Origin of the sequence: Streptomyces sp. NPDC004542, from assembly GCF_040610035.1 — a bacterium.
In the GTDB taxonomy this organism is placed as follows: Bacteria; Actinomycetota; Actinomycetes; order Streptomycetales; family Streptomycetaceae; genus Streptomyces.
In genome coordinates, this window is the sequence record NZ_JBEXLP010000045.1 from 1 (window position 1) to 56,110 (window position 56,110).

The following is a 56,110-nucleotide window of genomic DNA, read 5'->3' on the forward strand; positions in this document are numbered from 1 at the left end:
GCCTCGCCGGTGCGGATGATCTCCTCGGCGAAGGCGCTGTCGACGAGCACGGAGTCGCGCGGGGAGGGAGCCGGGGGAGGGGTGGTGGGTCAGGCCGACACCGTCTCCGGGTGCGAGGCCTCCTGCCCCGCCCGCTCGCCCAGCGCCGGCGTCGGAACCCGGTGGGTCTCCCGGGCCGAGAGGGCGGCGATCACCGGCGGAACGCACAGCGCTGCGGTGAACAGGGCGACCGCCGACCAGTCGTCGCCGCCGGGGCCCGCGACCTGTGCGGCGAAGGTGACCGCGAAGCCGGCGATCGCGAAGCCGATCTGCGTGCCGATCGCCATGCCGGACAGCCGGACCCGGGTGGAGAACATCTCCCCGTAGAAGGCGGGCCACACGCCGTTGGCGGCGCTGTAGACCACGCCGAAGGCGAGGATGCCGGTCACCAGGGTCAGCGGGTAGGAGCCGGCCGAGATCGCCCACAGGTACAGGAACATCGTCACCGCGCTGCCGGCCGCGCCGGCCAGGAACACGGGGCGGCGGCCGATCCGGTCGGAGAGGGTCGCCCACAGCGGGATCGCGGCCAGGGCGACCAGGTTGGCGAGAGCCCCCACCCACAGCATCGAGGACCGGGACATGCCGACCGAGTCGCTGGTGGCGTAGGCCAGCGACCACACCGTGAAGATCGTGCTCACCGAGGCGATGAGGGCGCCGGCGATCACCCGCAGCACGTCCCGCCAGTGTTCGCGCATCAGCACCAGCAGCGGCAGCCGTACGACGCCCGCGGTCGCCGCCTCCCGGGTGAAGGCCGGGGTCTCCTCGAGCCGGCGCCGGATCAGGTAGCCGGCGACGGCGACGGCGGCGCTCAGCCAGAACGGCACCCGCCAGCCCCAGGACAGCAACTGGTCGTCGGGCAGTTGGGCGACGAGGAGGAATACGAGGGTGGCGATCAGCTGACCGCCCTGGGTGCCGCTGAGGGTGAAGCTGGTGAAGAAGCCGCGCCGGCGTTCCGGCGCGTGTTCCAGGCTCATGGAGCTCGCGCTGGCCTGCTCTCCCGCCGCCGAGATGCCCTGCAGGACCCGGCACAGCACCAGCAGCACCGGAGCGAGGGAGCCGACCTGGTCGCGGGTGGGCAGACAGCCGATGAGGAACGTCGACAGACCCATCAGGATCAGCGTGAACACCATGATCGTCCTGCGGCCCAGCCGGTCGCCGACGTGCCCGAGGAAGAGCGCGCCGACGGGGCGGGCGGCGTAGGCGACGCCGAAGGTGGCCAGCGACAGCAGGGTCGCGGTGGCGGGGTCGGAGGCGTCGAAGAACACCTTCGGGAAGATCAGCGCGGCCGCGCTGCCGTAGAGGAAGAAGTCGTAGTACTCCAGGGCGCTGCCGATCCAGGCGGCAGCGGCCGCCTTCTTCGGTTGCCCGGCGGCTTCGGCGGGGACGGACACGGCGTGCTCCTTCGGGGGGACTCCACCGTAGGCGGAGTGAGCGGGGAAGAGAACCGGTGGGGACGGTGGGGACGGTGGGGACGTGAAGGTGCCGGATCGCGGCTAATTAACCCACTGGGTAGTTAGTCTCGGTGGGTAGGGATGTTGCGTCGCCGTTTCCCGGGTGTCAAGGGGTGCGGCAGTGCGGGCTCAGCCGGCCGCGCGCTCCGCCGTCAGGTAGGCGATCACCATGTCGCCGAGCATGGCGCGGTAGTGCTCACGCTGCGCGGGGTCCACCAGGTCCCGCCCGAACAGGGCGCCGAAGGTGTGCCGGTTGGCCACCCGGAAGAAGCAGAACGAGCTGATCATCGCGTGCAGGTCGATCGCGTCGACGTCGGCCGTGAACAGGCCGGACTCCTGGCCGGAGGCGAGGATGCGGCGGATCACGTCGAGGGCGGGCGAACCGATCTTCCCGAGCTTCTCGGAGGCGGCGATGTGCTCGGCGCCGTGGATGTTCTCGATGCTGACCAGGCGGATGAAGTCGGGATGCCGCTCGTGGTGGTCGAAGGTGAGTTCGGCCAGGCGCCGGATGGCCGCGACCGGGTCCAGGTGTTCGACGTCGAGTTCCTGCTCGGCGTCGCGGATCACGCCGTATGCCCGCTCCAGGACGGCCGTGAAGAGCTGTTCCTTGCCGCCGAAGTAGTAGTAGATCATCCGCTTGGTGGTGCGGGTGCGGGCGGCGATCTCGTCGACGCGGGCGCCGTCGTAGCCGGCCCGGGCGAACTCCTGGGTGGCCACGTCGAGGATCTCGGCCCTGGTGCGGGCGGCGTCGCGGATGCGCCCGTGGTCGCGTGCCGGTTCGTCGACGGTGGTCATCGGATTCCTTCGGACGGTAGGGCCAGTGCCCGTGATTGTAGAAGCAGCCGCCCGGATCGCCCGCGGGATGTTCCGCACCGGCTCTTTCGGCACCGGGGTGCGCTCCGCCGGGCCTTCCCGGGGGCCTGTCGACCTGATATAGCTAACGTACTGGTTCGTACATTGGACAGCTCAGGAGGTCTGCGTGGCCAGGGACTCGTATCTCGTCGGGCTCGTCGGTGCGGGCATCGGCCCCTCGCTCAGCCCGGCCCTGCACGAGCGGGAGGCCGACCGGCAGGGGCTGCGCTACGTCTACCGGCTCATCGACATCGACACGCTCGGCGTCGGCCCCGAGGCGGTGGGCGACCTCGTCCGGGCCGCCCGCGACCTGGGCTTCGACGGACTGAACATCACCCACCCGTGCAAGCAGCTCGTCCTGGAGCACCTCGACGCGCTCAGCCCGCAGGCCGAGGCGCTCGGCGCGGTGAACACCGTCGTGTTCGGGGCGGACGGCAGGGCCACGGGCCACAACACGGACGTCACCGGTTTCGCGGCGTCCTTCGCACGCGGTCTGCCGGACGCGCCGCTGGAGCGGGTGGTGCAGCTCGGCGCGGGCGGCGCGGGCGCGGCCGTCGCGCACGCCACGCTCACCCTGGGGGCGGGACTGGTCACCGTCGTCGACGCGCTGCCGGAACGGGCCACCGCGCTCGCCGCCGCCCTGAACGGGCACTTCGGCGCGGGCCGGGCGACCGCCGCGGCCCCCGGGGAACTGCCCGGCCTGCTGGCGCGGGCCGACGGCATCGTCCACGCCACCCCCACCGGCATGGCCGCCCACCCCGGCCTGCCCTTCCCGGCGGAGCTGCTGCACCCCGGCCTGTGGGTCGCCGAGGTCGTCTACCGCCCGCTGCGCACCGAACTGCTGCACACGGCCCGGGCGGCGGGCTGCGCCGTCCTCGACGGCGGCGGCATGGCGGTCTTCCAGGCGGCGGACGCGTTCCGGCTGTTCACGGGGCGGGAACCCGACAGCGCCCGGATGCTCGACGACTTCGCCGAACTGGCGGGCGCCGTCGCCAGCCCCCGGTAGACACCGGCAGAGACCGGCAGAGACCGGCAAAGACCGGCAAAGACCGGCAGAGACCGGTAGAGAGAGGTACCGACGTGCGTACGTCCATCGCCACCGTCTCCCTCAGCGGATCCCTCACCGAGAAACTCACCGCCGCCTCGCGAGCGGGCTTCGACGGGGTGGAGATCTTCGAGAACGACCTGCTCGCCAGCCCCCTCACCCCCGAGGAGATCCGCGCCCGCTGCGCCGACCTCGGCCTGAGCATCGACCTGTACCAGCCGATGCGCGACATCGAGGCCGTGCCCGCCGACGAGTTCGCCCGCAACCTGCGCCGTGCCCGGCACAAGTTCGAGCTGATGCGCAGGCTGGGCGCGGACACCGTCCTGGTGTGCTCCAGCGTCTCCCCGGCCGCCGGTGACGACGACGCGCTGGCTGCCGCACAGCTGAGCGAACTCGCCCACCTGGCGCAGGACTTCGGCATCCGCGTCGCCTACGAGGCGCTCGCCTGGGGCCGGCACGTGAACACCTACGACCACGCCTGGCGGATCGTCGAGGCGGCCGGTCACCCGTCCCTGGGCACCTGCCTGGACAGCTTCCACATCCTCTCCCGGGGCAGCGATCCCAAGGGCATCGAGGACATCCCCGGCGAGAAGATCTTCTTCCTGCAGCTCGCGGACGCCCCCCGGCTCGCCATGGACGTGCTCCAGTGGAGCCGCCACCACCGCTGCTTCCCCGGGCAGGGCGGCTTCGACGTCGCCGGGCTGCTCGGGCACGTGCTGCGCACCGGCTACGACGGTCCGCTGTCGCTGGAGGTGTTCAACGACGTCTTCCGGCAGGCCGAGGCGGGCCCGACGGCCGTGGACGCCCAGCGTTCGCTGCGGATGCTGCAGGAGGCGGCCGGGGTGGCGCGGCCGCCCGCGCCGGTGGTGCCGACGGGCGTCGCCTTCACCGAACTGCTCACCCCGGACGCCGAACCGGTCGAGGCGGTCCTGGACGCGCTGGGCTTCGCCCGTACGGCCCGGCACCGCGGCAAGCCGGTGGACCTGTGGGAACAGGGGCGGGCCCGGATCCTGGTGAACACCGGCGCGGCCGGCCGGCGGGACGGCACTGCCCTCGCCGCGGTCGGCCTGGAGTCACCCGATCCGGCGGGCGCCGCCCGGCGCGCCGAGGCTCTCCTGGCCCCGGTGCTGCCCCGCCGCCGCGCTCCCGGGGACGCCCCGCTCGAGGCGGTGGCGGCCCCCGACGGCACGGAACTGTTCTTCTGCGCCACGAACCGTCCCCCACTGCCCGACTGGCGGGCCGACTTCGCGGACGTGCCGCACACCGCGCCGGCCGGCCGGGCCACCGGCGTCACCCGCATCGACCACCTGGCCCTCACCCAGCCCTGGCACCACTTCGACGAGGCCGCTCTCTTCCACCGCGGCGTGCTCGGCCTGGACGCCCGGGAGAGCGTCGACGTCGCCGATCCCTACGGCCTGCTGCGCAGCCGCGCCGTCACCAACGCCGACGGCAGTGTCCGTATCGCCCTCACCGTGGGCGCGGCCCCCACCGAGGACGGCGCGCACGCCCAGCACATCGCCCTGGCCACCGACGACGTGGTGACGGCCGCCCGCCGCTTCCGCGCGGCCGGCGGCCGTCTGCTGACCATCCCCGCCAACTACTACGACGACCTGGCCGCCCGGTACGGCCTCGACGAAGCGGAGCTGCGGACGTACCGCGAGCTCGGCATCCTCTACGACCGGGACGCGGGCGGCGCCTTCCGGCACTGCTACACCGCCACCGTCGGCCGGGTCTTCTTCGAACTGGTCCAGCGCGACCCCGGCTACCACGGCTACGGCGCCCCGAACGCGCCGGTACGCCTCGCGGCGCAGCACGCCCGGCGCTAGGGTCTGGTGTTCCACTCCGCGATCACCGGCCGGCCGTGTTCCGTCGACAGGCGGCTGAGGGTGCCGGTGGCCAGCTGGAAGAGGCGGCCGTCGGCGGGCGGCAGACCCAGCCGGCGGGCGGTCAGGACGCGCAGGAAGTGGCCGTGGGCGACGAGGACCACGTCGCCCCCGTCGCCGGACAGGGCCGCCGCCAGGCGGGACAGCACCCGGTCGGCGCGCCGGCCGGCCTCGGTGGGTGACTCGCCGGGGTGCCCCTCGGGGCCGGGCGGCACGCCGTCCGTCCACAGGTCCCAGTGGGGGCGGGTGCGGTGGATGTCGGCGGTGGTGATGCCCTCGTAGCCACCGTAGTCCCATTCGCGCAGGTCCGGGTCCGGAACGGCCCCGTGGAGGCCCGCGAGTTCCGCGGTGCGGACCGCGCGGCCGAGCGGGCTGGTGAGCGTCAGTGCGCAGGTCCGGCCGGTGAGGAGTGGAGCGAGCGACTTGGCCTGCTCCTCGCCGTGCTGGGTGAGGGGCAGGTCGGTCCAGCTGGTGTGCTGTCCCGACCGGCTCCACTCCGTCTCACCGTGGCGGACCAGCAGGAGGTCCCCCACGGCCGGTCAGTCCTTCGCCGACTCGACGGCGTGCCCGCCGAACTGGTTGCGCAGCGCGGCGACCATCTTCATCTGCGGGGAGTCCTCCTGGCGGGAGGCGAACCGCGCGAAGAGGGAGGCGGTGATCGCGGGCAGCGGCACCGCGTTGTCGATGGCGGCCTCGACGGTCCAGCGGCCCTCGCCGGAGTCCTCCGCGTAGCCGCGCAGCTTCTCGAGGTGCTCGTCGTCGTCGAGGGCGTTGACCGCGAGATCGAGCAGCCAGGAGCGGATGACGGTGCCCTCCTGCCAGGAGCGGAACACCTCGCGGACGTTGTCCACCGACTTGACCTTCTCCAGGAGTTCCCAGCCCTCGGCGTAGGCCTGCATCATGGCGTACTCGATGCCGTTGTGGACCATCTTGGAGAAGTGCCCGGCGCCGACCCTGCCCGCGTGGACGTAGCCGTACGGGCCCTCCGGCTTGAGCGCCTCGAAGACCGGCTCCAGGCGCCGGACGTGCTCCTTGTCGCCGCCGACCATCAGGGCGTAGCCGTTCTCCAGGCCCCACACGCCGCCGGAGACGCCGGCGTCGACGAAGCCGATGCCCTTGACGCCGAGTTGCGCGGCGTGCTTCTCGTCGTCGGTCCAGCGGGAGTTGCCGCCGTCGACGACCGTGTCGCCCTCGGACAGCAGCTCCGCCAGCTCGTCGATGACGGACTGGGTGGCGCGGCCGGCCGGGACCATCACCCAGACGGTCCGGGGGGCGTCGAGCTTCTCGACCAGCTCGGCGAGGTCCTTGACGTCGGAGAGCTCGGGGTTGCGGTCGTAGCCTATGACGGTGTGGCCCGCGCGGCGGATCCGCTCGCGCATGTTGCCGCCCATCTTGCCGAGGCCGATGAGACCCAACTGCATGGCTGTCATGTCAGCTTCACTTCTTTCTAGGCGTTCTTGAGCGAGCGGTACGCGGCCACCAGGGCGCGGGTGGACGGGTCCAGGCCGGGCACGTCCGCGCCCTCGGTGAGGGCGGGTTCGACGCGCTTGGCGAGGACCTTGCCCAGTTCCACGCCCCACTGGTCGAAGGAGTCGATGTTCCACACCGCGCCCTGCACGAACACCTTGTGCTCGTAGAGCGCGACGAGCTGGCCGAGGACCGAAGGGGTCAGCTCGGTGGCGAGGATCGTCGTGGTGGGGTGGTTGCCCCGGAAGGTGCGGTGCGGCACCTGCTCCTCGGGCACGCCCTCGGCGCGGACCTCCTCGGCGGTCTTGCCGAAGGCGAGGGCCTGGGTCTGGGCGAAGAAGTTGGCCATCAGCAGGTCGTGCTGGGCGGCCAGTTCCCCGCTCAGCTCGGCCACCGGCCGGGCGAAGCCGACGAAGTCGGCCGGCACCAGCTTCGTACCCTGGTGGATGAGCTGGTAGTAGGCGTGCTGCCCGTTGGTGCCCGGCGTCCCCCACACCACGGGACCGGTCTGCCACTCGACCGGGCGGCCCTGGCGGTCCACCGACTTGCCGTTGGACTCCATGTCCAGCTGCTGCAGATAGGCGGTGAACTTCGACAGGTACTGGCTGTAGGGCAGCACCGCGTGCGACTGGGCGTCGAAGAAGTTGTTGTACCAGATGCCCAGCAGGCCCAGGATGAGCGGCGCGTTGGCCTCGGCGGGCGCGGTGCGGAAGTGCTCGTCGACGATCCGGAAACCGTCCAGCATCTGACGGAAGCGGTCCGGGCCGATGGCGATCATCAGGGACAGACCGATGGCCGAGTCGTACGAGTAGCGGCCGCCTACCCAGTCCCAGAACGCGAACATGTTGTCCGGGTCGATGCCGAACTCGCCGACCTTCTCGGCGTTCGTCGACAGGGCGACGAAGTGCCGGGCGACCGCCTTCTCGTCCCCGCCGAAGGCCTTCAGCAGCCAGGATCGGGCCGAGGTGGCGTTCGTGATCGTCTCGATCGTGGTGAAGGTCTTCGACGCCACGATGAACAGCGTCTCGGCCGGATCCAGGTCACGGGTCGCCTCGTGCAGGTCCGCGCCGTCCACGTTCGACACGAACCGGAACGTCAACTCCCTCGCCGCGTACGGCCGCAGAGCCTCGTACGCCATCGCCGGGCCCAGGTCGGAGCCGCCGATGCCGATGTTGACGACGGTGCGGATCCGCCGGCCCGTGTGGCCGGTCCATTCACCGGAGCGGACCCGCTCGGCGAACGCGGCCATCTTGTCCAGCACGGCGTGCACCTCGGGGACGACGTTCTCCCCGCCGGCCTCGACCGCCGCGCCGCGCGGGGCGCGCAGCGCGGTGTGCAGCACGGCCCGGTTCTCGGTGACGTTGATCCGCTCGCCGCGGAACATCGCGTCCCGCAGGCCGGACACGTCGGTGGCGGTGGCCAGTTCCTGCAGCAGCGCGAGGGTCTCGTCGGTGACCAGGTGCTTGGAGTAGTCGATGCGCAGGTCGCCGACGGTGACGACGTACCGCTCGGCGCGCGCGGGGTCCGCGGCGAACAGCTCCCTCAGGCTCGGGTGCGGCCACGCGTCGGCGCGGTGGTCCTGCAGGGCCGCCCACTCGGGCCGCCGGGTGAGGTTCGGGACGTCAGACATGGGCGGGGATCTCCTTGGCGCCGTCGCCGCGCAGGGCGATGGCGTACATCTCGTCGGCGTCGAGGCGGCGCAGTTCCTCGGCGATGAGCTCGGACATGGACCGCACCTTCAGCGCGAGGGTGCGCGGCGGCTGGCCCGGGAGGGTCAGCGTGGCCAGCGGGCCCTCGGGACGGTCGATGACGATCTCGCCGTTGCGGGTGCCCAGCCGGACGGCCGTGACCACCGGCCCGGCGGTGACGACCCGGTCGACGCTCACCTTCAGCCGCGCCTCGAGCCAGCGGGCGAGCAGTTCGGCGGCCGGGTTGTCGGCCTCGGCCTCCACGGCCGCGGAGGTCACCTCGGTGCGGGCCTGGTCCAGGGCGGCGGCCAGCATCGACCGCCAGGGGGTGAGCCGGGTCCAGGCGAGGTCGGTGTCGCCGGGCGCGTAGGAGCGCATGCGGTCCTGGAGGACCTTCAGGGGGTTCTCCACGGCGTACAGGTCGGTGATCCTGCGCTGCGCGAGCGCGCCCAGCGGGTCCTTCGCGGGGTTCTCCGGCGCCTCCACCGGCCACCACACGACCACCGGCGCGTCCGGCAGCAGCAGCGGCAGGACGACCGAGTCGGCGTGCTGGGACACCTCGCCGTAGGTGCGCAGCACGACCGTCTCGCCGGTGCCGGCCTCGGACCCGACCCGGACCTCGGCGTCCAGCCGGGAGCGCGTGCGCTCGCGCGGGGTGCGGGCGTGCCGCTTGATGACGACCAGGGTGCGCGAGGGGTGCTCGTGCGAGGCCTCCTCGGCGGCCTTGATCGCGTCGTAGGCGTTCTCCTCGTCCGTGACGATCACCATCGTCAGGACCATGCCCACAGCAGGGGTTCCGATGGCGCGGCGGCCCTGCACCAACGCCTTGTTGATCTTGCTTGCCGTGGTGTCGGTCAGGTCGATCTTCATGGCCTGCGCCAGCTCCGTCCGTCTCGTGCGAGCATCTCGTCTGCTTCCTCCGGGCCCCAGGTGCCCGCCGGGTACTGGGCCGGCCTGCCGTGCGCCGCCCAGTACTCCTCGACGGGGTCGAGGATCTTCCAGGACTCTTCCACTTCCTGGTGACGGGGGAACAGGTTGGCGTCGCCCAGCAGCACGTCCAGGATGAGCCGCTCGTACGCCTCCGGACTGGACTCGGTGAACGACTCGCCGTACGCGAAGTCCATCGACACGTCCCGGATCTCCATCGAGGTGCCGGGCACCTTGGAGCCGAACCGGACGGTCATGCCCTCGTCCGGCTGGACGCGGATGACGACGGCGTTCTGCCCGAGCTCCTCGGTGGCCGTGGAGTCGAACGGGGAGTGCGGGGCCCGCTTGAACACCACCGCGATCTCGGTGACCCGGCGGCCCAGCCGCTTGCCGGTGCGCAGGTAGAAGGGGACGCCCGCCCAGCGGCGGTTGTCGACCTCCAGCTTGACCGCCGCGTAGGTGTCGGTCTTGGACCGCGGGTCGATGCCCTCCTCCTGGAGGTATCCGGGCACCTTCGCGCCGCCCTGCCAGCCCTGCGCGTACTGCCCGCGGACGGTGCTCGCGCCCAGGTCCTTCGGCAGCCGCACCGACTTGAGCACCTTCAGCTTCTCGGTCAGCAGCGCCTCGGCGTCGAAGGCGATGGGCTCCTCCATCGCGGTCAGCGCCATCAGCTGCAGCAGGTGGTTCTGGATGACGTCACGGGCCGCGCCGATGCCGTCGTAGTAGCCCGCCCGGCCGCCGATGCCTATGTCCTCGGCCATGGTGATCTGCACGTGGTCCACGTACGACCGGTTCCAGATCGGCTCGTACATCTGGTTGGCGAAGCGCAGCGCCAGGATGTTCTGGACGGTCTCCTTGCCGAGGTAGTGGTCGATCCGGAACACCTGGTCCGGATCGAACACGTCGTGCACGAGCGCGTTCAGCTCACGGGCGCTCGTCAGATCGCGCCCGAACGGCTTTTCGATGACCGCGCGCCGCCAGGCGCCCTGCGGGGGGCTGGCCAGGCCGTGCTTCTTCAGCTGCCGCACGACCTTGGGGAAGAACTTCGGCGGCACGGAGAGGTAGAAGGCGAAGTTGCCGCCGGTGCCCCGGGAGGCGTCCAGCTCCTCGACGGCTTGCCGCAGCTGTTTGAACGCGGTGTCGTCGTCGAAGTCGCCCGGGATGAACCGCATGCCCTCGGAGAGCTGCTGCCAGACCTCCTCGCGGAAGGGGGTGCGGGCGTGCTCACGGACGGCGTCGTGCACCACCTGCGCGAAGTCCTGGTCCTCCCAGTCGCGGCGGGCGAAACCCACCAGGGAGAAGCCCGGCGGCAGCAGACCCCGGTTGGCCAGGTCGTAGACGGCCGGCATCAGCTTCTTGCGGGACAGGTCACCGGTCACGCCGAAGATGACCAGGCCCGACGGGCCGGCGATGCGGGGCAGGCGGCGGTCGCGCGCGTCACGCAGGGGATTGGCCCAGTCGGCCGCCGGGACGACGGGCACCCGCACCGGCTCCGGTGCCGTGCCCTGGTCTTCATTCGTTGTCATCACGCGTCAACTCCCTTGCTGTCCAAGGACTTCGTGACCGCGTCCAGCAGGTCCTGCCAGGCCGCCCCGAACTTGGCGACGCCCTCGTCCTCGAGCTGCCCGACGACCTCCTGGTAGGAGATCCCGAGCCGCTCGACGGCCGCGAGGTCGGCGCGTGCCTGCGGGTACCCGCCGGTGACCGTGTCGCCGGTGACGGCTCCATGGTCGGCGACCGCGTTCAAGGTGGCCTCCGGCATGGTGTTGACCGTGCCGGGCGCTACCAGATCGTCCACATACAGCGTCTCCTTGTATGCGGGATCCTTCACACCGGTGGACGCCCACAGCGGACGCTGCTTGTTCGCCCCTTCCCCGGCCAGGGCGAGCCAGCGCTCGCCGGCGAAGACCTCCTGGTAGGCCTCGTAGGCCAGCCGCGCGTTGGCCAGCGCGGCCCGGCCCTTGAGCGCGAGGGCCTCGTCGGTGCCGAGGACCGTCAGCCGCTTGTCGACCTCGGTGTCGACGCGGGAGACGAAGAACGACGCCACCGAGTGGACGGCGGACAGGTCCAGGCCCTTCGCGCGGGCCTTCTCCAGACCGGCCAGGTAGGCGTCCATCACCTCGCGGTAGCGCTCCAGGGAGAAGATCAGCGTGACGTTGACGCTGATGCCCTGGCCGACCACCTCGGTGATGGCGGGCAGACCCGCCCGGGTCGCCGGGATCTTGATCATGACGTTCGGGCGGTCGACGAGCCAGGCCAGCTGGCGGGCCTCGGCGACGGTGGCCGCCGTGTCGTGGGCCAGTCGCGGGTCGACCTCGATGGAGACGCGGCCGTCGCGGCCGTCCGTCCTCTCGTATACAGGATGCAGGATGTCGGCGGCGGCCCGCACGTCGGCGGTCGTCAGCATGCGCACCGCCTCGTCGACCGTGACGCCCCGCACGGCCAGGTCCGCGAGCTGCTCCTCGTAGCCCGCGCCGGTGCCGATGGCGGCCTGGAAGATCGACGGGTTGGTGGTGACGCCGACGACGGTCCCGGCCTCGACGAGCCGGGCGAGGCTGCCGGACGCGATCCGCTGCCGGGACAGGTCGTCCAGCCAGATCGAGACGCCCTCGTCGGCGAGGCGTTCAAGTGCTCCCGCGGTCGCGGTCGCTTCGGTCACTGTGATCATCTTCCTTCGTGCGTTGGGATCAACCGCGGGCGGCCGCGAGAGATTCCCGGGCCTTGGCGGCGACGTTCTCGGCGGTGAAGCCGAACTCGGCGAACAGGGTCCCGGCGTCGGCGGAGGCGCCGAAGTGTTCGAGGGAGACGATGCGTCCGGCGTCCCCCACGAAGCGGTACCACGTCAGGCCGATGCCCGCCTCCACGGCGACGCGTGCCCGCACCTGGGGCGGCAGCACCCGGTCCCGGTACTCGCGCGGCTGCTCCTCGAACCACTCCACGGACGGCATCGACACCACCCGGGTACCGGTCCCCTCGGCTTCCAGCAGCTCACGGGCGGCCACCGCGAGCTGCACCTCGGAGCCGGTGGCGATCAGGACGACGTCCGGCGTCCCGGTGGAGGACTCCTCGAGGACGTAGCCGCCCCGCGCCGCGTCCGGGTTCGGCGCGTACGCCGGCACGCCCTGCCGGGTCAGCGCCAGGCCGTGCGGGGCCGGGTGGGTGGAGTGCCGGCGCAGGATCTCCGTCCAGGCGACGGCGGTCTCGTTGGCGTCGGCCGGACGTACGACGTTCAGTCCGGGGATGGCGCGCAGCGAGGCCAGGTGCTCGACCGGCTGGTGCGTGGGGCCGTCCTCGCCGAGGCCGATGGAGTCGTGCGTCCACACGTACGTCACTGGCAGTTGCATCAGCGCGGACATCCGGACGGCGTTGCGCATGTAGTCGGAGAACACCAGGAAGGTGCCGCCGTAGACGCGGGTGTTGCCGTGCAGGGCGATGCCGTTCATCTCCGCGGCCATCGAGAACTCGCGGATGCCGAAGTGGACCGTGCGGCCGTACGGGCTGGCCTCCGGCAGCGGGTTGCCCTCGGGCAGGAAGGAGCTCGCCTTGTCGATGGTGGTGTTGTTCGACCCGGCGAGGTCGGCGGAGCCGCCCCACAGCTCGGGGAGCACCGGTCCGAGGGCCTGCAGGACCTTGCCCGAGGCGGCGCGGGTCGCGACGGACCTGCCGGGTTCGAACACCGGCACGGCGTCCTCCCAGCCCTCCGGCAGCCGGCCCGCGACGACCCGGTCGAACAGCTCGGCGCGCTCCGGCCGGGCCTCGCGCCACTCGGCGATCCGCTTGTCCCAGGCGGCGTGCTCCTGTGCGCCCCGGTCGAGGGCCCGGCGGGTGTGGGCCAGGACGTCGTCCGCGACCGCGAAGGTCTTCTCCGGGTCGAAGCCGAGGACCCGCTTGGTCGCGGCCACCTCGTCGGCGCCGAGCGCCGAGCCGTGTGCGGCCTCGGTGTTCTGCGCGTTCGGGGCCGGCCAGGCGATGATCGTGCGCATCGCGATGATGGAGGGGCGCCCGGTCTCCGCCTGCGCGGCCCTGAGCGCCGCGTACAGCTCCGGCACGTCGATGTCGCCGTTGCGGGCCGGCTCGATCCGCTGGGTGTGCCAGCCGTACGCCTCGTACCGCTTCAGCACGTCCTCGGAGAACGCCGTGGCGGTGTCGCCCTCGATGGAGATGTGGTTGTCGTCGTAGAGGAGGACGAGGTTGCCGAGCTTTTGGTGTCCGGCCAGCGAGGAGGCCTCCGCCGAGACGCCCTCCTGCAGGTCGCCGTCGGAGACGATCGCCCAGACGGTGTGGTCGAAGGGGGAGGTGCTCTCGGGGGCGTCCGGGTCGAACAGGCCGCGCTCGTAACGGGCGGCCATCGCCATGCCGACGGCGTTGGCGACCCCCTGGCCGAGCGGGCCCGTGGTGGTCTCCACGCCGGCGGTGTGCCCGTACTCGGGGTGACCTGGCGTCTTCGAGCCGTGGGTGCGGAACGCCTTGAGATCGTCCATCTCCAGCTCGTACCCGGCGAGATGGAGCTGGGTGTAGAGGGTCAGCGAGGTGTGACCGGGGGACAGCACGAAGCGGTCGCGGCCCGCCCACTCCGGATCGGCCGGGTCATGACGCATCACCTTCTGAAACAGGGTGTACGCCGCCGGGGCCAGGCTCATCGCGGTGCCGGGGTGGCCGTTGCCCACCTTCTGCACGGCATCCGCCGCCAGCAGACGGGCGGTGTCGACGGCACGCCGGTCGAGTTCGGTCCATTCGAAGCTGTCCGGTGTCTGCGTGCTCATCTTCAAGAAATCCTCGATCCGAGCGGTCGGTTGGTCTGACGCGTTCAAACTTAAAAGTATGACTTTTCCGGGGGAAGGTCGGCGTGTGTCAGCCTGTGGTGAAACTGGGACACCCCCCCGGGGAGCGGGCACATCCCCGGGGCGATGGCGGCGACGCCGGGATCGCGCGGCACGGCGCGGCACCGCGCGCGACGAGGGCGGCACGAGAAGGACATGGCGGACACAACCAACCAAGGGCAGAAAGGCGGCGCCGACGGTGCCGGCGGCGTGGACGGGATCAGAACCTTCCCCTTCCCGGTCGAACTCAGCGTCTACGGCGTCGGCATGCAGATCGGCCCCATGGGCGACGGCCGCCCCTGGCACGCCGAGGCACCCCTGGGGCGGGTGCACCGCATCGACTTCCACGTCGTGATGCTCTTCACCGGCGGCCCCGTGCGCCACATGATCGACTTCACCGAGTACGAGGCCGGCGCCGGCGACCTGCTGTGGATCCGCCCGGGGCAGGTCCACCGCTTCTCCCGCACCAGCGAGTACCGCGGAACCGTCCTGACCATGCAGCCCGGCTTCCTGCCCCGCGCCACGGTGGAGGCCACCGGCCTGTACCGCTACGACCTGCCGCCCCTGCTCCACCCGGACGAACCCCGGCTGGCAGCCCTCGAGGCCTCCCTCGCCCAGCTGCGCCGCGAGTACGAGGACACCACGACGCTCCCGCCCGGCCCGCACGCCTCGGTACTGCGCCACTCCCTCACGGCGTTCCTGCTGCGCCTGTCCCATCTCGCGGCCGGCTCGGACCCGACGGCCCGGCAGCGGGCCGAGACGACGTTCACCCTCTTCCGCGACGCCGTGGAGAAGGACTTCGCCACCAACCACAGCGTCAGCGCCTACGCCGACGCCCTCGGCTACTCCCGCCGCACGCTGGTCCGCGCGGTCCGCGCCGCCACCGGCGAGACACCCAAGGGGTTCATCGACAAACGCGTCGTCCTGGAGGCCAAGCGTCTCCTCGCCCACACGGACCTGCCCATAGGCCGCGTCGGGGCGGCCGTGGGCTTCCCCGACGCGGCGAACTTCTCCAAGTTCTTCCACCTGCACACCGGGCAGACGCCTTTGGCGTTCCGGGCCGAGCTGGAGTGAGCGGTTCCGGGGCGGCCGAGAGGCTCTGCTGCACGCGGCCCGACCCGGAGCCGGGCCCACATGCCGGGAGGCCCTCTTGTCATGTCCCGACGCTGTGTATAGTCCCGCTTCATGGATTCCGGTGTCGAGCTCGTGAAGCGCGCGCACGTCGACCTGCTCAGGGTCGCCACCGCGCTGTGTAGCTGACCGCGCGCCCCTCCGCGGCGCGCCCGCCCCTGCTTCACCCTTCCTCTCTTCTTCCCCCCGCCTTCCGCACGCCCGCGGCCGTGCCCGCCATGCCGGACGCGTGTGTCCCGGCGTGGTGTCCATGCCGCATCCCCTGCCCCGGAGCCCCCCATGCCCGTGCGCTTGCACTGGTTCCTGCCCACCACCGGTGACGACCGCGACGTGGTCGGCGTGACCGCCCGCGACTCCCTGCAGTCCCGAACCACCGCCCGCCCGCCCACCCTCGACTACCTCGCCCAGGTCGCCCGCGCCGCTGAGTCGGCCGGATTCGAGGCCGTCCTGACCCCGACCGGCAGCGACTGCGAGGACTCCTGGCTCACCACGGCCGCCCTCATCCCGCAGACCAGCCGGCTGAAGTTCCTGGTCGCGTTCCGTCCCGGCGTGATCGCACCACCGCTCGCCGCCCAGATGACCGCCACCTACCAGCGGCTGTCCGGGGGGCGTCTGCTGCTCAACGTCGTCACCGGCTCCGACGCCGACGAGCAGCGCGCCTACGGCGACTTCCTCACCCACGACGAACGGTACGTCCGCACCGAGGAGTTCCTCGCCGTGCTCCACCGGGCGTGGTCGGGGCAGCCGTACGACTTCGAGGGCACCCACTACCGGGTGGCCGGCGGGCGTCTGCGCAAGCCGCCGGAGCACCGCCCGCCCGTCTTCTTCGGCGGCTCCTCCGACGCCGCGCTGCCGGTCGCCGCCCGTCACGCCGACACCTACCTCACCTGGGGCGAACCACCGGCCGCCGTCGCCCGGAAGATCGGGCGGGTGCGGGAACTGGCCGCCGCCGAGGGCCGCGAACTGTCCTACGGCATCCGGCTGCACGTCATCAGCCGGGACACCGCGGCCGAGGCGTGGGCGGAGGCCGACCGGATCCGCGACACGCTGGATCCCGCCGCGATCCGGGCCGCGCACGAGCGGTTCGGCCGTTCGGAGTCGTCGGGTCAGCGCGCCATGGCCGCGCTGACCGGCGGACGCACGGACCGCCTGGAGATCCACCCCAATCTGTGGGCCGGCTTCGGTCTGGTGCGGCCGGGCGCCGGCACCGCCCTCGTCGGCAGCCACGAGCAGGTCGCGGAGCGCATCGAGGAGTACGCCGCCCTCGGCATCGAGCACTTCATCCTCTCCGGCCAGCCGCACCTGGAGGAGGCCATCCGGTTCGGCGAGTGCGTCCGTCCGCTGCTGACCGGACGGCTCGCCGCCGCCTGAAGCGGCCGGCCCCGCCCCTGCGACCCGCCGTACCACCCCGTCGTACCGACTCGCCGTCGACCACGGGCCCGCACCGCCCGTGCGGCCACCCGCCCTCACGCGTGCCCTCGCACCTGAACCTCACCTCACAGAAGAGAGACACCTCCATGTCCCCTGCGCTCGACAGAAGAAGTGCCCTCCGCCTCCTCACCGCCTCCGGCCTCGGTCTGGGCCTCGCCGCCTGCGCCGGGCCCGGTGGCGGCACGTCGGCGGGTGCGAGGAGCTCCGCCCCCGCCACCTCGGGCGCGGTCGAGGGCACCGTGTCCTTCGCCCACTGGCGGGCCGAGGACAAGGCCGTACTCGCCGGCCTGATCAAGGCGTTCGTCGAGAAGCACCCGGACGCGGGGGTCGAGCAGGACATCTCCCCGTCCGCCGACTACCAGTCCACCGCCCTGCGCCGCATCCAGGGCTCCAAGACCGGTGACGTGTTCACCGCCTTCCGGGGCGCGCAGTTCGAGCAGATCGTGAAGGCGGGCGTGTACAGCCCGCTCACCGGCACCGACCTGCCCGGCCGGTACCAGTCGGACCTCATCACGCCGGGCGCCGCCGGAAAGACCCAGTACGGGCTGCCGTACCAACTGGTCTTCAACATGCCGCTCGCCAACACCGACGCCCTCGACAAGGCCGGCCACACCGGTGCGCCGAAGGACTGGGACGGCTTCCTCCAGCTCCTCGACGACCTCAAGTCCAAGGGCTACACCCCGATCGCCTGGCCGGGCGGCGACACCGCCAACGCGGGCCAGCTGCTCAACACGATGGTCATGAACAACGCGCCCGACGACGACATGTTCACGAAGATCGAGTCGGGGGAGTACAAGGTCACCGACGACTGGTTCCTGACGACCCTGCAGCAGTACGCCGAGCTGACCCCCTACTTCCAGGCCCGCGCCACCGGTTCCACCACCGACGCCGTCACCCAGCTCTTCGCCCGGGGCAGGGCCGGTCTGCTGGCCACCGGCTCCTTCCAGATGGCCGGCGTGCGCGCGCTCGGCGCGAAGTTCCCCTTCGACCTGGTCGCCCCGGTCACCACCACCGCCGCCGAGGCCCGGTACGAGGGCGTCTTCAACACCACGTTCATCCTCGGTGTGAACAGCGCCTCGAAGGTGCAGCCGGCGGCGTACGCCTTCCTGGAGTTCCTCAGCGACCCGGTCAACGCGGGCACCTACGCCAACGGCACGGGCCAGCACGTCACCGTGGAGGGGGTCGAGTACACCAACGCCGATCTCAAGGCCGTCGCTCCCTGGCTGAAGCGCAAGACGCTGCTCGCCCCCCGTTTCCAGTTCCTGAACCTCGACATCCGCACCGCCGTCGAGAACGCGGCCGTGGCGGTCGTGGGCGGCAAGAAGCCGGCTCAGGCGGCCGAGGAGGCCCAGCGTGTCATCGACCAGAAGCGGTCGTAGCGGCAGGCGGCGCACCGCGCGGGCACTGTGGCTCTTCCCAGTGCCCGCGCTCGCCCTCCACCTGTTCCTCTTCGTCTACCCGACACTCCAGGCGTTCCAGTACGCGCTGACCGACTGGGACGGCTACAGCGCGGACTACCGCTCCATCGGCCTGCGCAACCTGACGGAACTGGCCACCGCCGACGACACGTTCCGGCGCGCGGCGGAGAACAACCTGAAGCTCACCCTGACGGTGGTCCTCGCCCAGACCGCCCTGGCGCTGCTGCTGGCCCTGTATCTGGTCCGCACGACCCGGGCGTCCACCGCGCTGCGGGCCGTGTTCTTCCTGCCGACGGTCCTGTCGTCGGTGTCGGTCGCCTTCGTCTGGCGCTTCGTGTACGACCCCGACGGCGGCCTGCTCAACTCGGTCCTGCGCGCCGTGGGACTCGGCGACTGGCAGGCGGTCTACCTCGGTGACCCGGACGCGGCCGTGTTCTGGCTGGCGGTGACGCAGGTGTGGTTCCACGCCGGCCAGATGATGGTCGTCTACATCGCCGGACTCCAGGCGATACCCCGGGAGCTGTACGAGGCGGCGGAACTGGACGGGGCCGGCCGGCTGGCCCGGTTCCGCCACATCACCTGGCCGTTGGTCGCTCCCGCCACCGGGATCGTCGTCGCGTACACCACCGTCCAGTCGTTCAAGGCGTTCGACCTCGTCCTGGGCCTGGGCGGCAACCCGCCGTCCCCCGCCCTCGACATCCTCTCCACCCGTGTCTACACGACCTTCTCCAACAACCAGTTCGGCTACGCGGCCGCCCAGTCCGTGGTCTTCATGGCGCTGATCGCGCTGCTCACCTGGGTACAGCGGCGCACGATACGGAGGGCGACCCGATGACGAAGACCCTGCGGCCGGCCGTGCTCGCGCTGGGTGCCGTGACGGTGCTCCTCCCGCTGCTGGTGGTGGTGTTCGGTACGTTCAAGACCCTCCCGCAGCTGTTCGACTCCCCGCTGTCCCCACCGCCCAGCCCGACCTTCGACAACTACCGGCGGGCGGTGGACGAGGGCGGACTCGGCGCCGCCTTCGTCAACAGCCTGCTCGTCACGGCCGGCGCGGTGACGCTCACCCTGGTGGCCGCAGGGCCGGCCGCGTTCTTCTGCGCCCGGGTGCCGGGCCGGGTGGGCTGGACGGTGTTCGGCGTCCTCGTCGCGGGGCTCGCGGTCCCCGCGCAGGCGGCGATCGTCCCGCAGTACGTCCTGTTCGACCGGCTCGGACTCACCGACAGCCTGGCGGGCCTGGTCCTTGCCGACACCACCCTGACCCTGCCGACGGCTGTGTTCATCCTGGGCGGCTTCCTGCGCTCGGTCCCGGAGGAGCTGTACGAGGCGGCGGAACTGGACGGAGCCGGCCCGCTGCGCGCCTTCCGCTCCATCGCCCTGCCGCTGGCCCGCCCCGCGCTGGCGACGACGGGCATCTTCCTCTTCGTGATGGACTGGAACGACCTGCTGTACCCGCTGCTGTTCGTCCGGTCCGAGGAACACCGCACGCTCCCGCTGGCCCTGCTGAACTTCCAGGGCGAGTTCCAGACCCAGTACCCGCTGCTCTTCGCGGGGGTGGTGATCGCCTCGGCACCCGTGGTGATCGTCTACGTCCTGCTGCAGCGCCACTTCGTGTCGGGCCTGACGGCGGGTGCGGTCCGCTGAGCCGCTCCGGTGGCCCCTCCCAGCACCGGCACAGGCGATTTTCGGCCAACGCTGCCTTTCCCGCCCCTTCATGGCCACGACCGGTCTGTCCCGTCTGACGACAGATCAATAATGTGGCCGGAGTAACCGGTTACCGATCCCACGGAGCCCCATGTCCACCGCGCAGCAGGTCCCCGACATCCTCTCGCCCGAGTTCGCAGCGGATCCCTATCCGGCCTACCGGGTCATGCGCGAGACCGCGCCTCTCATCTGGCACGAAGCAACGCAGAGTTATCTGATATCGCGCTACGAGGACGTCGAGCGCGTCTTCAAGGACAAGAACGGCGAGTTCACCACCGACAACTACAACTGGCAGCTGGAACCCGTGCACGGCAAGACGATCCTCCAGCTCAGCGGCCGCGAACACGCGGTGCGCCGCGCCCTCGTCGCCCCCGCCTTCCGCGGCAGCGACCTCCAGGAGAAGTTCCTGCCCGTCATCGAGCGCAACTCCCGCGCCCTGATCGACGCCTTCCGGCACACCGGCTCCGCCGACCTCGTCACCGACTACGCCACCCGCTTCCCGGTCAACGTGATCGCGGACATGCTGGGCCTGGACAAGGCCGACCACGCCCGCTTCCACCGCTGGTACACCACCGTCATCGCCTTCCTCGGCAACCTCTCCGGCGACCCCGAGGTGACCGCGGCGGGGGAACGCACCCGGCTGGAGTTCGCCGAGTACATGCTCCCGATCATCCGCGAACGCCGCGAGAACCTGGGCGACGACCTGCTGTCCACGCTGTGCGCCGCCGAGGTCGACGGCGTGCGGATGAGCGACGAGGACATCAAGGCGTTCTGCAGCCTGCTGCTCGCCGCCGGCGGCGAGACCACCGACAAGGCGATCGCCGGCATCTTCGCGAACCTGCTGCTCCACCCCGACCAGCTCGCCGCCGTCCGCGCGGACCGCAGCCTCATCCCGCGGGCCTTCGCGGAGACCCTGCGCTTCACCCCTCCCGTCCACATGATCATGCGCCAGTCCGCGACCGAGGTGAAGCTCAGCGGCGGCACGATACCCTCCGGCGCCACCGTCACCTGCCTCATCGGCGCCGCCAACCGCGACGAGAACCGCTACCGCGACCCCGACCGCTTCGACATCTTCCGTGACGACCTCACCACCACGACCGCCTTCTCCGCCGCAGCCGACCACCTGGCCTTCGCGCTGGGCCGGCACTTCTGCGTCGGCGCGCTGCTCGCCAAGGCCGAGGTCGAGACCGGCGTCGGCCAACTCCTCGACGCCATGCCGGACCTGCGCCTCGCCGACGGCTTCCACCCGGTCGAGCAGGGCGTCTTCACCCGCGGACCGCAGTCCCTGCCCGTGCGGTTCACCGCCGTGACCGCCTGATCCCGCGGAGATCCGGACCGCAGGGCGGCGTTTCGGACATGGGCCCCCGCCGGGGCCCGTGTCCCGCCCTACTGCACCACCGGCGTGAACTCCACCGGGAGCGTCGTCAGCCCCCGCATCCAGATCGACGGACGCCAGGTCAGCTCCTCCGGCTCCACCGCCAGCACCAGGTCCGGCAGCCGCTCCAGCAGCGTCTCCACGGCCGTCCGCGCCATGACGTCCGCCAGCAGCGGAGCCGGATAGGGGCAGCGGTGCTCGCCGTTGCTGAACGACAGGTGCGCGGCGTTCTCCGCGCCCACGTGCCCGTCCGGCCAGATCTGCGGATCGGTGTTGGCCGCCGCCAGCCCCAGCACCAGGCAGTCACCGGCCCGGATCTGCCGGCCACCGAGCTGGGTGTCCCGCACCGCCCAGCGCCCGATGAAGTTCTGCGTCGGGGTGTCCAGCCAGAGCACCTCGTTGAGCGCCTCGCCCACGCTGAGCCGGCCGCCCGACACGTTCACCGCGAACCGCTCGTCCGTCAGCAGCAGCCGCAGTGTGTTGCAGATCCAGTTGGCCGTCGGCTGCTGCGCCGCGGCGATCACCGAGATCAGGTCCTGGACGATCTCCTCGTCCGTCAGCTCCGCCGGGTGCAGCACCATGCGCGAGGTCACGTCCGGGCCGGGGGTGGCCCGCTTGTCCTTCACCAGCTGCCGCAGCCGCTCGCCCACGCGTCCGTACGCCGCCACCGGGTCGTCACCCTCGGCCGCGTCCAGCGTCATCCGCAGGTCGTCGACGAGCTGCTCGGTGTCGTCGCCCGCGATCGGCATGCCGGCCATCTGCACCGCGGCCCGCATCGGCAGGGCGTGCACGTACCTGCTCATCAGCTCCGCCTGGCCACTGCCCGCGAACCGGGCGATGAGCTGGTCGGCGATCAGCTGGCAGTCACGGGCCAGCTCGAACTGGTCGACGCCGTCCAGCGCCTGAGTGATCACCCCGGCCCGCCGCCGGTGCTCCTCGCCCTCGGTGAACAGTACCGACGGCTGGTACCCGACGAACGGCAGCAGCGGCCAGTCCGGCGGGATGTTCTCCCACTGGTTCCAGCGCCGGGAGTCCCGCGCGAACAGCTCGTCGTGGCTGGTCACGTACGACACCTCGGCATACCCGAGCACCAGCCAGGCCGGGACGTCCCCGTCGAGCAGCACGGGCGCGACCGCGCCGTGCTCCCGGCGCAGCGCGCGGTACAGCTGCGACGGCGTCTGCTGGTACTCCAGCCCCGTCAGGCGCACCCCGCCGGCATGAGCCGGGCAGCCGGGGGGAGCCGCGTGCGGGAAGGAGGACTCGGGGTCGGTCACGGTGTCGCCTCCTGGGCCATGGCCAGTTCGTAGAGGTGGTCCACGAGAGTGATCAGCACGTCCTTGCCGGACTGCCGGACCCGCGCGTCGCAGTCGACCATCGGCACGTGCCCGGGCAGCGCGAGCGCCTGACGGATCTCGTCCAGGGAGTGCCGGGCGTCATCGCCGTCGAACCGGTTGACGGCCACGACGAACGGCATGCGGTGGTGCTCCAGCCGGTCTATCGCATACCAGGAGTCGTCCATCCGGCGGGTGTCGACGAGCACCACCGCGCCCAGCGTGCCGGAGAACAGCCGGTCCCACAGGAACCAGAAGCGCTCCTGGCCCGGTGCGCCGAACAGGTAGAGCACCATGCGTTCGTTCAGACTGATCCGCCCGAAGTCGAACGCCACCGTCGTGGTCGATTTCCCCGCCACCTGGCTGGTCTCGTCGACGCCGACACCGGCCTGCGTCATCACCTCCTCGGTGTTCAGCGGCCGTATCTCGCTCACCGAGCGGACCAGCGTCGTCTTGCCGACACCGAATCCGCCCACGACGACGATCTTCAGCCCGGTCTCCGCCGCGTCGGTCAGTGGCGTGCGGTGGGAGGGCAGCTCAGAGATTGCGGAGCCCATGGAGCACCTCCTTCAGAAGGGCTGTGTCGGGGAGCGAGGTGACCGACCGCGGGGCCGGCGGGTGACGAGCGGTGATACGACCCGTGTCGAGCAGGTCGCCGAGCAGGATCCGCACCACCGTGATCGGCAGTTTCAGCTCGGCGGCGATCTCGACCACGGCCGTCGGGTGCCGGCACAGCTCCAGGATCCTGGCGTGCTCCGACTGCATACCCGCCGTGGGCCGGCACTCGCTGACGACGAGCGTGACCAGGTCGAAGGAGTCGTCGGCCTGGCTCCGCCCGCCGGTGACCGTGTACAGGCGGTCGGGGTCGCCCGTGTCCACGGGCTTGCGCATCACGACCCGGCACCCCCCGGACCCGGATTCCGGGGCTCGGCCCGCAGATGCTCACCGATCTGCTCGACCAGCTCCGTCATCTGATGGCCCACCACGCCCGGGTCGGAGTTCTCCTCGGCGAGGACCGCGAGGTGGGCCCCCTGCCCGGCCTCCACGATGAACAGCAGCCCGCCGTGGAACTCGGTCATGGAGTGCCGGACACCGCCGGTGCCGTCACCGAACTCCACGGAGGCACCCTGCGCGAGGGCCTGGATGCCGGAGCAGATCGCCGCCAGCTGGTCGGCACGGTCGAGCGTCAGATGCTCGGTCCAGCACAGCTTCAGCCCGTCCCGGGACAGGACCAGGGCGTGCCGGGTGCCGGGAGTGCGCTCCAGCAGGTTCTGCAGAAGCCAGGTGAGGCTGTTGTCGGTGGTCTGCATGTCGGGTGATGGGACGGTGGTGCCCGGCTGAGCGGTCACCGGCCCGTTCCTCCAATCTCATGACTCAAGGGGACACGGCGCCGAAACCCCGGGCGCCGGACGGGAAGCGCGTGCCGCTAGGAGAGGGCGGGCGGTTCGGACTCGGGCCGGTCACCCGGTGCGGCGGTGCCGCCCGCCGACCGGCGCGCGCGGTGGAACGCGCCGAACCGCGTACTCGCGTCGCGGGCCGGCGCTTGCGCCGACGGGACCCCGCTCGCCCGCTCCTCGGGCGCGGACCGGCGCTGCTCGCGCACCAGTTCCGCCTCGGCCATGGTGCGGCCGGGGGAGCGCACCGGCAGGCCGTTCGGCGTGGCGTCGGGGAGGCTCCGGTGCTCGTGCCGCTCGGGCGGTTCCGGCCGGGCGGCGGGCCGCTCCGCGACGGCGGAGGGCGGGGTCAGGGCGGGGCGCGCGGTGACGTGGTCGTCCGGGGTGCCGGCGGGCTCCAGGGTCCCGACGCGCTCCCGGGTTCCGGTCGGGGCGGGACCCGGGGTGGGCGCGGCCGCGGCGACCGGCCGGCGGACAGTCTCCCGCGGGGCGGGGTCGCGCTGCTGGGCGAGCAGCTGGCGGGGCACCAGGACGACGACGCCGGTGCCGCCGCGCGACGAGGGGCGGTAGTTGACGCTGATGCCGTACTTCAGCGCGAGCCGTCCGACGACGGCGAGGCCGAGCCGGGTGCCCTGCAACGAGGCGAGGTCGGTCATGCGGCCGGACACGGCCTCCTCGGCACGGCGCATCGCCGCGTCGGCCATCTTCAGCCCGCTGTCCTCGATGGTGACGACGACGCCGGCGCTGCGTTCCTCGACGTAGACGTTCACCTCGTCGACGGGCGGCGAGAAGTTCGCGGCGTTGTCCATGAGTTCGGCCAGCAGGTGCATCACGCCCTCGGCGGCGAACCCGGAGACCGCGGCGTTCGAGGAGCAGTGCAGGCGGACCCGCTGGTAGGCGGCGATGCGGCCGACGGCGCCGCGCAGGATGCTCTCCATCACGATCGGCTTGTTCCAGGCACGGCTGGAGCGGCCGCCCATCAGCAGCGCCAGCCGGTCGGTCATCAGGCCGAGCTGGGACGTGCTGTGGTCGAGCCTCAGCAGGTCGCCGAATATCTCCTGTCCGTGCCGGTCCTGCATCTCCCGCAGGTCGGCGAGCATGCTGACGGCTTTGGCCTGGACTCGGCTCAGTGCCTTGGCGGACGCGGCCTGCGCCGCGGCCGCGCGCCGCTCGCTGTGGGCGAGCGCGCGGACGAACGATTCGGCCAGGGCGCGGACCGCGGCGGTGGACGGCAGGTCGAGCTCGGCGAGCACCGTGTCGGCGGACTGGCCCTCGCGCAGCCGGGCTGTCGCGGTGGGCAGCCACTCCTGCGCGAGCCGTTCCAGGACGCCGGCCGCCTGGTTCACCTCGTGCCGGGCCTGGCGGAGTTCGCCGTCCAGGGCGGCCGTGTACTGCACGGCCTCCTCCAGGGTGGTGGCGAAGGTGTGTGCCAGCCGGGCCAGTTGCGGGTCGGACGGCTGCGGCACGCCGCTCAGTGCCTCGGTCGCGGCGGTACCGTCCCGCAGCCGCTTGGTCAGGGCGGGCAGCGTCACGTTGGCCAGGTGCGCGCTCTCCGCGGACTGCTGTGCCGCCTGCGCCCTGAGCCGGCCGTTGTCGGCATCCAGCTCCGCGGCCGTGCGCCGGGCCCGCCGGACCAGGCGGTGGCCGACGAGGGCGGCGACGGTCACGCACGCCCAGGCGGCCGCCGTCACGGCCAGCGTCCAGGCGCGGGCGCCGGACGGCGCCAGGGCGACCGCCGCACCGCAGGCCGCGGCGCACACCGCCGTGACGGCCAGTGGAGCGGCGGGCGAGGTGTGCGGTGTCCTGGCCGGTCGGTGCGGACTGGGCGGTGCGGAGACTGACATTCAGCGGTTCCTAGGTCCGGGAGAGGGCGAACGGGCGACCGGCACAGGATGGCTGCGGATCGGGAGAGGGGCGCCACGGAGACGGCGATCTTCTGACCAGGTCCCGGGTCATGCTAGTGCAGCGGCGCGTCATCCGGCGGCCATCCCCGACGTGACGTCAGCTGCATCCACGAAGCCTGCACATCTGTCCAACTGTGCATGCCATGACGGACGTTCGGTCCGGCCGAGGGAACGCCGGCGCGAAACGGGTGCCGCCCGGCGACGCGCTGCTCCGCGCCGCCGGGCGACACGGCCGTCAGTGGCCGAAGTCGAACCAGTTCACGTTCACGAAGTCCGACGACTGGCCGCTGGTGAACGTCAGATAGACGTCATGGGTGCCGGTCACCGAGGCCATGTTCGCCGGGACCGTCTGCCAGTTCTGCCAGCCGCCGGTGCCGGAGACGGCGAAGCTGCCGACGGGGGAGTTGGCTCGGCTGTCCAGACGCACCTCGACCAGTCCGCTCACCCCCGATGCGGCGCCGCTCGCCACCCGGGCGTAGAACTGCCGGGCCGCCGTGGAGCCGAAGTTCACCCCCTTGTACAGGGCCCAGTCGCCGTTCGCCAGGTAACCGAGGTCCTGGCCGCCGCCGGTGTCCGAGGTGGTCTCGGTGGCCGTGCCGGACTGGCTGTCGTAGGACTCCGCCTGGATGGTGCTGTAGGCGTTGCGGTTGCCGGACGGCGGGGGAGTGGTACCGCTCCCGCCGCCCGTGGACTGCAGCACCTGCACGTAGTCCACGACCATCGGGTGGCCCGGCTCCGTGCCGCTGTCCGGTCCGCCGCCGAAGGCCGCCGGGAAGCCGCCGCCCATCGCCACGTTGAGAATGATGAAGAAGCCGTGGTTCGTGGCGTCGGCCCAGGTGGCGGCGTCGACCTGATCGGCTCTCACCGTGTGGAAGTTGACGCCGTCGAGGTAGAAGCGGATCTCCTCCGGGCTGGTGGAGCGGTCCCATTCCATCGCGTACGTGTGGAAACCCGCCTGGCAGGTCGTGCCGGAGCAGGAGGTGTTGCCGCCGATGCCGGACGTCTCGTTGCAGGGGCCGCCCGGATTGGTGCCGCAGTGCATCGTGGCCCAGTCGGTGTTCAGTCCCTGGACGTTCTCCATGACGTCCAGCTCGCCGACGCCCGGCCAGTTCTGGTAATTGCCGCGGTAGGGCGCGCCCAGCATCCAGAACGCCGGCCAGTAGCCCTTGGCGGCGGCGCCGGTGACGTCGGGCAACTGTATGCGGGATTCGACACGCAGCTTGCCGCCGGCCGGGGGCTGGAAGTCGGTCCGGGTCGTTTCGATACGGCCGGAGGTCCAGTTGCCCGAGGAGTCGCGGCGCGGGGTGATGAGCAGGTTGCCGTTGCCGTCGAGGGAGACGTTGCTGGTGCTGGAGGTCATCGTTTCGACCTCGCCGGTGCCCCAGTTGGCGGCGCCGCCCGGGTACGCCGTCCCGGTGTCGTACTGCCAGGCGGAGGTGTTGACGCCGGTGCCGGCCGCGCCGTTGAAGTCGTCCAGGAACACCTGCGTCCAGCCGGACGGCGGCGTGGGCGCCGAGGCGCTGGCGGGGAGTGCGGCGGCCGTGGCGGCGGCCGCCGCGAGGCCGAGGGTGCCGATCACTGCCACTAGCACACGGCGCAGCGGGCGCCGTCCGGGAATACCGGAGGTTTCGCTCATGGGGGGCCTCTCGGGTACGGAGTCGTGGTGCGCGGGTGCGCGTGAGAGCGCTCTCAGGGTGCGGCCAATGTGCTCTCCGCCCCTGCGGTCGTCAAGACTTGAAGCAGGGAAAGTCCCTCCGCCGCAGGAGAGTTCACGCGATGAAGCCGCATATGGGCCCGGAGCCGGGGGACGGGCGGCAGCGCGCCGTCGCCGCGGAACGGACGGTCATCGCCGAGTGCCCCTTTCGGGCGGTCCGGCTCAGATTCCGGCGGTGCGCCTCAGGAGAGCCGGTCCTCGGCGACCCGCAGCAGCAGCGCGTGCAGGGTCTCCCGCTCGGCCGGATCCAGGGGGGCCAGCAGTTCCCCCGTGACGCGCAGGCCCGCCTCGTCGGTGTCCCGCAGGAAGACCCGGCCCGCCGCGGTGAGCACGACGATGCGGCTGCGGCGGTCGTCGGGGGCCGGACGGCGCGCGGCGAAGCCCAGCTTCTCCAGGTCGTCGACCAGGCCGACGATCGCGCTCGGGTCGTAGCCGAGCCGTGCGCTCAGCTCCCGCTGGAGGGCGCCGTCGCAGGTGGCGAGGAAGCGCAGCAGCGCGTAGTGGCGCAGACGCAGGCCGGACTCCTGCAGGAAGGCGTTGAACAACTGCCCGGAGCGCAGCCCCAGCCGGTACAGCAGGTAGCCGGTGTCGGCGTGCAGGCCGCGCATCCACGGCTCGTGCGCGTCGAGGCTGGGGTTCGTGGCGTGCTGGCGGGTGATGGCGGTCTCCCTCGTCTCGGCCGGCCCGGATGTCGTCCGGTCCACGCAGGCCAGCATGCCGTACCCATAGGTTCGGGACAACTATTGACGTCAACAATTATTGCTCTTAGCTTCTATCTCGAAGTCGCGGCACCGCCACGGCACCGCATCGCCCGGCGCCGCACCGCCTCGGGAAGGGACCCACCCGTGTCCAGCATCGATCTCACCGGCAAGGCCGCCGTCGTCACCGGCAGCGGCCGGGGCCTCGGCCTCGCCTACGCCCACGCCCTTGCCGCCCACGGGGCGTCCGTGGTGGTCAACGACATCGACGAGGACGTGGCCGGGCAGGCCGTGAAGTCCCTCACCGAGGCGGGTGGCACGGCCGTGGCGGAGGTGGTGCCGGTCGGTACCGCCGAGGCCGCCGACCGGCTGGTCGGCCGTGCGGTCGAGGAGTTCGGCAGGCTCGACGTCCTGGTCACCAACGCGGGCATCCTGCGCGACAAGGTGCTGTGGAAGATGACCGACGAGGACTTCGACGCGGTGATCACCACCCACCTCAAGGGGACCTTCACCTGTGCCCGGGCCGCCGCCGTCCGCATGCGCGAGCAGGGCGAGGGCGGCACCCTGATCCTGGTCGGCTCCCCGGCGGGCCAGCGCGGCAACTTCGGCCAGACCAACTACGCCGCCGCCAAGGCCGGCATCGCCGCCATGGCCCGTACCTGGTCGATGGAGCTGGCCCGCGCGAACATCACCGTCAACGCGATCGTGCCGGTCGCCGCGACCGCCATGACCGAGACCATCCCCGCCTTCGCCCCGTACGTCGAGGCCATGAGGAACGGCGAGCCGCTGCCGGACTTCCTGCGCAAGGGCGAGGGCTTCGGCACCCCCGAGGACTGCGCGGCCCTCGTCCCCTTCCTCGCCTCCCGGGCCGCGCGCGGCATCACCGGCCAGGCCATCGGCATCGGCGGCGACAAGGTGGCACTCTGGTCGCATCCGCAGGAGATCAGGGCGGCCTACGCCGACGGCGGCTGGACCCCCGGCGCCCTGGCCGACGCGTGGGCCGGCACGGTCGGCGCCGAACCGCAGACCGTCGGCATCCCGGCGCCCCAGTTCCCGGAGGCGTGATGGACCTCGCCCTGAACGTGGAGGAACTCCTCGCCATCGACGTCCACACCCACGCGGAGGTGTCCGCCAAGGGCCACTCCTCCCTGGACGACGACCTGCACGACGCCTCCTCCGCCTACTTCAAGGTCGAAGGCAAGCGGAAGCCGACCCTTCAGGAGACGGCCGCCTACTACCGCGAACGGAAGATGGCCGCCGTGATCTTCACGGTGGACGCCGAGTCCGCCACCGGCACCCCGCCCGTCCCGAACGAGGAGGTCGCCGAGGCCGCGGCCGCCAACGCGGACGTACTGATCCCGTTCGCCTCCATCGACCCCTTCCGGGGGAAGGCGGGCGTCAGGCAGGCCCGCCGCCTCGTCGAGGAGTACGGGGTGAAGGGCTTCAAGTTCCACCCCAGCATCCAGGGCTTCTTCCCCGACGACCGCTCGGCGGCGTACGGCCTGTACGAGGTGATCGAGGAGACGGGCACCATCGCCCTCTTCCACACCGGCCAGACCGGCATCGGCGCCGGAGTCCCCGGCGGGGGCGGGATCCGGCTGAAGTACTCCAACCCGCTCCACGTGGACGACGTCGCCGCCGACTTCCCGCACCTCAAGATCATCCTGGCGCACCCGTCCTTCCCCTGGCAGGACGAGGCCCTCGCCGTCGCCACGCACAAGCCGGGCGTGCACATCGACCTGTCCGGCTGGTCGCCCAAGTACTTCCCGCCGCAACTCGTGCAGTACGCCAACACGCTGCTGAAGGACAAGGTCCTCTTCGGCTCCGACTTCCCCGTCCTCACGCCCGACCGCTGGCTCGCCGACTTCGGGAAGCTGCCGGTCAAGGACGAGGTCCGGCCGAAGATCCTCAAGGAGAACGCCGCCCGCCTGCTCGGGCTGACCACACCGTGAAGGGGGCGTCGGATGCGCAATGAGGGACTGGGGTCGTGGCCCGCCCGCCGGGCCCGCAAGACCCCGCACCGCACGGCCCTGGTACACGGTGACCGGTCCACCGACTACCGCACACTGCATACACGCACCACGCGCCTGGCCCACGCCCTGCGCGCCCGGGGCGTCCGCCGCGGCGACCGCATCGCCTACCTCGGGCCCAACCACCCCGCGTACCTGGAGACGCTGTTCGCCGCGGGCACCCTGGGCGCGGTCTTCGTCCCCCTCAACACCCGCCTCGCCGGCCCCGAGATCGCCTACCAGCTCGCCGACTCCGGCGCCAAGGCCCTGGTGTACGGTCCCGGCCACGCCGGGCTCGTCGCGGGGCTGCCCGGTGAGACCGGCGTACGGACCTACGTCGAGGTCGGCGCCGAGTACGAGGAGGCGGTGGCCGCCGCACCGTCGGACGCCATCGACGAACCGGTCACCGCGGACGACACCTGCCTCATCATGTACACCTCGGGGACCACCGGCCGCCCCAAGGGCGCGATGCTCACCCATGGCAACCTCACCTGGAACGCCGTCAACGTCCTGGTCGACCACGACCTGATCGCCGACGAACGCGCCCTGGTCTCGGCCCCGTTGTTCCACACGGCCGGCCTCAACATGCTCACCCTGCCGGTGCTGCTCAAGGGCGGCACCTGCGTCCTGGTGGAGGCCTTCGACCCCGACGCCACCCTCGACCTGATCGAACGGCACCGCATCACCTTCATGTTCGGCGTGCCGACCATGTTCGACCAGATGGCCCGGCACCCCCGCTGGGCGAGCGCGGACCTGTCCTCCCTCAGGATCCTCACCTGCGGCGGCTCACCCGTCCCCACCGTGCTGATCGCCGCCTATCAGCAGCGCGGCCTGACCTTCCTGCAGGGCTACGGCATGACCGAGGCCTCGCCCGGCACCCTCTTCCTGGACGCGGAACACGCCGTGAGCAAGGCGGGTTCGGCGGGCGTCCCGCACTTCTTCAGCGACGTACGGGTCGTCCGCCCGGATCTCACCCCGGTCGACACCGGCGAGACCGGTGAGGTCGTGGTGCGCGGACCGCACGTCATGCCCGGCTACTGGGGGCTGCCCGAGGAGTCGGCCGCTTCCTTCGCGGACGGCTGGTTCCGCAGCGGCGACGCGGCACGCGTCGACGAGGACGGTTATGTGTACATCGTCGACCGTATGAAGGACATGATCATCTCGGGTGGGGAGAACGTCTACCCCGCCGAGATCGAGGACCGGCTCCTCGCCCACCCCGGCATCGCCGAGTGCGCGGTCATCGGGGTGCCGGACGACAAGTGGGGCGAGGTGCCGCGCGCGGTCGTCGTGCCCCGCGAGGGTGCCGCCCTCGACCCCGACGAGGTGCTCGCCTCCCTGGCCGGCCACCTCGCCAAGTACAAGATCCCCAAGTCCGTGTTGATCGCGGACGAACTCCCGCGCACCGCCTCGGGAAAGCTCCTCAAGTCCCGGGTGCGTCAGCGCTACGGCAACCGACTCCCCTAAGGAACAAGGTACTCATGAGCGTCACCGTCAACGGCCTGGACGAACTGAAGAAGCTGGCCGGCCGCGACCTCGGCAGCAGCGAGTGGATCAAGGTCACCCAGGAGCGCATCGACACCTTCGCCGACGCCACCGGCGACCACCAGTGGATCCACGTCGATCCGGAGAGGGCGGCCGGAGGTCCCTTCGGCGCGCCCATCGCCCACGGCTACCTGACGCTGTCCCTGTTCATCCCGCTGTTCACCGAACTGCTGGACGTCCAAGGGGTCACGACCAAGGTCAATTACGGCCTGAACAAGGTGCGTTTCCCCGCACCCGTCAAGGCCGGCTCCCGGATCCGCCTGGTGGCGCGGCTGGCGGAGGTCGAGGACGTGCCCGGCGGGGTGCAGATCACCGTCGACGGCACGATCGAGACCGACGGCGGCGGGAAGCCCGCCGCCGTTCTGCAGAGCCTGTCCCGGTTCTACGCCTGACGGTCTACTGTCTGCGATCTTCGTCTGCAGTCCTCGTCCACCGTCTTCGTCCACCGTCTTCGTCCGCGGTCCTCGTCCGCGGTCCCCGGGCGGGCAGATGACGGACGTGCCGGCCGACCCGGCGACCCGCTCACCCCGGTGGGCCTCGGCCGTCGGATCGCGGGTGGCGTGGCGCCCTCCCGGTCTGCGTCGACCCGCCGCCCGGCCACGCCACCGGGCTGGTCCGCGCGGTGAAAGCCGTCGAGCGGGAGGCCCGCCGCGGGGTCCGGATCGCGCACCCCGGCCGTGAAGGCGTTCGCGCGGATCCACTCGTCGGCTCCGTGCATGTGGCCCGCCCCTGGTCGAAGGGGACACCGCGGTGCATCCTGGCCTGGCGTACCTGAAGTAGTCTCTGGCGAGAAAGCGCTTTCCCTCCCGTCCTCCACTTCTCCGCCCGCTCCCTGGAGACCTCTCATGCACGACGAACGCAGCCGGATCGAAGAGCGCGTGGAACGCCTCCACAGCCAGCGCATCAAGCCCGCGGTCTACGCGGCCACGGTTCCCCTGGCCGTCGAGGCCTGGCAGGCGCCGGGGGAGCCGGTCCCGTTCGAGGAAGCCGCGGCCGCCCCGTACGAGCCCTTCGCGATGGACACCCCGTGGGGTCCGCCCTGGGGGACGACCTGGTTCCGGATGCGCGGGCAGGTGCCGGCCGAGTGGGCGGGCCGGCGTGTCGAGGCGGTCATCGACCTGGGCTTCGTGGGCGGCTGGCCGGGCAACCAGGCCGAGGCCCTGGTCCACCTCACCGACGGGAGGCCGCTGAAGGCGGTCAACCCGCTCAACCAGTACGTGCCGATCGGCAACCCGGCGGCGGGCGGCGAGCCCGTCGACTATCTGGTCGAGGCGGCCTCCAACCCCGACATCCTGGCGGACGACTTCGCGGCTCCGACACCGCTCGGCGATGTACTGACGGCAGGCGACCGTCCACTGTATACATTCCGCCGCGCCGACATCGCCGTCCTCGACGAGGAGGTCTGGCACCTCGACCTCGACATCCAGGTGCTGCGTGAGCTGATGCTGGAACTCGGCGAGCACGACCCGCGCCGGCACGAGATCATGCATGCGCTGGACCGCTCCCTCGACCTGCTGGACCTGGACGACATCGCCGGCTCGGCGGCGGACGTGCGCGCCGTACTGGCGCCGGTGCTGGCCAAGCCCGCCCACGCCAGCGCGCACGTGATCTCCGGCGTCGGCCATGCGCACATCGACTCGGCGTGGCTGTGGCCGATCCGCGAGACCAAGCGCAAGACCTCCCGCACCTTCTCCAACGTCACCTCCCTCGCCGACGAGTACGAGGAGTTCGTCTTCGCCTGCTCCCAGGCCCAGCAGTACGAGTGGGTGCGGGACAACTACCCGCACGTGTGGGCCCGGATCCAGGAGTCGGTGAAGAAGGGCCAGTGGGCGCCGGTCGGCGGCATGTGGGTGGAGGCCGACGGCAACCTGCCCGGCGGCGAGGCCATCGCCCGCCAGCTGATCCACGGCAAGCGGTTCTTCATCGAGCACTTCGGCATCGAGACCAAGGGCGTCTGGCTGCCGGACTCCTTCGGCTACACCGCCGCCTACCCGCAGCTCGCGCGGCTCGCCGGCAACGAGTGGTTCCTCACGCAGAAGATCTCCTGGAACCAGACCAACAAGTTCCCCCACCACACCTTCTGGTGGGAGGGCATCGACGGCACCCGCATCTTCACCCACTTCCCGCCGGTCGACACCTACAACGCCCGCTTCAGTGGCGTGGAGATGTCCCGTGCCGTGCGCAACTACGCCGAGAAGGGCTACGCCACCCGGTCCCTGGCCCCGTTCGGCTGGGGCGACGGCGGCGGCGGCCCGACCCGCGAGATCATGGAGCGGGCGCGGCGGCTCAGGGACCTGGAGGGCTCCCCGAGGGTCGAGATCGAGCACCCCGACGCGTTCTTCGCCAAGGCCCGGGAGGAGTACCCGGACGCCCCGGTGTGGGTCGGTGAGCTCTACCTGGAGCTGCACCGTGCCACGTACACCTCGCAGGCCCGTACCAAGCAGGGCAACCGGCGCAGTGAACACCGGCTGCGTGAGGCGGAGCTGTGGGCGACGACGGCCGCGCTGCACGCCCCGGGCTACGTCTACCCGTACGAGAGGCTGGACCGGCTGTGGAAGACGGTGCTGCTGCACCAGTTCCACGACATCCTGCCGGGGTCGTCGATCGCCTGGGTGCACCGCGAGGCGGAGGCCGAGTACGCGCGGGTGGCGGCCGAGCTGGAGGAGCTGACGAGCCAGGCCGTGGCCGCGCTGGGCGGCGGCCCCCGCGTGTTCAACACGAGCCCGTTCGACCGGGCGGAGGTCGTCCGTACGGCTGCCGGCGCACCGGCGTACGTCGAGGTGCCGGCGAGCGGCAGCGCGCCCCTCGAGGCCGCCGAGCCGCCGCATCCGGTGACGGTCGACGGCCGGGTCCTGGACAACGGACTGGTCCGGGTGGAGGTGGCGGAGGACGGCACGCTGTCGTCCGTCTACGATCTTCGTATGCGACGCGAGGTCCTCGCCGACCGCGGCAACCTCCTGCGCCTGCACACCGACCTCCCCAACAACTGGGACGCCTGGGACATCGACAAGCACTACAAGAACCGCTACACCGACCTGCTGGACGCGGACTCGGTGACGGTCGTCGAGGAGGACCCCCTGCTCGGCGCGATCCGCGTGGAGCGCGCCTTCGGCAAGGGCTCGAAGATCACCCAGACGATCACCCTGCGCGCCGGCAGCCCCCGCGTCGACTTCGAGACGGACATCGACTGGCACGAGGCGGAGAAGATCCTCAAGGCGGGTTTCCCCGTGGACATCCGGGCCCCGCACTCCAGCGCGGAGATCCAGTTCGGCCACGTCCAGCGGCCCACCCACACCAACACCACCTGGGAGGCGGCCCGCTTCGAGGTCTCCGGCCACCGCTGGGTGCACATCGGCGAGCCCGGCTACGGCGTCGCGGTCCTCAACGACTCCACCTACGGCCACGACGTCTCCCGCACGGTCCGCGAGGACGGCGGCACCACGACCACGGTCCGCCTCAGTCTGGTCCGCGCCCCGCGCATCCCGGACCCGGGCGCCGACCAGGGCCGTCACCGCTTCACCTACTCCCTGCTGCCCGGCGCGAGCATCGCCGACGCGGTCGCCGAGGGCTATGCCCTCAACCTCCCCCTGCGGGTGGCGGACTCGGCCGGCGAGCCGGTTCCGGTGCCGGCGCCGGTGGTGTCCGTGGAGGGCGAGGGGGTCACCGTCGAGGCGGTCAAGCTCGCCGACGACGCCTCGGGTGACGTCGTGGTCCGACTGTACGAGTCGCGCGGCGGCCGTGCCCAGGGCGTGCTGCGCACCGGGTTCCCGCTCGCGGGCGCCCAGGTGACCGACCTGCTGGAACGACCGCTGGCGGACGCGGAGACCGACGCCGACGGCGCGGTGACCATCGTGCTGCGGCCCTTCCAGATCCTCACCCTGCGCCTCGGCCGGGCCGAGGCGGGCTGACCCGCGCCGATCCGCGCCCGGTCTCCCGGCGGGGGGCCGGCGGACACCGCGAAGGCGTGGGGGTACCCGGTCGGGGTGCCCCCACGCCGCTGACGGTACGGCTCAGCCGGTGAAGCCGGCCGTGATCGAGGTGAACTGCCAGTTGTTCTGGCTGATGCCGGAGCAGTTGCTCACCACGCCGCCGCCCGCGCACGGCCGGTCACGGTTGACCGCCCAGAAGGCGAGCCGGGCGATGTGGTGGGAGTTCGCCCAGTCCCGGATCTGGGTCCAGATCGCGGGGGTGGTGTTCTCCTGCTGGTCGGACAGGCCGTTCATGCCGGAGATGCCGATGTGCGTGTATGCGGTGGCGTCGTCCCACCCGAAGGCCGACTTCAGTTTGGCCTTCAGGCCCTCGGCGGCGTTCACCGTGTTGCCGTACATGTCGGAGCCGCCGCCGAAGTCGAACGGCATAATCGTGAAGACGTCGATGTTCGCGCCGAGCGACTGGGCCTGCTCGATGAGGCGGTTGCCGTAGTAGGTCGGGCCGGTGGTCGAGGTGCCGAAGGTGACGATCGTCCTCAGGCCCGGGTTGTCGGCCTTGACGGTCTTCAGCGCGGTGAGGATCCTCGCCTGCACGGCCTCGTTCTCGAACTCGTCCGTGTTCTCGATGTCCATGTCGATCGCCTTCAGCGAGTAGGCGTCGATCACCTTCTGCAGGGCCCCGGACAGGGCGCTCGCGGAGGAGCAGTTGGCGCCGAGCTTGCTGCCCTGCCAGCCGCCGAACGACGGGACGATGTCACCGCCGGCGGAGCGGATGGCGTTGATGGCGCTCTGGTCGGCGCCGCCGGTCAGCGGCCGGCTGCCGTCCCAGGCGGGGTTGCAGCCACCGGAGTCCAGTACGAAGGCCATCGTGAACCACTTGGCGCCGGTCGCGCTCATCACCGTGCTCGGGCTCGGGGGATCGCCCCAGCCCTCGTACAGGTAGGGCGCGGCCTGCTTGAAGCCGGTGCCGCCGCTGCCCGCGTCCGTCGTGACCGTCACGGCGCCGGAGGCGCCGGAGGTGTTCCCGGCGGCGTCCCGCGCCTTCACGGTGAAGGTGTACGACGTGCTCGGCGAGAGTCCGCCGACCGTGGCGGACGTGCCGGAGACGGTGAGGACCGGGTTGGAGCCGCTGTAGACGTCGTACGCCGTCACGCCCACGTCGTCCGAGGAGGCGTTCCACTTCAGCGACACGCTGGAGGCGGTCTTGCCCGTGGAGCTCAGTCCGGTGGGCGCGGTCGGCGCCTGGGTGTCCGAACCGCCGCCCCCGCCGGGGCCGTCCAGGCTGATGTCGTCGGCGTAGTAGGTGCCCTGCGCGTACCAGCCGTGGATGTAGACCGTCGCGCTGGTCTGGGAGGCGCCGGTCGTGAAGGACACCGACAGTCGACTGTATGCGGACGGGGACGTCGTCCAGGTGGAGGCGCCGCCGTTCACGCCGAGGTAGACGTAGCTGCCGCGCACCCAGCCCTGGAGCGTGTACGTCGTGTCCGGCTGGACGGAGACGGTCTGGCTGCACTGCGCGTTGTCGCTGGAACTCACGGCGCCGGCAAGGGCCTTGGAGCCGCCGTGCACGGGGGAGGAGACGATCGAGCCGAGGTTGCCGGTGCAGGTCCAGGGGGACAGGCCGCCGGATTCGAAGCCCGGGTTGGTGAGGAGGTTGGCAGCGTGGGCGGTGCCGGGGAGGGCGATGGCCCCGGCGAGCGCCAGGGCCGCGGAGCCGAGCAGGGCGAGGAGGCGGCGTCTGGAACGCCGGAGTGTGTTGCGCACGCGATCTCCCTGAATCGGTGGGGGTGTTCGGGAGTGCACGGGGTGTGCGGGGGTGCGGAATACGATGCGCAACCAAGTTGGTATGGACCAATCGCGGTGTCAAGGGGTGACGCCATGATTGGTCCAGACCGGTGGGGTGATCCGTGGCTTTCGTGCGACAAGGTCCGGGCAGGGGCCCGGCCGGGGCCCGGCCCCGCTCAGGCCGGGGCGGTGGCCGTCGCGGTGGCCGTCGCGGGGGTGTCCGCTTCCGTCGTGACTCCGCTGCCCGCATCCGTGGTGACCCCGGCGTCCGGCTCGGCCGCGGGTGCGGGTACCGCCGGCAGCAGTGCCCCGGTCTCCTCCACGCGCTGCCGCGGCAGCGACACCGGACGCAGCGGACGCGGTCCGGACACCACTGCGTAGTCCTGGCCGAGGAACGGCGGTTCGATCTCGCCCGGGTCCTCGCCCAGCGCCAACTGCACCGCCGCCCAGGGGGCGTTGATCCCGCACAGCGACAGCTGGTGCAGGCCGCCGGCCGGGCGTGTGTTGATGTCGAGCAGCACCGGCTGCTCGCCGAACATCCGGAACTGGATGTTGGAGAGGTAGTGCAGCCCGAAGCCCTCCGCGATCAGCCGCGCGGGCGCCAGCCACCGGTCGTCGAGCGTGAAGCCGCGGCGGCGGCCGTTCTTGGTGCGGCCCACGGCCAGCCGCACCCGGTTGTCGGGGCCGGTCAGGCAGTCCACCGACACCTCCGGTTCGGCCAGGCGCGGCATCACCAGCCAGTCGACCGGCTCGTCGGCCTCCCGCACCGCCGTCAGCACCGTGTCCAGCGGCACGTACGGTCCCGGGAACCCGCTCAGGTGCATGAGGGAGAAGGGCGCGCGGGTGATCACCCGGAAGCCCACGCCGCCCGCACCGGCGGCCGGCTTGAAGCAGGCCTTGTGTCCCGCTGCCTCCAACTCATCGACAGCGGCCAGGAGTTGATTGGCCGAGCTGACCCGCCGCCACGGCGGCACCGGCACGCCGACCGAGGCGACCGCCTCGTACGCGGTCGCCTTGTCCTCGAACACGGCGATCGCCTCGGGCGTCGGGGCCAGCAGCGCCGTACCGGCCGCCGCGAACTCGGCGCGGTGCGCCACGATCGCCGCCTGGTGCAGGCGCGGCACGAACACGTCGATACCGCGCCGTGCGCACTGGTCCAGGGCGTACTCGACGTACCCGGCCGGGGACAGCCCCTCCGGCTCCAGGTCCGCGGTGTCGGCCGCGGCCAGCACGGGGGAGTCGGGGTCGCCGTGCGTGGCATGGATCTCGACCGCCCGGTCGCTGGGATTTCTCCGCAGCTGGTCCATGAAGAACACGTTCTCCGCGTACGTGCGGTTGAGCCAGACGCGTACGCGAGAGAGCATGCAGGCCGCCTTTCGGGGTTTTCGGGCAGGGCTCAGCGGCCCGTGCCCGGGCAGGGTGAAGGGAGGGACACCGAACCGCCCTGCGCGAAGGGAGTCCGTGGCGGTGGTGTTGGGGCGATCATACGGCTTCCCAGAGGCCCGGCGTGCAACGCGCGTGTTACGGATTCACCGGCTCTGCCCATCCACCCGGCCGATACCGTGAAACGGAGTTCGACAAACAAGCGTTCGGGGCGCGTTTCGCGCTGTCGCGGATTGTCCTTGTCCAGTGACCGCGAATGTGTTCTCGTGGTGTGACGGACATGATCGGAAGGGGCCAGGGTGGAGTCGACGGCCGGCGGGGCCGGGCAGTTACTGGCCATCAGCGACCTGCACATCGGGTACCCCGAGAACCGTGCGCTCGTCGAACAGATGCGCCCCGGCACGGACGCGGACTGGCTGATCGTGGCCGGCGACGTGGCGGAGACCGTCGCCGACATCCGCTGGGTCCTCGAGACCCTCACCGGCCGCTTCGGCAGGGTCCTGTGGTGCCCCGGCAACCACGACCTGTGGACCCACCCCCGCGAGACCCTCCCCCTGCGCGGCGTCCCGCGCTACGAGCACCTCGTCGAGGTGTGCCGCGAGCTGGGCGTGACGACCCCCGAGGACCCCTATCCCGTGTGGCACGGCCCCGGCGGCCCGGTGGCCGTCGCCCCGCTGTTCCTGCTGTACGACTACTCCTACCTGCCCGAGGGATGCGCCACCAAGGAGGAGGGCCTCGCCTACGCGCACGGCACCGGCATCGTGTGCAACGACGAGTACCTGCTGCACCCCGACCCCTACCCCAGCCGCGAGGCCTGGTGCCGCGCCCGGGTCGCCGCGACGGAGCGCAGGCTTGCCGGTCTTCCCGAGGACCTGCCCACCGTCCTGGTCAACCACTACCCGCTGGACCGGCACCCGACGGACGTCCTGTGGCACCCCGAGTTCGCCATGTGGTGCGGCACCCGGCTCACCGCCGACTGGCACCGCAGATTCCGCGTCGCCGCCATGGTCTACGGTCACCTGCACATCCCACGGACGACCTGGCTCGACGGGGTCCGCTTCGAAGAGGTGTCCGTGGGATACCCCCGCGAGTGGCGCAAGCGCCCGGAACCGCCGGGAAAGCTGCGCCGCATTCTGCCGATGGAGGTCGGAGCCGGTGATCGAGGAGCTGCTTCCGGACTCGGTCGTGGCCGTGGAGGCGCACGGTGACGACGGACTCCGGGACGCCCCGCTGTATCCGGAGGAAGCGGCGCTCGTGACCCGGGCGGTGGCCAAGCGCCGCCGCGAGTTCTCCGCCGTGCGCGCCTGCGCCCGGCTGGCCATGGAGAAGCTCGGCGTACCCGCGCAGCCCGTGCTGACCGGTGAGAGCGGTGCGCCGCGCTGGCCGGACGGGCTGGTCGGCAGCATGACCCACAGCGACGACTACTGCGCCGCCGCCCTGGCCCGCGCCACCGACCTGGCCTCGCTCGGCATCGACGCCGAACCGCACGAGCCGCTGCCGCAGGAGGTCGTCTCCTACGTGTTCCTGCCGGCGGAGTCCGACCGGCTGCGCCGGCTCGCGCGGGACCAGCCCGACGTGCACTGGGACCGGATCCTGTTCAGCGCGAAGGAGTCCGTGTACAAGGCCTGGTTCCCGCTCACCGGCCAGTGGCTGGAATTCTCCGAGGCCGACATCGAGATCGTCCCCGAACCCGGGCCGGCCCACCGCGGCCGCCTGCACGCCGAACTCCTCGTACCGGGGCCGTGGGTGGACGGCCGCCGCGTCGGCCGGTTCGAGGGGCGTTGGAGCGTCAGGCGCGGCGTGGTCACCACGGCGGTCGTGGTACCGCACCCCTGAGCGGGGTGCGCCGCCGGTGCCGGCCGTGCGGCCGGCACCGGGGCAGGGCCGTCAGGGCCGCGGGCACCAGTCGTGCAGCAGCCGGAAGAACCGCTCCTCGTTGCCGGCGAGTCCGGCCTGTGACAGCGCCCGCTCCGCCTCGGCGAGCACGGCGGGCGGGATGAGGACGGGACGGGCTTCGTCGGACGGGCCGTCCAGGGCGGCGCGTACGGTGTGCAGCAACCGCAGATAGGCCTGGACGGCGGCACGCTCGCGGTCGGTCAGTACGGCGGTGGGCATCGGTCGGCTCTCCCCGTCGGGCGTCAAGGTCACGCACTTGCCAGCGCGTACGCCGCACACGTCGGCGGCGCGCCTCCAGCTTGCCGTCCCCCACTGACAACGCCGCCCCACCGCGTGGCCGGCCCTGCCGCCTCGCGCCGCGTGGTCAGCCCTGCGGCCCGAGGTATCCCAGGGACGCCTCGATGCGGCCCGCCACGTCGTCCCGCTGCACCGGACCGCGCAGCGAGGAACCGGCCAGCCAGGTACGGCACTTGCTGGCCAGCAGCAGCCCGAAGGTCTCCGCCTCCCGTTCCTCGGCGAGGTCGAAGCGGGTCCGGGCGGCGACCTTGTGCACGGTGGCCTCGAGGACGTCCTGGTCCGGTGCGTCGTCCAGCAGCCGCGCGGCCACCCCCACGCCGTCGACGTGGTGGCCGCTGTGGTCGGCCTGCATGTGCCACAGCTCGTGCCCGAGGATGACCAGCTGGTGGGCGGGCGCGGTGCGTTCCTCGACGACGATCAGGTCCCGGTCGGCCATGTCGAGCCACAGTCCGCTGGCGGTGCCGGGCGGGAAGCCGGCCGCCCGGAACACCACGGGGCGGCCGCGGCGGCGGCTCATCGCGTCGCAGAGCGCCGTGTACAGGTCGTGCGGCCGGGCCGGTGCGGGAAGGGCCAGCTCGGCGACCAACTCGCCGCACAGGCGGCGCATCTCCCTGGCGATGCCCACTCTTCTCCCTCGGTTCACGACGTCACGACTCGGGGCGCTTGACGCTCTCCAGGAGCATGTCCAGCCACTCCGCGACCTTGTCGCGGTGCTGGTCGGTGGGCAGCTGCGCGGCCCGCCAGGCGATCCCGCGGACACCGTGGTCCTGCAGCAGCCGCTCCAGTGGATCCTCGGCGGCCGAGGCCGCCGCCCGCTCGCGGTCGGCGAGTTTCTGCAGCAGCTCCTGCTCGGTGCGCTGCAGCGCGCCCGCGAGGGCCTCGGGGTCCTCCGCCGTGAGGAAGCCGGCATGTACCCGGAAGAAGCGCTGCAGCGCGTCGCAGTGCTCCATCGTGGGGCGCCGGTCACCGTTGATGAGAGCGCCCGCCTGCTGCCGGGACATGCCCGCGCCGTCGGCGATCTCCTGCTGGGTGTACTTCCGCCCGTTGGGCTTCAGCCGGGTGCGGCGCAGCAGGTCCAGGCGCTGCAGGAACCGTGCCTGCACATCGCGCTCGCCCGCCGGCCTGCCGCCCAGCAGGGCCCTGACCACCGGCTCGGGGACGCCGCAGCCGACGGACAGCCGCCTGACGTCGAAGACCTCCGCGTGCGGCACACCGAGCCGGTCGGCAAGCGCGCTGACGCGGGCGACGACGGCCGGCAGCCGGTCGGTCGCCGTGGCGCCCGGATCCTCGTAGCCATCCGTCACCGACAGATCTCCTACGTCTCTCAGAGGCTCGACACGGGGCTCAGCACGAGGCACAGCACGCATGCTTGCCGTGAACTTCCCGGAGAGTAGCTGGTGCTTCGAACTCACATCCAGGTCTCGCCACAACTGTGGCCAATTTCAGCCGTCAACAGACATGAAATGCCACGATAGTTGACATCACTCTTGTCGGGGCAGCAGGATCAGGGCGCCGCGTGAAGGCCGCATAGGCAAGAGGGGTGACCTCCCGATGGCACATCAGGCAGGTGGGCGGCGGCCGGCGCCGCCCGTCCCCGAGGGGCTCGAGGCCCAGGCGTACCTCCAGGACTACGCCACGCTCCTCCAGGCCGGCCCCTTCCCGTCCTTCGTCGTGGACCACCGCTGGGACGTCGTCCTGGCCAACAGCGCCTTCGAGACACTCTTCCGGGGTGTCGGACCGCACCCGACGGCGATGCCCGGCGACAATTTCCTGCGGTTCGTCCTGTTCCACCCGGACGCCGCCACGGTGCTCGGAGAGCACGAGCCGAGCTGGTGCCTGCCGATGCTGGCGCACTTCAAGGCCGCCTGGGAGCGCAGCGCCCACGACCACGGGCTGCAGGCGATCCGCCGGGACATCGCCCAGGACCCCCTGATGGAGGCCGCCTTCCGGCAGGGACTGCCGCACTGGATCCGCGCCGTCGGCGAGGGGGCCGGCGAGCCCGACGGCGCCGTCCGCCCGCTGCTGCACCCCGACCCGCGCTGGGGTGCCACCGACTGCCGGATCGTGGTGGAGTCCCCCAGGACCCTCCAGGCCCTCGGCTACACGCGCCTCACCCTGGTGCTGCGCGACTCCCGCCGCCCGGCCGCGGCCCCGCGCCGCCCACGCCGCGCCCGCGCCGCGCAGAGCCATCTGACGGTGGTCCCCGCACCGGAGGCCTGACCCGGCACCGTCGGCGTTCAGGTCGCCGACGGCGCCGGGCCGGGCCCCTGCCACCGCTCTCACCGCGCACCCACCACCAGGACCAGGGGGACGCCCCGGCAGGGCACCAGGCGCGTTCCGCCGACCGTCCGGGGCCGGGCACGCTCCAGTACGGCGGCGAAGTCCGGCCCCTTCGTGAGGGACCCGGCGAGGTGCGCCGGGTCCGCGGAGGCCGCCACCCGGCCCCGGGCGTTGACCAGGTGGGCGGGCCCGGGGAGCCGGCGCAGCAGGGGCAGCACGGCCGCCTCGAAGTGCCGCAGGTAGACGTCCGCCGCGGCCACCCCCGCGAACCGCCCCGCCACCGTCACCGGCGCGGCCAGGGTGAGGCTGTACTCGTCGGAGCAGAGGTAGTCGACGTACGGCCCGGCCACCGCCCGCCGCCCGGTGTCGCGGGGCAGGGCGAACCAGTCCCAGTACGTGTAGTCCGAGTACGCCGAGTGGTCCGGGTCGAGTTCGGGCAGCAGTGGCCGTACGTCCCCTTCGGCGTTCGTCTGCCACCACTCCAGCCACGCCGGGGCGTCCGCGAGGAGTCCGGGCGCGGCGACGAAACCGGCCCCGGAGACCAGCGCGTCGCGGGTCAGCCGCAGATGCAGTCCCGGACGCAGCGCCGCGAGGTCGGCGGTGGCGGGCCGGCGCCCCTCGGCGGCGGCCCGGGCCAGCGTCGCGGCGGTGTCGGCCCGGGTCTGCGCGACGGACTCGAACACCGCCTCCAGCCAGCCGCCCACCTGCGCGGAAGCATGTTCCTCGGCGGCGCCGGCCGCTTTCCTGGCCGCCGCGCCGACGAGGCCGGGGCTCTGGCTCATGGCGCACTCCAGCGGACGGGACCGGACGGCCGCCCTACAGGGTCATGCGCAGGGCGACGAGCCGCGCCGCCGACTCCTGGACGCACCGTTCGGCCAGCGTGCGGGCCGTTTCGTGGGACCCATCCTGCACCGCCGAGAGTACGGCCCGGTGACGCTCCGCGACTTCTTCACGATATTCGTCGTCGCCGAGCACGAGGCACAGCAGCGCCCCGATCTCCGTCTGCAGCGCGACCTGTTCCCGGGTGAGCCGGGCGGACTGCGCGGCCGCCGCCAGCTCCACGTGGAACCTGCCGTACACCCGGCTGCGCGCCGCCGCGTCCTCGGCGAGTTCCAGCTCCTCCACCGAACGCCGCAGTGGTGCGAGGTCGCCGGGTTCGGTGCGGTCGGCGGCGAGCCGGGCCGCGGTGCCCGACAGGGCGGCCCAGTGGTCGCCGAGGTCACGCAGCTCCTCGGTGCTCCAGCCGCGCAGCCGGGCCCTCAGGCGCTCCTCGCCCGGGAGCTCGGGCAGTGAGACGAAGCTGCCCCCGCCCCGGCCCCGGCGGGTGGTGACGAGCCCCTGCTGCCGCAGCGCCATGAGCGCCTCGCGCAGGGTGACCGTGGACACGCCGAGCTGCCCGGCCAGCTCGCTCTCGCCGGGCAGCTGCTCGCCCGTCGGCCAGCAGTCCGAGCGGTTCGTCGGTATGCAGCTCTCGCGTTCCGCGCGCATGGCGCTGCGCGCGGCCGCCGGTTTCGGCTTCGCCGTGATCTACGTGCCGTTGCTGCTGGTCCTCGTCAACTCCCTGAACCCGGACCGCGGCGCGAGCTGGCCGCCGCCCGGCATGCAGATCATCAACGGGCAGGTGGGCGGCCATACCTCGCCGCCCACTCGGTGAGCTGCTCGGCTCAGGGTTTGGCGGAGTACACCACACCCGCCAGGTTCTGCGCCGCGGAACCCCACACCTGGTCGTAGAGGGAGGTGTCGGCGCCGAGCGTGTAGAGCAGCCAGGCGGTCGTGACGCCGTAGGTCAGTTTCAGCTGGGCGGCCCGGGTGATGGTCCCGCTGTCGCAGCCGAGGCCGGAGCTGTCCTCGAAGCCGCAGTGGAACCCGCCCGTGATGACGCGCAGTTGGGCGGGAGACGGCTTGGCGTCGTACATCTTCTGCTGGTTGCCGGCGACCCCGGCGATGCTGTCGGCGCTGCCGCCGACGTACTGGGCGGGGATGCTCAGCGCGCCGGAGGCGCTGACGGCCGAGGGGTCGGTCTCCGCGGCGGCGAGAGTGGACACGGACTTGACGGCCGGGTTCCTGGCGGCGGCGAGCAGTGCCGCGCCACCGCCCATGGAGTGCCCCGAGACGGCGAGCCGGCTGGTGTCGACCGCGCCCGCGAACCGGGAGCCGGTGGTGCCGTTCTGCGTGGTGAGCCAGGTGAGCGCCGCGTTCAGATCGTCGGCGAACGCCGAGTGGCTGGGGAAGAGGCCGCCCTGGGACTTGGGTGCGACGGTGATGAACCCCCAGGAGGCGTAGTGCTTGAGCAGGCTCTCGTACTGGGTGATGGCCTGGAAGAACCCGTGCCCGAAGGCGAGGCCGGGGTGAGTGCCCGCGGCGACCGGAGCGTCGGCCCCGGCCGTCGTGCCCGGGTACCAGACCCGGGCGCTGTACGAGCGGCCCGAGGCCGAGACCGTGAGATCGGTGTACGCGATGGGGTACGACCCTGTGGTGGAGGGATCCGCCGCCTGGATCGAGGCCGCCTGCGGTGACGCGTGGGCGGCCGGTGCGAGCGCGAAGGCGGCTGCTGCGGTCAGCAGCAGTGCGGTCAGGGAGCGCAGGAGTGTTCGGAGCACGAGATCACCTTTTCTGCGGAGTAAGGGCAGTGATGTGTGGTGATATGCGGGTAGGTGCCGTTTTGTGCGCTGGTATCCACCGGTATTCGGTGATGTGCGGTGGCGTCCTGGTGTTGCAGAGTGCGACGGAGCCGGTGCGCGGCTTGCCGCGACGGCGCGGCGTCCTGTGAGGCGGGCGCCCTCACCGCTCGTCCCCCGCCCTGAAGCCGGTCAGCAACGGCGTCACCAGCCGTTCGAGGTTCTCGCGCCGGACCTGGGGAGGGACCCCGGTGAGGGGCAGGGGTCCGTCCAGGCCGGGGAGATGCCCGACCAGCGCCAGGTGCGGCAGCATCACCAGCAGGAGTGACAGCAGCGCGTCGAGGTCGGCGTCCTTGCGCAGGTCCCCCGCGGCGACGGCCTGTTCCAGGAGAGGGCGGAGCCCGGCCAGGTAGACGGCGTTCACGGGCCGCCTGACCGCGTCACGGACCGCCGGGTCCATCTCCATGTTGGTCGCGGCCGCCACCCCGCGCTCCAGCGGCTGCCCGGCGAAGTACTCGAGCCAGGCCTCCAGCGCGTCCACGAGATGCGTGACGAAGTCGCGGTTGCCGTCGTAACCGTCGAGCCAGGGCTGCATACGGGCGTAGACGCGCAGCGAGGTCTGCTCGGCGACGTAGGCGAAGAGGTCGAGCTTGCCCGAGAAGTACTGGAACAGCGAGCCCTTGGCGACCCCCGCTTCGCGGGCGATCACGTTCAGGCTGCCCGTGGAGTAGCCGTGGGTGCCGAACTCGTCCATCGCCGCGACCAGGACCCGCTCGCGGCGGGCCGGTGACAGCCGGGTCCAGGTGGGCGTGGGCATGGGCGCTCCTGGCGTGTGACCGGGCGGTCATATGACCGCCCGGTCATGGTGGAGCCGTCGCGCGGAGAAGTCAACAAGCTTGCCTTGCATGGCAGTTGACGGCCGCACGGCGCACCCGTCGGCAGGCCGGGGAGCAGTCCTGCAGGCCGCTCCTGCGGCCTGACGGCTTCAGGACGGTCTCGTTCGCCCTTGCGGCGTGGCCGGGCTGCGGGAGAGCGACGGCCGGGGCGTGCTGCCGGTGCGGCCTGACCGTCCCCGGTCCCACAGCCCGTCCTCGAGCCGAGCGCGCGGCGGCACGGGCCCTGCCGAGGTCGCGGAGCCGGTGAGGCCGGCGTCGTGGCCGGCCACCGCCGGTGCCGCGCGGCAGCGGTGAGGGAGGTGACGGAGCCCTTGTCCTGCGTGGTCGCGGCTCCCGGTCCCAAGGATCTTCATTGACTGCGGTGGGCGGGGGTGCCAACCTCGGCGGGGTGCAGGTGACCATTCGTGAGGTGGCGAAGGCGGCCGGGGTCTCCCCGTCCACGGTGTCCCGGGCGCTCGCGGCCGGTGGGACGGTGAGCGAGGCGACCCGGGAGCGGGTGCGGGTGGCCGCGGACCGGCTCGGCTATCAGCCCAACCGTGCGGCCCGCGGTCTCATCACGGGCCGCACCGGCCACGTCGGTGTCATCGTTCCCGATCTCCTCAACCCGTTCTTCGCGGAGATCTGCAAGGGCGCCCAGGCGCGGGCCAGGGGACTCGGCCACGCCGTGTTCGTCAGCGACGCCGAGCGGGACGAGGGTCTGGAGCTCGACGCGGTCCGCACCCTCGCGCCGCAGGTCGACGGGCTCGTCCTGTGCGCCTCCCACCTGAGCGGTGAGGAACTCGGCTCGCTTCACGAGCTGACCCCGAAACCGATCGTGCTGCTGCACCGCCGGGAGCCCGGTTTCGCCTCGGTCACCGCCGACCTGGCCGAGGGCATGACCGACGCGCTGACCCATCTGCACGCTCTCGGGCACCGGCGGATCGCGTACGTGGGCGGCCCGCGCAGCACCTGGACGGCCCAGGAACGGGCGGCGGGCATCGAGGCCATGGCCTCCTCCGGGAAGGTCGAGATCGTCCAGGTCGGCAGCGTCGCCCCGCACTTCGACGGCGGCATCGCCGGTGCGGCGGACGTGGTGCTCGCCAGTGGTGCGACGGCGGTCGTCGCCTTCAACGACATCGTCGCCTTCGGACTGATCAGCCGCTTCACCGCGCGGGGCGTCAGCGTCCCCGGTGAGATGAGCGTCGTCGGCTGCGACGACATCGCCCTGTCGGGGATGGCCGCCCCGCCGCTCACCACGGTATCCGTCCCCAAGGCGCACGCCGCCCGGGCCGCCGTGGACCTGCTCTTCCGCATCCTGGGCACGCCCGCGGGACAGGACGCGGAGCAGCCGCAGCAGCGGGTGCTGCCGACCCATCTGGTGGTGCGGGGCTCCACCGCCGCCGTCGAGCGCCGCTGAGCGGCCGGTACCGCGGGGCTCGCGCACGGCCGGGCCGCTCGTCGGCGGGGACCGGGCCGGCCGGCCGCCGGGTGCGTCGGCGGGGGCGCCGCCTCCGGGCCCGCTCACCACCGCCCGACGCGGGCGCCGGCGCCGGGCCCAAAGCGGCGCGCGTAGCCGCCGTCGTCGCGGTGTTCACGGCCCAGACGCAGGTAGACGGCGTGCAGCCGTTCCAGTGCCGCGCGGTCGAGTTCGACCCCGAGTCCGGGGCCGGTCGGCACCGGCAGGGAGCCGTCCACGAAGGTCAGGGGGCCGGGCCGGACGATGTCGTCGTCGGCGTTCCACGGGTAGTGGGTGTCGCAGGCGTGGCCGAGCCCGGGAGTGGCCGCGGCGGCGTGGGTCATCGCGGCGAGGCTGATGCCCAGGTGCGAGTTGGAGTGCATCGACAGTCCCCAGCCGACGGCCCGGCACATCTCGCCCAGGGCGACCGTGGCGCGCAGCCCGCCCCAGATGTGGTGGTCACCGAGGAGGATGCGTACCGCGCCGCGTTCCAGGGCGGGCCGGATGTCGTCCCTGGACGTCACACACATGTTGGTGGCGAGCGGCACGGCCGTGCGGGCGGCGACGGCCCCCATCGCCTCCACGCCGGCCACCGGGTCCTCCAGGTACTCCAGCACGCCGTCGAGTTCGCGGGCGACGGACACAGCCGTCCGGACCGTCCAGGCGGCGTTGGGGTCGATCCGCAGCGGGTGGTCGGGGAACTCGGCGCGCAGCGCCCGCAGCGTCGCGGCTTCCTGGCCGGGTGGGAAGACACCGCCCTTGAGCTTGAGCGACCTGAAGCCGTACCGCCGCACCATGCGCCGGGCCTGCGCGACGACGCCGTCCGGGTCCAGAGCGGGACCCCAGGCGTCGGGGACGGCGGGACGGCCGTCCTGCGCGGGGTGCTCGGCCCACTTGTGGAACAGGTACCCGGCGTAGGGCACGCTGTCGCGCAGCCGGCCGCCGAGCAGGTCGGTCACGGGCCGGCCCAGGAGCTTGCCCTGCGCGTCCAGGCAGGCGACCTCCAGCGCCGAGCGGACCCGCCGTACGTCGAAGGCGGAGGCCGGTACGGGCGCCGGGCCGCGGGATCGGGGCACCTGCGTACGGTCGGCCCAGCGCCGCCAGGAGGCACCGGGGGAGTAGTCGCAGTCCTCGGCCCGCCCCGCCAGCAGGTCCCCGACGAGCCGGCCGAGCCGTCCGGTCTCGTACACGCTCCGTCCGGGCACCCGCTCGGCGACGAGCTCGAGCCAGTCCAGCTGCCAGGAGTGGCCGGTGCACTCGCTCAGGCCGGTGACCCGGCCGCCGCGTCCGTCGGCGACGGTCAGTTCCAGCACGGCGCGCAGGACGTGCGGCTCGTGCACACCGCCGGCGTTGAGCAGCGGGGGGTCGCGGAAGGCGATGGGGGTGACCCGCAGTTCCCGGATGAGCACCCCTCAGCCCCCCGGCACGGTCGTGTGGAACTTCTCGTACATCTCGGCGGCGGCCGTCCGCACGCTCTTCTTGCCGAAGATGACGTCCTGGTAGACACGGGTGAAGTCGAGCTTGTCCTCGGAGCTGCTGAACGGCGGCAGCGGCGGGGCCGGCGAGAGTTTCTTCCCGATGCCGGTGAGGAAGCGGTAGACGACCTTGTCGCCGCCGGTCAGGTCCGGGCGCAGACCGGCCAGGATGCCGGTGTTGGCGGGAAGGCCGCGCACCACGCCGAGGATCCGGGCCGCGCCCGGGTCGTTGACGATGAAGTCGATCAGCCGGGCCGCCTCCCTCGGGTGTGCGCAACTGCGCTGCACGCACAGCGCCTGCGAGGCCCCGGCGGTCATGCCCAGCGGTGCGGAGGCCGACACGGTGGGGAACGCGATCGGCTGCACCGGACCGTACGTCTGGTAGTAGGACGAGGCGGTGGAGGTGATCTGGAACTCGCCGGCGGAGAGTTTCCGCACCAGCGGGGAGTCCGCGCTCGACCCGCTCGCGTACGACGCGGTGACGGCGGGTGAGGTGAAGACGCCGCTGTCCCGCAGCCGCCCCGCCAGCTCCCAGAAGGCGGTGAGGTCGGCCGCCGTGAAGCCGGTGGAACCGTCGTCGGTGTAGAGCTGTCTGCCGCGCTGGACGAGCCAGATCTGGAAGGTCTCGATGTGCCCGGCGAAGTCGGTCAGCGGAGCCCGGCCACCGAGTGCCCGCTTCAGCCTGGGACCGACCTCGTGGAGCAGGTCGTCCCAGGTCCAGCCGGGTTCGGGGATCCCGACACCGGCCTTGCGCCACAGCGCGGGGTCGATCAGCAGGGACTGGGTGGCGATACCGGTCGGCACACCGTAGCGGGTGCCGTTCAGCACGGCGGTGGCGGCGTAGATGCGGGGGATCCGGCCGAGCCGGATCGCGGAGAACTCCGGGCCGCCCAGGTCGGCGAGCACCCCGCGGTCGGCGTAGCCGCGCAGGAAGCCGAAGTCCATCTGCAGCACGTCCGGGCCGCTGCCCGCCGCGACCTGGGTCGCGAGCCGTTGCAGGTAGGCGGAGTAGCCGGCGAACGACGTGCTGACCCTGACGTGCGGGTGGCGCTTCTCGAAGAGCGCGACGGCGGCCTCGGTGGCGGTGTTGCGGTCGCCCGAGCCCCACCACTGGAAGTCGAGTGTCACCGTGCCGTCGCCCGTGGACTGCCCCGTGCCGCAGCCCGAGACGGTGGTGAGCGGTGCCGCGGCGGTCAGGGAGGCGGCGAGCAGACGGCGGCGGGAGAGGCGTGTCGAGTACATCGCGGCCCTTCGTTCGAGGAAGCCTGCAAGGACGGCGGGATCACTGCAAACGTTGCCATTGTGTTTCCAACTGGCCGGGAAACTACGCTTCCACGACTGCCACCGTCAACGAACAGAGCCGAATCAACAGCTCTGTCGCATCTCTTGCCGCCGCTGTCGAGAGCATGCAATCGTTGCCGCCGTCATCCAGCCTCGACGTGGAGGAGTGGACCCGATGGCTCAGGCGACCGCGCCGCCCCACCCGTTGCCCCACCCCGCCGGGAGCGACGGCACCGCAGTGAAGTCCTCTGCCCGGCCCGGCCGTTCACAGGGCCGGGCCGGGCACGTCTTCCTGGCACCCTGGCTGATCGGCATGGTCGTGCTGACGCTCGGCCCGATGCTGATCTCGCTCTACCTGTCGTTCACCGACTACGACCTGTTCACCCGGCCGCGGTGGGTGGGCCTGGCCAACTACCGCTACATGTTCGAGGACGACCGGTTCCTGACCTCGGCCCGCGTCACTCTCACCTACGTCCTGCTGGGCGCCCCCCTGAAACTCGCCGCCGCGCTGGCGGTCGCCGTGCTGCTCAACCGGCGCCGCCGGGGCGTCGGCCTGTACCGGGCCGCCTTCTACGCGCCCTCGCTGCTCGGCGCGAGCGTCAGCGTCGCCCTGGTGTGGCGCTCGCTGTTCGCCACCGGCGGCCTCACCGACCGCGCGTTCTCCTTCGCGGGCTGGCACGTCGGCGGCCTCACCGACAACCCCGACCACGCCCTCTACCCCCTCATCGTCCTGACGGTCTGGCAGTTCGGCGCACCCATGGTGATCTTCCTCGCCGGACTCAAGCAGATCCCCCGGGAGCTGTACGAGTCCGCCGCCCTCGACGGGGCGGGACGCGCACGCACCTTCTTCTCCATCACCCTTCCGATGCTGTCCCCCGTCCTGTTCTTCAACCTGGTCCTGGAGATCATCCACTCCTTCCAGTCCTTCACCCCGGCGTTCATCATCAGCGGCGGCACCGGCGGTCCCTCCGACGCGACCCTCTTCTACTCGCTCTACCTGTACGAACAGGCCTTCACCGACTTCCACATGGGGTACGCCTCAGCGCTGGCCTGGGTGTTGCTCGCCGTGATCGCCGCCGTCACCTACGCCGTCTTCCGGACCGCGCGGCTGTGGGTCTTCTACGGACAGGAGGACGGCTGATGCGGTTCTCGGTACACGAGGCGCACAGGCGGCCGGGGGCGGTGAGCCCGCCGGGGCGACCGCACGGTGACGGACGACCGGTACACGTGAGGAAAGGCGGCACCGCATGAGTCTGCGACTGCGTTCGCACCTGTGGCACGCCCTGTGCGTGGCCCTCGGATGCGTCCTGCTCTACCCCGTGCTGTGGCTGTTCACCGCGTCGCTGAAGTCCGGCACCGAGATCCTGTCCAACCTCAGCCCGATCCCCGAGGTCTTCACGCCCGGCAACTACCGCAGCGCCGCCGCCGGCATCAGCGGACTCAGCCTGTGGCGGCTGGCCGGCAACTCGCTGTTCCTGTCCTGCTGCGCCGTCGCCGGGAACGTGCTGTCCTGCTCACTGGCCGCGTACGCCTTCGCCCGCCTGCGCTTCCGGGGCCGCGGCGTGTACTTCTCGGCGATGATCGCCACGCTGATGCTGCCGACGCACGTCATGCTCATCCCGCAGTACGTCATCTTCCAGAAGCTCGGCCTGCTCGGCACCTATCTGCCGCTGATCCTGCCGAAGTTCCTCGCCACCGAGGCGTTCTTCGTCTTCCTCGTGGTCCAGTTCATCCGGTCGCTGCCGCGCGAACTCGACGAGGCGGCCGTCCTGGACGGCTGCGGGCCCTACCGCACCTTCTGGCACATCATCATGCCGCTGCTCAAACCCGCCCTGGTCACCACGACCATCTTCTCGTTCATCTGGAGCTGGAACGACTTCTTCTCCCAGCTCCTCTACCTGGCGGATCCGCACCAGTACACGCTGCAACTGGGCCTGCGCCTGTTCGTCGACCAGTCCGACAGCTCCGCCTACGGCCCGATGTTCGCCATGTCGGTGCTGGCGCTGCTCCCGGTGCTCCTGTTCTTCCTCGCCTTCCAGCGGCTGCTCGTCGAAGGCGTGCAGACCTCCGGCCTGAAGGGATAGGAGCGGTCGTGCTGCGACGTCCGGGATTCAAGCTCTTCGCCGACTGCCTGCTCCTCGGCGTGCTGCTGCTGGTCTGCTCACTGCCGCTGGTGACCGCGTTCCCCGCGCTGACCGCCGGGTGCGCCGTACTGCGTGAACAGGCTGCCGGAGGTGCAGACGTGACGGTACGTCACTTCGCTTCCCACCTGCGCCGGGTGCTGCGCACCGGTGCCGCGGTGTGGCTCGTTCCGGTCGCGGTCACCGCACTGCTGTGGCTGGACGCTCTCGCCCTGGACCTGCGGGGACCGGGTCCCGGCGCCACGTTCGGCGCGGCCAGCGCGGTCGTGGCGGCGATGGGCCTGCGGTGTGCCGCCGGATGGCGGGAGGGAGTCCGGTGGCGGGCGGTGCTCGCCGCCGCCTTCCGGGCGGTGCCGCGGCAGCCACTGGCACCGGCTCTGCTGGCCGGGGCCGTGTGCGCCGCCGCGGTCCTGCCGGCCATGTCCCCGGTCCTGGTGACCGTCGTCCTCGGACCGCTCGCCCTGGCCGCGACAGCGGCCGACGCCTGGCGTCCCCTTCACCCATCGGAAACGGAGACCGTATGACGCGGGAGACCGCACGCCGCCGCTGTGCCGTCGTCGGACTGGGCGCGCGGGCCCGGCTCTACACCGAGGCACTCGCCGGTCCGTACGCGGACCGCTTCGAACTGGCCGCCTTCTGCGACGTCAACGCCCGTCGCATGGCCGTGCACAACGAATGGATCGGCCGTCACGTCCCCGGCTACGCGGCGGAGGAATTCGACGAGATGCTGCGCCGCGAGCGCATCGATCTGGTCGTCGTGTGCAGTGTCGACCGGACCCACGACCACTACATCGTGCGCGCACTGGAAGCCGGCTGCGACGTCGTCACCGAGAAGCCCATGACCACCGACGCCGACCGTGCCCGCCGCGTCCTGGACGCCCGCCGGCGCACCGGACACGAGGTACGGGTCGCGTTCAACTACCGCTACAACCCGGTGCACGCGGCCGTACGGGAGCACCTCGCCTCCGGTGCGATCGGCGAGGTCGGCTCGGTCCACTTCGAGTGGCTGCTCGACCTCAAGCACGGAGCGGACTACTTCCGGCGCTGGCACCGTGACAAGGCCAACTCCGGTGGCCTGATGGTCCACAAGGCCACCCACCACTTCGACCTCGTCAACTGGTGGCTGGACGCGGACCCGCTGAGCGTGTACGCGGTCGGCGGGCTGTTCTTCTACGGCGCCGAGGCAGGCCGCCGCCGCGGTCTCGCCCGTGACTACGCCCGGGTCCACGGCTCTCCCGCCGCCGTCGGTGATCCCTTCGCGGTGCACCTCGCCGACTGGCCCGTGCTGAGCGCGCTCTACCTGGACGCCGAGGGCGAGGACGGCTACCACCGCGACCAGAACGTGTTCGCGCCCGGTGTGACGATCGAGGACGACATGGCGGTCCTGGTCCGCTACGCCACCGGGGCCACGCTCACGTACCACCTCACCGCCTACTCCCCCTGGGAGGGGTACCGGGTGGCCTTCAACGGCAGCGAGGGCCGGCTCGAACTGCTGGTGGAGGAATCCGTCTGGGCCCGTCCCGATGCCCGCGCCGACGGTGCGAACGCGGTGATGCACGGCGCGGCGGTCGGCGACGAGGCGGGCCGCACGGAGCTGGTGCTGCGACGCTTCTGGCAACCGCCGACCCGGATCGACGTCCGTTCCGGCGAGGGCGGTCACGGCGGCGGCGACGTGCGCATGCTGGCCGACCTGTTCGGTGACGGCGGCCCCGACGACTCCCTCCGGCGCGCCGCGGACGCGACCGACGGAGCCCGGTCACTGGCCGTGGGCCTGGCCGCCAACGAGTCCTTCACCACCGGCCGGCCGGTCAGGGTCAGGGAAGTCCTCGCCGTCTAGTCGGGCTGCCTGACGAAGCCCTGCCGGCCGTTCTGTCCCGGGAGGCTGTGGTGGCCACGCCGACGCGTGCGCCACCCGGCCTTCACCCGGACGCCCCGGGTCCGTGGTCCGCGTCCTGCCCGGCCGTGCCCTTGAGCAGTCCGACGAAGGCCCGGAACGAGCCCGCCATGTCGACCTCCTCGGGATCGTGCAGCCACTGCACCTGGAGTCCGTCCATGACCGCGGCCACCAGGGGCGCGGCCTGCTGCGGGGTGAGGCCGCCGGGCAGGCGGTCCCCGAACTCCTCGTGCAGGGACTGCGCGGTCAGCTCCCTGAGCAGGCGGTAGCGCTCGTGGAAGTACGGCCGGGCGGGGTGGTCCTCCGTGACGCTCTCGCCGGCCAGCACGGTGAAGACCTGCACGATGCCGGGCCGGCCGCTGTTGTACTCCACCAGGTCGCCCAGCATGTCGAGCGGCCAGAAGGTGCCGCTGAACGTGGCGGTCGCGATGTCCCACTGGTCCCGCGCTTCCAGTACGGCGACGAGGAGGGCCTCCTTGGTCGGGAAGTGGTGGAGCAGCCCGGCCTGGGTGAGGCCGACGCGCTCGGCGACCACCGCCAGCGAGGTGCCCCGGTAGCCGTTCTCCGCGATGACTTCCATGGCGGCCCGGATGATCTCCGCCTTGCGCTCCTCGCTGCGCGTGGTCCGCCCGAGTCCGCGTACGCCGTTGTGTTCTGCCACAGAGCGCAAGCCTAGATCGTGGCCGTGCGGCGGCGAAACTTGCGGCTGCCCGGCCGCCAGGGCGACCTGGTGCGCGCGGTCGCCGCGGTCGACCCGCGGACCGTCGTCGTCGACTCCGGTCCGCCCGTGGAGCTGCCGTGGCGGGACGAGGTCGCGGCCGTGCTCCTGTCCTGGTTCCCCGGGCAGGAGGCGGGCGCCGCACTCGCCGGCGTCCTGCTGGGCGCCGAGGAGCCCGGCGGACGGCTGCCCACCACCTGGCCGGCCCGGCTGGCGGACGCCCCGGTCTCCCGCGTCGTCCCGGACAACGGTGAACTCCCCT

48 protein-coding genes and 5 pseudogenes are annotated in these 56,110 nt (G+C 71.9%); 25 read left to right on the forward strand and 28 right to left on the reverse strand.

Going from position 1 to position 56,110, the window contains the following annotated elements; all coding sequences use genetic code 11:
• Positions 1–89 precede the first annotated feature (89 nt).
• Together ABZX30_RS23340 and ABZX30_RS23345 are read right to left on the reverse strand one after the other, a co-directional pair.
• Positions 90–1,430: an MFS transporter gene (locus ABZX30_RS23340; protein ID WP_355936379.1), complete on the reverse strand. Its 1,341-nt coding sequence runs from the start codon at positions 1,428–1,430 to the stop codon at positions 90–92.
• Positions 1,431–1,619: 189 nt separating this feature from the next.
• A complete protein-coding gene (locus ABZX30_RS23345; RefSeq protein ID WP_355936382.1) occupies positions 1,620–2,285 on the reverse strand; it encodes a TetR/AcrR family transcriptional regulator in 666 nt (221 codons plus the stop codon).
• 184 nt (positions 2,286–2,469) lie between these two features.
• Between ABZX30_RS23345 and ABZX30_RS23350 the strand changes: the two genes are divergently transcribed.
• A complete protein-coding gene (locus ABZX30_RS23350) occupies positions 2,470–3,348 on the forward strand; it encodes a shikimate dehydrogenase (RefSeq protein WP_355936385.1) in 879 nt (292 codons plus the stop codon).
• A gap of 74 nt (positions 3,349–3,422) precedes the next feature.
• The gene (locus ABZX30_RS23355) at positions 3,423–5,213 is read left to right on the forward strand and encodes a TIM barrel protein (RefSeq protein WP_355936387.1); all 1,791 of its coding nucleotides are present in this window, start codon (positions 3,423–3,425) and stop codon (positions 5,211–5,213) included.
• Here ABZX30_RS23355 and ABZX30_RS23360 read toward each other — a convergent pair.
• From ABZX30_RS23360 to tkt, 7 genes and pseudogenes are all read right to left on the reverse strand, one after another.
• Positions 5,210–5,803 carry a histidine phosphatase family protein gene (locus ABZX30_RS23360; RefSeq protein WP_355936390.1) on the reverse strand — a complete coding sequence of 198 codons (594 nt, stop codon included), beginning with the start codon at positions 5,801–5,803 and terminating at the stop codon, positions 5,210–5,212. The two genes, ABZX30_RS23355 and ABZX30_RS23360, sit on opposite strands and share 4 nt — an antisense overlap.
• 6 nt (positions 5,804–5,809) lie before the next feature.
• A complete protein-coding gene (gnd, locus tag ABZX30_RS23365) occupies positions 5,810–6,850 on the reverse strand; it encodes a phosphogluconate dehydrogenase (NAD(+)-dependent, decarboxylating) (protein WP_355936393.1) in 1,041 nt (346 codons plus the stop codon).
• A pseudogene (gene pgi / locus ABZX30_RS23370) lies at positions 6,742–8,367 on the reverse strand (glucose-6-phosphate isomerase); the annotation flags it as partial. The pseudogene pgi and the gene gnd, both read right to left, overlap by 109 nt.
• A complete protein-coding gene (gene opcA, locus ABZX30_RS23375) occupies positions 8,360–9,295 on the reverse strand; it encodes a glucose-6-phosphate dehydrogenase assembly protein OpcA (protein WP_355936396.1) in 936 nt (311 codons plus the stop codon). The gene opcA and the pseudogene pgi, both read right to left, overlap by 8 nt.
• Positions 9,292–10,878 carry a glucose-6-phosphate dehydrogenase gene (gene zwf, locus ABZX30_RS23380; RefSeq protein WP_355936398.1) on the reverse strand — a complete coding sequence of 529 codons (1,587 nt, stop codon included), beginning with the start codon at positions 10,876–10,878 and terminating at the stop codon, positions 9,292–9,294. The genes opcA and zwf overlap by 4 nt, the downstream gene beginning before the upstream one ends.
• Positions 10,878–12,020, reverse strand: a complete 1,143-nt coding sequence (gene tal / locus ABZX30_RS23385) for a transaldolase (RefSeq protein WP_355936401.1) — start codon at positions 12,018–12,020, stop codon at positions 10,878–10,880. Before tal ends, zwf begins: the two co-directional genes overlap by 1 nt.
• A 19-nt stretch (positions 12,021–12,039) precedes the next feature.
• Positions 12,040–14,115 carry a transketolase gene (gene tkt, locus ABZX30_RS23390; protein ID WP_355936403.1) on the reverse strand — a complete coding sequence of 692 codons (2,076 nt, stop codon included), beginning with the start codon at positions 14,113–14,115 and terminating at the stop codon, positions 12,040–12,042.
• A gap of 213 nt (positions 14,116–14,328) precedes the next feature.
• Between tkt and ABZX30_RS23395 the strand changes: the two genes are divergently transcribed.
• From ABZX30_RS23395 to ABZX30_RS23425, 7 genes are all read left to right on the forward strand, one after another.
• On the forward strand, positions 14,329–15,246 hold the full coding sequence (locus ABZX30_RS23395; RefSeq protein ID WP_355936405.1) for an AraC family transcriptional regulator: 918 nt from the start codon (positions 14,329–14,331) through the stop codon (positions 15,244–15,246).
• 111 nt (positions 15,247–15,357) lie between these two features.
• Positions 15,358–15,432, forward strand: coding sequence for a putative leader peptide (locus tag ABZX30_RS23400; RefSeq protein WP_355873567.1), 75 nt, complete (start codon positions 15,358–15,360; stop codon positions 15,430–15,432).
• A gap of 150 nt (positions 15,433–15,582) precedes the next feature.
• Complete coding sequence (locus ABZX30_RS23405; RefSeq protein WP_355936408.1) at positions 15,583–16,674, forward strand: LLM class flavin-dependent oxidoreductase; 1,092 nt, start codon at positions 15,583–15,585, stop codon at positions 16,672–16,674.
• Positions 16,675–16,820: 146 nt separating this feature from the next.
• The gene (locus tag ABZX30_RS23410) at positions 16,821–18,113 is read left to right on the forward strand and encodes an extracellular solute-binding protein (protein WP_355936411.1); all 1,293 of its coding nucleotides are present in this window, start codon (positions 16,821–16,823) and stop codon (positions 18,111–18,113) included.
• Positions 18,088–18,987, forward strand: a complete 900-nt coding sequence (locus tag ABZX30_RS23415) for a sugar ABC transporter permease (RefSeq protein ID WP_355936413.1) — start codon at positions 18,088–18,090, stop codon at positions 18,985–18,987. The genes ABZX30_RS23410 and ABZX30_RS23415 overlap by 26 nt, the downstream gene beginning before the upstream one ends.
• On the forward strand, positions 18,984–19,793 hold the full coding sequence (locus ABZX30_RS23420) for a carbohydrate ABC transporter permease (RefSeq protein WP_355936415.1): 810 nt from the start codon (positions 18,984–18,986) through the stop codon (positions 19,791–19,793). The genes ABZX30_RS23415 and ABZX30_RS23420 overlap by 4 nt, the downstream gene beginning before the upstream one ends.
• A 151-nt stretch (positions 19,794–19,944) precedes the next feature.
• Complete coding sequence (locus ABZX30_RS23425) at positions 19,945–21,171, forward strand: cytochrome P450 (protein ID WP_355936417.1); 1,227 nt, start codon at positions 19,945–19,947, stop codon at positions 21,169–21,171.
• A gap of 68 nt (positions 21,172–21,239) precedes the next feature.
• Here the strand turns inward: ABZX30_RS23425 and ABZX30_RS23430 are convergent, their stop codons facing one another.
• From ABZX30_RS23430 to ABZX30_RS23460, 7 genes are all read right to left on the reverse strand, one after another.
• The gene (locus ABZX30_RS23430) at positions 21,240–22,436 is read right to left on the reverse strand and encodes a cytochrome P450 (protein ID WP_355936488.1); all 1,197 of its coding nucleotides are present in this window, start codon (positions 22,434–22,436) and stop codon (positions 21,240–21,242) included.
• A gap of 62 nt (positions 22,437–22,498) precedes the next feature.
• Positions 22,499–23,116 (reverse strand): ATP/GTP-binding protein, encoded by a 618-nt coding sequence (locus ABZX30_RS23435; protein WP_355936418.1) that lies wholly within the window; start codon positions 23,114–23,116, stop codon positions 22,499–22,501.
• On the reverse strand, positions 23,097–23,453 hold the full coding sequence (locus tag ABZX30_RS23440) for a DUF742 domain-containing protein (protein ID WP_355936420.1): 357 nt from the start codon (positions 23,451–23,453) through the stop codon (positions 23,097–23,099). The genes ABZX30_RS23435 and ABZX30_RS23440 overlap by 20 nt, the downstream gene beginning before the upstream one ends.
• Positions 23,450–23,869: a roadblock/LC7 domain-containing protein gene (locus ABZX30_RS23445; protein WP_355936422.1), complete on the reverse strand. Its 420-nt coding sequence runs from the start codon at positions 23,867–23,869 to the stop codon at positions 23,450–23,452. The genes ABZX30_RS23440 and ABZX30_RS23445 overlap by 4 nt, the downstream gene beginning before the upstream one ends.
• 116 nt (positions 23,870–23,985) lie before the next feature.
• Positions 23,986–25,797 (reverse strand): ATP-binding protein, encoded by a 1,812-nt coding sequence (locus ABZX30_RS23450; RefSeq protein ID WP_355936425.1) that lies wholly within the window; start codon positions 25,795–25,797, stop codon positions 23,986–23,988.
• A 295-nt stretch (positions 25,798–26,092) separates the two neighbouring features.
• Positions 26,093–27,493, reverse strand: a complete 1,401-nt coding sequence (locus tag ABZX30_RS23455; protein WP_355936428.1) for a glycoside hydrolase family 16 protein — start codon at positions 27,491–27,493, stop codon at positions 26,093–26,095.
• 260 nt (positions 27,494–27,753) lie between these two features.
• Positions 27,754–28,179 carry a MarR family transcriptional regulator gene (locus tag ABZX30_RS23460; protein WP_355936491.1) on the reverse strand — a complete coding sequence of 142 codons (426 nt, stop codon included), beginning with the start codon at positions 28,177–28,179 and terminating at the stop codon, positions 27,754–27,756.
• Positions 28,180–28,416: 237 nt separating this feature from the next.
• Between ABZX30_RS23460 and ABZX30_RS23465 the strand changes: the two genes are divergently transcribed.
• The 6 genes and pseudogenes from ABZX30_RS23465 (at position 28,417) to ABZX30_RS23490 (ending at position 35,728) form a co-directional block, all read left to right on the forward strand.
• The gene (locus ABZX30_RS23465; protein ID WP_355936431.1) at positions 28,417–29,334 is read left to right on the forward strand and encodes an SDR family oxidoreductase; all 918 of its coding nucleotides are present in this window, start codon (positions 28,417–28,419) and stop codon (positions 29,332–29,334) included.
• 11 nt (positions 29,335–29,345) lie between these two features.
• Positions 29,346–30,221 carry an amidohydrolase family protein gene (locus tag ABZX30_RS23470; RefSeq protein WP_355936494.1) on the forward strand — a complete coding sequence of 292 codons (876 nt, stop codon included), beginning with the start codon at positions 29,346–29,348 and terminating at the stop codon, positions 30,219–30,221.
• A 12-nt stretch (positions 30,222–30,233) separates the two neighbouring features.
• Complete coding sequence (locus ABZX30_RS23475; RefSeq protein WP_355936433.1) at positions 30,234–31,742, forward strand: long-chain fatty acid--CoA ligase; 1,509 nt, start codon at positions 30,234–30,236, stop codon at positions 31,740–31,742.
• 14 nt (positions 31,743–31,756) lie between these two features.
• On the forward strand, positions 31,757–32,212 hold the full coding sequence (locus ABZX30_RS23480; protein WP_355936436.1) for a MaoC family dehydratase: 456 nt from the start codon (positions 31,757–31,759) through the stop codon (positions 32,210–32,212).
• Between the two features lie 170 nt (positions 32,213–32,382).
• Positions 32,383–32,600: pseudogene (locus tag ABZX30_RS23485) on the forward strand (6-phospho-beta-glucosidase); the annotation flags it as partial.
• Positions 32,601–32,665: 65 nt separating this feature from the next.
• Positions 32,666–35,728 carry a glycoside hydrolase family 38 C-terminal domain-containing protein gene (locus ABZX30_RS23490; RefSeq protein WP_355936439.1) on the forward strand — a complete coding sequence of 1,021 codons (3,063 nt, stop codon included), beginning with the start codon at positions 32,666–32,668 and terminating at the stop codon, positions 35,726–35,728.
• Between the two features lie 102 nt (positions 35,729–35,830).
• Here the strand turns inward: ABZX30_RS23490 and ABZX30_RS23495 are convergent, their stop codons facing one another.
• Together ABZX30_RS23495 and ABZX30_RS23500 are read right to left on the reverse strand one after the other, a co-directional pair.
• Positions 35,831–37,513, reverse strand: a complete 1,683-nt coding sequence (locus tag ABZX30_RS23495) for a carbohydrate binding domain-containing protein (protein WP_355936442.1) — start codon at positions 37,511–37,513, stop codon at positions 35,831–35,833.
• 197 nt (positions 37,514–37,710) lie between these two features.
• Positions 37,711–38,898 (reverse strand): ATP-grasp domain-containing protein, encoded by a 1,188-nt coding sequence (locus ABZX30_RS23500; protein ID WP_355936444.1) that lies wholly within the window; start codon positions 38,896–38,898, stop codon positions 37,711–37,713.
• A gap of 318 nt (positions 38,899–39,216) precedes the next feature.
• On the opposite strand from ABZX30_RS23500, the gene ABZX30_RS23505 reads away from it, so the two are divergent.
• Positions 39,217–40,125, forward strand: coding sequence for a metallophosphoesterase (locus ABZX30_RS23505; RefSeq protein ID WP_355936447.1), 909 nt, complete (start codon positions 39,217–39,219; stop codon positions 40,123–40,125).
• Positions 40,073–40,753: a 4'-phosphopantetheinyl transferase superfamily protein gene (locus ABZX30_RS23510; protein WP_355936450.1), complete on the forward strand. Its 681-nt coding sequence runs from the start codon at positions 40,073–40,075 to the stop codon at positions 40,751–40,753. The genes ABZX30_RS23505 and ABZX30_RS23510 overlap by 53 nt, the downstream gene beginning before the upstream one ends.
• Before the next feature lie 51 nt (positions 40,754–40,804).
• Here the strand turns inward: ABZX30_RS23510 and ABZX30_RS23515 are convergent, their stop codons facing one another.
• The 3 genes from ABZX30_RS23515 to ABZX30_RS23525 all read right to left on the reverse strand — a co-directional run bounded on the left by ABZX30_RS23515 (position 40,805) and on the right by ABZX30_RS23525 (position 42,414).
• Complete coding sequence (locus tag ABZX30_RS23515) at positions 40,805–41,032, reverse strand: hypothetical protein (protein ID WP_355936452.1); 228 nt, start codon at positions 41,030–41,032, stop codon at positions 40,805–40,807.
• A gap of 145 nt (positions 41,033–41,177) precedes the next feature.
• A complete protein-coding gene (locus ABZX30_RS23520) occupies positions 41,178–41,717 on the reverse strand; it encodes a toxin-antitoxin system, toxin component (protein WP_355936496.1) in 540 nt (179 codons plus the stop codon).
• 40 nt (positions 41,718–41,757) lie between these two features.
• Positions 41,758–42,414, reverse strand: coding sequence for a helix-turn-helix transcriptional regulator (locus ABZX30_RS23525; protein WP_355936455.1), 657 nt, complete (start codon positions 42,412–42,414; stop codon positions 41,758–41,760).
• 247 nt (positions 42,415–42,661) lie between these two features.
• On the opposite strand from ABZX30_RS23525, the gene ABZX30_RS23530 reads away from it, so the two are divergent.
• Positions 42,662–43,330 (forward strand): hypothetical protein, encoded by a 669-nt coding sequence (locus ABZX30_RS23530; protein WP_355936458.1) that lies wholly within the window; start codon positions 42,662–42,664, stop codon positions 43,328–43,330.
• A gap of 59 nt (positions 43,331–43,389) precedes the next feature.
• Here the strand turns inward: ABZX30_RS23530 and ABZX30_RS23535 are convergent, their stop codons facing one another.
• Together ABZX30_RS23535 and ABZX30_RS23540 are read right to left on the reverse strand one after the other, a co-directional pair.
• Positions 43,390–44,172 carry a cache domain-containing protein gene (locus ABZX30_RS23535; RefSeq protein ID WP_355936461.1) on the reverse strand — a complete coding sequence of 261 codons (783 nt, stop codon included), beginning with the start codon at positions 44,170–44,172 and terminating at the stop codon, positions 43,390–43,392.
• A 34-nt stretch (positions 44,173–44,206) separates the two neighbouring features.
• Positions 44,207–44,840: pseudogene (locus tag ABZX30_RS23540) on the reverse strand (FCD domain-containing protein); the annotation flags it as partial.
• Positions 44,841–44,852: 12 nt separating this feature from the next.
• Here ABZX30_RS23540 and ABZX30_RS23545 point away from each other — a divergent pair.
• Positions 44,853–44,993 (forward strand): annotated as a pseudogene (locus tag ABZX30_RS23545) (ABC transporter permease); the annotation flags it as partial.
• A gap of 61 nt (positions 44,994–45,054) precedes the next feature.
• Here ABZX30_RS23545 and ABZX30_RS23550 read toward each other — a convergent pair.
• Both ABZX30_RS23550 and ABZX30_RS23555 read right to left on the reverse strand, forming a co-directional pair.
• A complete protein-coding gene (locus ABZX30_RS23550; protein ID WP_355936464.1) occupies positions 45,055–45,990 on the reverse strand; it encodes an alpha/beta hydrolase in 936 nt (311 codons plus the stop codon).
• 181 nt (positions 45,991–46,171) lie between these two features.
• Positions 46,172–46,825: a TetR/AcrR family transcriptional regulator gene (locus ABZX30_RS23555; RefSeq protein WP_355936466.1), complete on the reverse strand. Its 654-nt coding sequence runs from the start codon at positions 46,823–46,825 to the stop codon at positions 46,172–46,174.
• Positions 46,826–47,265: 440 nt separating this feature from the next.
• Here ABZX30_RS23555 and ABZX30_RS23560 point away from each other — a divergent pair, with 440 nt between their 5' ends.
• Positions 47,266–48,300: a LacI family DNA-binding transcriptional regulator gene (locus ABZX30_RS23560; RefSeq protein ID WP_355936499.1), complete on the forward strand. Its 1,035-nt coding sequence runs from the start codon at positions 47,266–47,268 to the stop codon at positions 48,298–48,300.
• 104 nt (positions 48,301–48,404) lie between these two features.
• Here ABZX30_RS23560 and ABZX30_RS23565 read toward each other — a convergent pair whose 3' ends face one another.
• The gene (locus ABZX30_RS23565; RefSeq protein ID WP_355936469.1) at positions 48,405–49,748 is read right to left on the reverse strand and encodes an enolase C-terminal domain-like protein; all 1,344 of its coding nucleotides are present in this window, start codon (positions 49,746–49,748) and stop codon (positions 48,405–48,407) included.
• 3 nt (positions 49,749–49,751) lie between these two features.
• Positions 49,752–51,056: an ABC transporter substrate-binding protein gene (locus tag ABZX30_RS23570; RefSeq protein WP_355936472.1), complete on the reverse strand. Its 1,305-nt coding sequence runs from the start codon at positions 51,054–51,056 to the stop codon at positions 49,752–49,754.
• A 214-nt stretch (positions 51,057–51,270) separates the two neighbouring features.
• Between ABZX30_RS23570 and ABZX30_RS23575 the strand changes: the two genes are divergently transcribed.
• The 4 genes from ABZX30_RS23575 to ABZX30_RS23590 all read left to right on the forward strand — a co-directional run bounded on the left by ABZX30_RS23575 (position 51,271) and on the right by ABZX30_RS23590 (position 55,073).
• Positions 51,271–52,236 carry a sugar ABC transporter permease gene (locus ABZX30_RS23575; RefSeq protein ID WP_355936475.1) on the forward strand — a complete coding sequence of 322 codons (966 nt, stop codon included), beginning with the start codon at positions 51,271–51,273 and terminating at the stop codon, positions 52,234–52,236.
• A gap of 106 nt (positions 52,237–52,342) precedes the next feature.
• Positions 52,343–53,179: a carbohydrate ABC transporter permease gene (locus ABZX30_RS23580; RefSeq protein WP_355936477.1), complete on the forward strand. Its 837-nt coding sequence runs from the start codon at positions 52,343–52,345 to the stop codon at positions 53,177–53,179.
• An 8-nt stretch (positions 53,180–53,187) separates the two neighbouring features.
• Positions 53,188–53,760, forward strand: coding sequence for a DUF624 domain-containing protein (locus ABZX30_RS23585; RefSeq protein WP_355936480.1), 573 nt, complete (start codon positions 53,188–53,190; stop codon positions 53,758–53,760).
• Positions 53,757–55,073, forward strand: a complete 1,317-nt coding sequence (locus ABZX30_RS23590) for a Gfo/Idh/MocA family oxidoreductase (protein ID WP_355936483.1) — start codon at positions 53,757–53,759, stop codon at positions 55,071–55,073. Before ABZX30_RS23585 ends, ABZX30_RS23590 begins: the two co-directional genes overlap by 4 nt.
• Positions 55,074–55,155: 82 nt before the next feature.
• Here the strand turns inward: ABZX30_RS23590 and ABZX30_RS23595 are convergent, their stop codons facing one another.
• Entirely contained in the window at positions 55,156–55,791 is a 636-nt protein-coding gene (locus ABZX30_RS23595) for a TetR/AcrR family transcriptional regulator (protein WP_355936486.1), read from the reverse strand.
• A 30-nt stretch (positions 55,792–55,821) separates the two neighbouring features.
• Between ABZX30_RS23595 and ABZX30_RS23600 the strand changes: the two are divergent.
• Positions 55,822–56,110, forward strand: a pseudogene (locus ABZX30_RS23600) (glycoside hydrolase family 3 C-terminal domain-containing protein); the annotation flags it as partial.

Bases quoted from the DNA above. Each gene is read 5' to 3' on its own strand.
- ABZX30_RS23345 (WP_355936382.1), bottom strand. From the start codon at position 2,285: ATGACCACCGTCGACGAACCGGCACGCGACCACGGGCGCATCCGCGAC.
- opcA (WP_355936396.1), bottom strand. From the start codon at position 9,295: ATGAAGATCGACCTGACCGACACCACGGCAAGCAAGATCAACAAGGCG.
- zwf (WP_355936398.1), bottom strand. From the start codon at position 10,878: ATGACAACGAATGAAGACCAGGGCACGGCACCGGAGCCGGTGCGGGTG.
- tal (WP_355936401.1), bottom strand. From the start codon at position 12,020: ATGATCACAGTGACCGAAGCGACCGCGACCGCGGGAGCACTTGAACGC.
- tkt (WP_355936403.1), bottom strand. From the start codon at position 14,115: ATGAGCACGCAGACACCGGACAGCTTCGAATGGACCGAACTCGACCGG.
- ABZX30_RS23395 (WP_355936405.1), top strand. From the start codon at position 14,329: ATGGCGGACACAACCAACCAAGGGCAGAAAGGCGGCGCCGACGGTGCC.
- ABZX30_RS23405 (WP_355936408.1), top strand. From the start codon at position 15,583: ATGCCCGTGCGCTTGCACTGGTTCCTGCCCACCACCGGTGACGACCGC.
- ABZX30_RS23410 (WP_355936411.1), top strand. From the start codon at position 16,821: ATGTCCCCTGCGCTCGACAGAAGAAGTGCCCTCCGCCTCCTCACCGCC.
- ABZX30_RS23420 (WP_355936415.1), top strand. From the start codon at position 18,984: ATGACGAAGACCCTGCGGCCGGCCGTGCTCGCGCTGGGTGCCGTGACG.
- ABZX30_RS23425 (WP_355936417.1), top strand. From the start codon at position 19,945: ATGTCCACCGCGCAGCAGGTCCCCGACATCCTCTCGCCCGAGTTCGCA.
- ABZX30_RS23435 (WP_355936418.1), bottom strand. From the start codon at position 23,116: ATGGGCTCCGCAATCTCTGAGCTGCCCTCCCACCGCACGCCACTGACC.
- ABZX30_RS23445 (WP_355936422.1), bottom strand. From the start codon at position 23,869: ATGCAGACCACCGACAACAGCCTCACCTGGCTTCTGCAGAACCTGCTG.
- ABZX30_RS23450 (WP_355936425.1), bottom strand. From the start codon at position 25,797: ATGTCAGTCTCCGCACCGCCCAGTCCGCACCGACCGGCCAGGACACCG.
- ABZX30_RS23455 (WP_355936428.1), bottom strand. From the start codon at position 27,493: ATGAGCGAAACCTCCGGTATTCCCGGACGGCGCCCGCTGCGCCGTGTG.
- ABZX30_RS23460 (WP_355936491.1), bottom strand. From the start codon at position 28,179: ATGCGCGGCCTGCACGCCGACACCGGCTACCTGCTGTACCGGCTGGGG.
- ABZX30_RS23475 (WP_355936433.1), top strand. From the start codon at position 30,234: ATGCGCAATGAGGGACTGGGGTCGTGGCCCGCCCGCCGGGCCCGCAAG.
- ABZX30_RS23480 (WP_355936436.1), top strand. From the start codon at position 31,757: ATGAGCGTCACCGTCAACGGCCTGGACGAACTGAAGAAGCTGGCCGGC.
- ABZX30_RS23490 (WP_355936439.1), top strand. From the start codon at position 32,666: ATGCACGACGAACGCAGCCGGATCGAAGAGCGCGTGGAACGCCTCCAC.
- ABZX30_RS23500 (WP_355936444.1), bottom strand. From the start codon at position 38,898: ATGCTCTCTCGCGTACGCGTCTGGCTCAACCGCACGTACGCGGAGAAC.
- ABZX30_RS23515 (WP_355936452.1), bottom strand. From the start codon at position 41,032: ATGCCCACCGCCGTACTGACCGACCGCGAGCGTGCCGCCGTCCAGGCC.
- ABZX30_RS23520 (WP_355936496.1), bottom strand. From the start codon at position 41,717: ATGCGCCGCCTGTGCGGCGAGTTGGTCGCCGAGCTGGCCCTTCCCGCA.
- ABZX30_RS23530 (WP_355936458.1), top strand. From the start codon at position 42,662: ATGGCACATCAGGCAGGTGGGCGGCGGCCGGCGCCGCCCGTCCCCGAG.
- ABZX30_RS23535 (WP_355936461.1), bottom strand. From the start codon at position 44,172: ATGAGCCAGAGCCCCGGCCTCGTCGGCGCGGCGGCCAGGAAAGCGGCC.
- ABZX30_RS23555 (WP_355936466.1), bottom strand. From the start codon at position 46,825: ATGCCCACGCCCACCTGGACCCGGCTGTCACCGGCCCGCCGCGAGCGG.
- ABZX30_RS23570 (WP_355936472.1), bottom strand. From the start codon at position 51,056: ATGTACTCGACACGCCTCTCCCGCCGCCGTCTGCTCGCCGCCTCCCTG.
- ABZX30_RS23575 (WP_355936475.1), top strand. From the start codon at position 51,271: ATGGCTCAGGCGACCGCGCCGCCCCACCCGTTGCCCCACCCCGCCGGG.
- ABZX30_RS23580 (WP_355936477.1), top strand. From the start codon at position 52,343: ATGAGTCTGCGACTGCGTTCGCACCTGTGGCACGCCCTGTGCGTGGCC.
- ABZX30_RS23590 (WP_355936483.1), top strand. From the start codon at position 53,757: ATGACGCGGGAGACCGCACGCCGCCGCTGTGCCGTCGTCGGACTGGGC.